Below are 57671 nucleotides of genomic sequence, written 5' to 3'. Positions count from 1 at the left end.
CTTCCATTATTTACTGAGCAAACCGCCTATGCTCCAAGCAGTCCTTACTCTGCCTCTAAAGCATCAAGCGATCATTTAGTTCGCGCGTGGCATCGTACTTATAATTTCCCAACTATTGTGACTAACTGTTCAAACAATTATGGACCTTACCATTTCCCAGAAAAATTAATCCCGCTGGTAATTCTCAATGCATTACAAGGAAAACCGTTGCCTATTTATGGTAAAGGCGATCAAATCCGTGACTGGTTATACGTTGAGGATCATGCCCGCGCACTCTATACCGTTATCACGGAAGGGATCGTAGGTGAAACCTACAATATCGGCGGTTATAATGAGAAAAAGAATATTGAAGTAGTACAGACTATCTGCGATATCCTTGACGAAATAAAGCCGAAGAATACCTCGTATAACGAACAAATCACTTATGTTGCCGATCGCCCAGGCCACGATCGACGCTATGCAATTGATGCCAGTAAAATCACTCAAGAACTCGGCTGGAAACCTCAAGAGACCTTTGAATCTGGTATTAAGAAAACGATTCATTGGTATCTTGATAACCAGGATTGGGTCCAAAATGTTATGAGCGGTGCCTATCAGGACTGGATCAACAAAAATTACGAGCAACGTTAATCTTTTCAACCCCGTCATAAGAAGCATTGAACATGTCAAAAAGAAAAGGAATTATTTTAGCCGGTGGTTCAGGTACCCGCCTTTACCCTGTGACGATGGCGGTTAGTAAACAGCTGCTGCCAATCTATGATAAGCCGATGATTTATTATCCATTAAGCACGCTGATGCTTGCTGGCATTCGGGATATTCTCATCATAAGCACACCTCAGGATACCCCTCGGTTTGAGCAATTACTTGGTAACGGTAAAAAATGGGGACTGAACATCGAATATAAGGTCCAGGAAAGTCCTGATGGCCTTGCTCAGGCATTTATAATTGGTGAAGAATTTATCGGTAACGATTCTTGTGCTTTAGTCCTTGGCGACAATGTTTTCTATGGTCACGATTTGCCAAAAGAACTTGAAATGGCAATGAATCAGGAAAAAGGAGCTACGGTCTTTGCCTATCATGTAAAAGACCCTGAACGCTATGGCGTGGTAGATTTCGATGAGAACGGCAAAGCGCTTTCTTTAGAAGAAAAACCACTGAAGCCAAAAAGTAATTACGCTGTGACTGGTCTCTATTTTTATGATAATGACGTCATTGAGATGGCTAAACAGCTGAAACCGTCAGCGCGTGGTGAATTAGAGATCACTGATATTAACCGCCTCTACCTGGAAAAAAATTCGCTCTCAGTTGCTATTATGGGACGTGGATATGCCTGGCTTGATACAGGAACGCATGAGAGTCTAATTGAGGCAGGTAACTTTATTCAGACAATCGAATCACGTCAGGGGCTCAAAGTTTCTTGTCCGGAAGAGATTGCTTATCGTAAAGGTTTCATTGATAAGAAACAGTTAGCAAAATTAGCCAAAGAGCTCAATAAAAATGACTATGGCAAATATTTGCAGCATTTAGCTAAAGATTGAAAATCCAACATTAAGTACTAAAAACGTATGAAAATTATTGAAACGCCCTTAAAAGATGCTGTGATTATTGAACCTAAAGTTTTTGGTGACGAACGTGGCTATTTCTTCGAAGTATATCAGAAAAAACGTTACCAGGAATTAGGATTTGGTCTGGACTTTGTTCAGGATAACCGTTCTAAATCGACGAAAAATGTCCTGCGCGGGCTTCATTTTCAGAAAACAAAGCCTCAGGGTAAGCTAGTCTCAGTAACCCAGGGTTCTGTTTTTGATGTGGCTGTTGATCTCCGCCCAGAGTCACCAACATTTGGTCAGCATCATTCAGTCATTCTATCCGAAGATAATTTTCTTCAGTTTTATATTCCTCCTGGTTTCGCTCATGGTTTCTGTGTATTAAGTGATACTGCTAGTTTCCAATACAAATGCACAGATTATTATGATCCAACCGATGAAGGTGGTCTTATCTGGAACGATCCAGATCTGGGTATTGAATGGCCAGTTTCGAATCCTGTGGTTTCTGCTAAAGATTGTATTTTACCTTCACTTGAAAGTATCAAAGAACAGATTCTTAAAGGCTGGACAAATGGCTAAGTATACAATTATTGGTGGTAACGGTTTTATTGGTTCACATATCGTTACCTTGCTTAAAGAGCAAGGGCATGATGTCGTTGTCCCTGATCGTAATAGCTGCAATTCCCTCAATGGTGAGTTGGGCAAAGTCATTTATTGTGCTGGCAATGGTGATTGTGCAAAAAGCTATTTTTCTGTGCTGGAAGCAAATACGGTCTTGTTGGCAAAGTTACTGCAGGATGCACAGTTTGAAAAGCTGGTATATATATCCTCAACTCGAGTTTATATGAACCATTATAGCGCGAATGAAACTGACGATCTGGTAGTAACAGCGGATGATAACAGGAAGCTTTTTAATCTGACCAAACTGGTAGCTGAGGAGCTGTGCCTTAAGAGCGAACGTGATGTTACTGTGGTTCGACCAAGCAATGTCTATGGTTTAGCGCTCAATAGTACATTATTCTTGCCGTCAATTATCCGTCATGCCATTAATAATGGTGAAATCAACATGTTTGTTGCACCTGAATATGCTAAGGACTATGTTTCGGTCAATGATGTCGCTAAAGCATGTGTGTGGTTGGCTGAAAACAAAAATGCCAATAAAAAAATATACAATGTCGCATCTGGATTTAACGTCACAGCTAAACAAATCGCTGATGTCATTGAAAAAGAGACAGCTTGTAAAGTTAACTGGCATGACGGTAATTTTCCTCGTGAAGAGTTTCCTGTTACCAGCATAAGTAAATTAACTAATGAAATTCCGGATTATAAACCACAACATGTGCTTGATGATTTGAAAATTATGATAGCTAGTTATAAAGAAGAACTGGCGAGATAAATATGAGTGGGTTTAAGCGGTTACTTAAAAACTCTTTATCTAATATAATAAATGGCTTCTCAAATGTAATTCTTGGAATAGTTATATCTCCAGTTTTACTACATAATCTTTCAAAGGTAGATTTTTCGATTTGGTCCCTTACTCTTCAGGTTGGGGTTTTGATTGGCATTTTTGGAATTGGTCTTCAGGTTACGGTAGGGCGTTTTGTCGCCCTTCATTTAAGTAATCCACAGAAACTTCAAATGGCAATGCATCAGTCATTGCTTTTTTCGTTACTGCTCAGTGTGGTATGTTTGAGCGGGATCTTCGTTTTAGCAAAGTTCTTTTTTTCATTTTTCCCTGAAGTTTCAGAAACTAGTGCTAATGCTAGACAAATTCTTATATTAATTGGCAGTTCGTTCGTCATTAATAATGTATTCTCACCCTTCGTCGGTTATTTCACTGGTATAGAACGCAATGATATTACCGCTGGCATAAATATATTTTTTAAAGTGATTTTGGGTACGTCGATTCTGTTGCTTGTTCACCATGGTCTCGATGTTATTGCATGGGTTTATTTTGCAATAAACAGTTTTAATCAAATTACTTTTTATATTTTATATAAATTTAAAAATACATCTCAAAGAACAAAGTTATCGCTGGATAAAAATTTATTTCGAACCATAGTTGTCTTTTTCAGCGGACTCTTAGTATGGAATATCGCCCAGTTCTTAATTTCCGGTATAGGCACCTTTACCGTCGGTAAATACTCATTTCAGGAACTCGCTGGGTTTGCCGTATTAATGACACTTGTTAATGCTGGGGTGGGAATTTTGGGAGCCATGATTAATCCTATAATTCAACCCATGATAAGGATGCATAATCACGGGAATAATCAGCATGTTGAACTTCTGGTCAACAAACTTATCTTCCTTTTCTCGATGATTGTCTTTATTGGCGTCTTTATTGCCTGGTTTGCCTCTGTACATATCCTTGGCGTCTGGCTGGGATATCAGCAAGCGACAAATTTGCACGTTATGTTTTCTTTGCTGCTTGCGGCTTATCTTATTCGAATGATTGCAGCGCCCTACGGGCTTATGTTAGTCGCCTACGGCAAACAATTGTCAATTGCCTGGCTACCGGTGCTCGAAGGAATATTGAACTTTGCGTTGTCGATTTACTTTGTTCGTATATTTGGCGCCATTGGAATTGCCTACTCGACGTTTATTTCAGGCGTATTAATCATGGCTGTTTACGCATGTAAGTATCAGGCTGAAGCTGAATATAAATCAAAATTAATATTTGTCTCGTTTCTGATAATACCTGTGATGATAGCCTTCTGCCTGGTCAGTCTGGTGATGACTAAGTCGGTAACTATCCATTATGTTGTTTATGGCATCCAGGTTGCTTTTATATCTGTATTTACTGTCTTCATAATAAAACAAATAAAAAGCATCAAGAATCTGTTAAATCAATACTAATATTTCTATGGTGAAAGTGTGAAAAAAGTTGGACTCGTTACTGTTTTGTTCAATTCTCCAGGTGTGCTGCCTGACTTTTATTCGAGTGTTGAAAAACAAAATTATCAGAACAAGCATCTTTATATTGTAGATAACAGTACAAATCAGGAATCTTTTAACTTAACGCGAGAAATTCTTTTAGAGAAAGATATAAATTACACCTATATTAATAATGAAGGAAATAATGTTGGGGTTGCGCAGGCCAATAACCAAGGTATTGAACAAGCTTTAAAAGATGGGTGTGAGTATATATTGCTCACAAATAACGACTTGCTTTTTGAACAGGAAGATACTCTCAGCAAAATGATGAGTGTTGCTGAGGAAGGACAATACAAACTTGTTTCACCAGTAATATTCAGTTATCCAGAAAAAAAAGTCTGGTACGCAGGTTCATTTTTTAATAAGAAAAAAGCTATCGCCCCTCATCTTTTTGAGGGAGCCGACTACGATGATGTTTGTGCTAATATTCCAAAAGAGTGCGATTACGCACCAACATGTTTTTTGCTTGTGCATGCTTCGGTGTTTGCCACTATAGGTATGATGGATGCTCGTTACTTTGCTTATTACGATGATACTGATTTTCTCTATCGTGCAAACATAGCGGGCACCCGGGTTAGAATTATTAATGAGCCTCTAGTGTTTCATAAGGTTAGTACTTCTACTGGGGGGGGGTTAAGTCTATTCGGCGCATATTATTTGACAAGGAACCGAATATTTTTTGCCAGAAAAAATATTGAGGCTCCTTATTATATTATTAGCGTTTTCTTTACCATTGTAACCCGGTTGGTTTATCCACTTTGTCGCAGAACGCCATATAATGTCTATAAGGCTTTTGTTAGAGGGATTATCGACGGACTAATGTTAAAAAAATAAATAACTAAGAGGTTAAGGTGAGCGAAATTTCCAGTAGCACACTTGTAAATAACTATAATTTATCGACAACTTTTATTGTCAAATCACTTGTTGGACTGTTATTAATTAATTCACTTTTTAGTGGTGTCGACTTTTCTCAGATTGGTTTGATGAAAGGCCTTTCAAGTATTGCTGATTTTGGCCTAAAGATCATCCTTGTAATCGTATTGCTCGTACTTTTCAGGATTCGCAGTCTTAACCTTGCAAAAATACTCTTTTTTGCCTTTATCCTTCTCATTGGTGCTGCGCTAGGTGCATTCTATCATGGTGCTGAATATGATAAAACCTTCGCGCTTTTACTAAATATGCTCTTATGGTTTGTTATATTCAGTTATGCTAAAGAACTTGAACGTAACTTTGAGATATATATTTTTAGTGTCAAGATATCGAGTTTATTTCTTGGTGCCGCGCTGATACTTTACATCATGGCGAAGTTTGGTTTTCATGTTAAAATATTAGGTGGGGCTTGGTTATATGATGAAAATTTTCGCTTTGCAGGTACTTTTGCAGAGCCGAGTTTAAATGGCTATTTTTATGGCTTAATGTTCTTGATGGTGATGTTGTCTAATCAAAAGTACAGACTAATTCTGGCGTGTATGTTTGCCATTACCACCTATATTTCAGGTGCTAAATTTTCATTCCTGATAATTCCAGTACTCCTTGGGCTAGTTTATTTCTTCAAGGTTAAGGGCTTTTATAATTATACATACCAGCTCATTCCGTTATCTTTTATTGTTCTTTTTGTCAGTCTTGCGTTCATCTATTATGACCTTTTTGCACTCATTGCAGCTCATTTGTCAAATTCTGCAACGATGACGTATGTCACTCGTCTGGGGTTCCCAATTGTCAGCATATGGCATCTTAGTGATTATCCACTTGGCAGTGGAGTATATGGTTTCAAGAGCACGCTATCACCTTTTATACATGACTATTGTCAGGCTCTTTCTGGTTTGGACGTAAACTGTAATGAAATGAGATCTTATTTATCTTCGTTGGATCCCAATGCCTATGAAAGTTTCGCCCCTAAAGATGTCTTAAGTTTTATTATTTTAACTTTCGGCCTACCGGGCTTACTCATATTTGTCCTAAGTATATGTTTATTGTCAGCCAGACTTAAAGCAAATAAGAATCACTTTATCATTCTAATGTATATTGTTGCTTCGATGCTCTTTACATTACCTTTTAGATTTATCCTTTTTTATTCCTTCTTTATGTTTCAGTGTTACATCTACAGAATGCCGAGTAATAAATGATCTATATTAATGCGAGATTTTTGACTCAACGTAAAACTGGTGTACAGCAATATGCATTGGTACTATGTCGGGAACTCGTTAAACACGTTCCTGATATCTGTTTTTTAACACCGAAAACTGACCTCATTGATGACAAATGGAGGAAGGAATTTAATATCCTTCAAATAGGAAATCGTAACGGCCACTTCTGGGAACAAATCGAGTTACCTCGTTATCTAAGAAGCGTCGGTAGTCCGTTACTGCTCTGCTTCACTGGGTTATCGCCTGCGTTTTACAAGAACTGTTACTTTACTATCCATGATATGTCATTATACGCATATCCAAAGTGGTTCCGTTTTTTATATCGTGCTGTATACAAAGTTAACTATGCCATTCAGTCGAGAATCGCGAGAGGTATTTTTACGGTTAGTGACTTTTCAAAATCAGAGATAGAGAAGTATCTGGCGGTAGATCCAGATAAGATCACTGTATTGCCAAATTCCGTGGATACATCTATTAACCTCAAGAATTATATTGAAAATGAAAAGGTTAAGCATAAAGAGATTTTATTGGTTGGTACCTTAGAACCGAGAAAAAATATCGAATTTGTTATTAATGCTTTTTTGAATTCAAAAATCGAAGATTATAAACTCATCGTGGTGGGAGGGTTAGGGGCTGCTTTCTCAAAAGTGACTTTTTCACAGCATGAGAACATTGTATTCTGTGGCTATCTATCAGATGACGATTTAGAGTTAAAATATAGAGACGCTTCAATTTTTGTCTATCCGTCACTATATGAAGGTTTCGGACTTCCTCCTCTGGAAGCAATGCAACGCGGTTGTCCTGTAATGGCTTCTGACCGCGCAAGTATCCCTGAAGTTTGTGGTGATGCGGCATATTATTTTAATCCAGAGGACTCAGCAGATTTTAGTGCTAAGTTACGTGAATTGATTGAAAATTATGATGAGCTCAGTCCTGTATTGATTCGTAATGGATATCGTAGGCTGGAACAATTTGACGTACGTGATGTTGCATCGAAACTTATGGATGTGATCTCTCAAAGGAATATTTGAATGAAGGTTTTACAGTTTAGTAAATTTTACCCTCCAGTACATGGTGGAATCGAACAGGTAGCATTCGATATAAGTGAAGGTATCGCAAAAAGTAATGACCAACCTGTTGATGTACTCTGTGTTGATCCGATTGGAGAAAGAAAAAATGACGATAAACTCCGTTATAAAGTTTACCGTCAGAAATTGTTTGCACAGCTTTTTTCGACACCGTTATCATTTTCCTTAATATCTCGCTGGAGAATGATAAGAAATAATTATGATGTTATCCATGTTCATCTTCCAAATCCACTGGCTGTGTTGGCACTCTTTTTATTCCCTCCCAAAGGGAAGATCGTTCTCCATTGGCACAGCGATATTGTTAAGCAAAAAAAACTATTGATGCTTTTTGCTCCGTTACAAAAATGGATTTTAGATAAGTGTACCAGTATTATTGTTACTAGCCCTGTCTATGGGCAGTCCTCTCCAACTTTGCAGCCTTATCAGGATAAAATTGTTTGTATTCCAATTGGGGTTGATACCCGTGTTATGCCACTGAATGAGGACCTTGAAAAAAGTATCAAGCAGCGTTATCAAAATAAAAAAATAATTTTTTCTTTGGGACGTCTTGTTTACTATAAAGGTATGGAATATCTGATTGATGCTGCGAAGGAACTTCCTGAAGATTACATTGTTCTTATTGGTGGTACTGGTCCATTAATTGATACATTAAAGCAAAAAATTGCTAATGATGGATTGTCAGACAAAGTAATTCTTCTTGGTAGTATCAATTATTCGGATTTGGCTTCTTATTACAAAGCATGTGATGTTTTTTGTCTGCCATCTATTCATGAATCTGAAGCTTTTGGTGTAGTTCAATTGGAAGCTATGAGTTTTTCCAGACCGCTTGTGTCGACTAATATTCCTCGAAGTGGTGTGGCTTGGGTTAATCAGCACAACGAGACTGGCATCGTTGTTGAGCCTAATGATGCCAAAGCGCTTGCAAAAGGAATAGTTACAGTTATTCAAAGCAGTGAGACGTATAGTACAGGCGCGAAGGCCAGATTTGATACTATGTTTACTAAAGAGTTGATGGTTAAGAATATAATGAATTTATATTCATCATTAAAGTGAGTGCAATCATGTCATTATTTCCTGTTGTTATGGCCGGAGGCTCCGGTAGTCGTTTATGGCCGCTTTCTCGTGTTCTCTATCCAAAGCAATTTCTCTGTCTGGAAGGTGAACTGACAATGTTACAAGCGACGATTAACCGATTACAGGGCATTGAATGCGAAAGCCCCGTCGTTATTTGTAACGAACAGCACCGCTTTATCGTTGCCGAGCAACTGCGCCAGATGAGTAAACTCACTGAGAATATCATTCTCGAACCGGTTGGTCGTAATACTGCTCCGGCGATTGCGTTGGCTGCACTTGCTGCTGTTCGTGCCCAGCACGAGGGCAATGCGCTTATGCTGGTTCTGGCCGCCGATCACGTAATACAGGATGAAGAAGCGTTTCGTAATTCAGTTCGGAAGGCGCTACCTTATGCTGAAAATGGACAGCTTGTGACGTTTGGCATAGTCCCACATAAACCAGAGACTGGCTATGGTTACATTCGTCGAGGTGTTCCATGCGATGATGTTGAGCATGCCGATGCATTCGAGGTCGCGCAATTCGTTGAGAAACCTAATCTTGAAACGGCAGAAGCCTATGTTGCCTGCGGTGAATACTACTGGAACAGTGGGATGTTCCTCTTCCGCGCAGATCGCTATCTCGAGGAACTGAAAAAATATCGTCCGGATATTCTTGAGGCGTGCGAAAAGGCAATGAGCGCTGTTGATCCTGACCTGAACTTTATTCGCGTTGACGAGGAAGCTTTCAGGGCTTGTCCTGATGAGTCGATTGATTATGCTGTGATGGAACAGACTTCAGATGCTGTTGTTGTGCCAATGGATGCAGGCTGGAGTGATGTCGGCTCCTGGTCTTCGCTTTGGGACATTAGTCATAAGACGGCAGAGGGTAACGTCGTTACAGGTGATGTATTGTCCTGCAATACCGAAAATAGCTTCCTGTATTCTGAATCCGGGCTATTGACTACTGTTGGAGTGAAAGATTTGGTCGTTGTTCAGACCAAGGATGCTGTATTGATTGCCGATCGTAACGCCGTACAGGATGTGAAGAAAATTGTCGAATCGATCAAAGCAGACGGCCGTCACGAACATCATACTCACCGTGAAGTTTATCGTCCTTGGGGTAAATATGACTCGATTGATACGGGAAGCCGCTATCAGGTTAAGCGATTGACCGTAAAGCCGGGCGAAGGTATCTCTCTTCAGATGCATCACCATCGTGCGGAGCATTGGATTGTCGTCGCGGGAACTGCACAAGTGACTATTAACGAGCAAACAAAACTTCTCGGTGAAAATGAGTCTATTTATATTCCTGTTGGGGCGACACACTGTCTGGAAAACCCTGGAAAGATCCCTTTAGAATTGATTGAGGTTCGCTCAGGTTCTTATCTTGGGGAGGATGATATTGTACGTTTTGCTGACAGGTATGGTCGTGTTTGAGATTACGGTAAAATTATCATGGAAAAATTAACCTGTTTTAAAGCCTACGATATTCGCGGCAGGCTGGGCGAAGAGCTGAATGAAGACATCGCGTGGCGCATTGGCCGCGCGTACGGCGAATATTTAAAACCGCAGACCATCGTGCTGGGCGGTGACGTGCGCCTGACCAGCGAGTCCCTGAAGCTGGCCCTGGCGAAAGGGCTGCAGGACGCGGGCGTGGACGTGCTGGATATCGGCCTTTCCGGGACCGAAGAGATTTACTTTGCCACCTTCCACCTGGGCGTGGACGGCGGTATCGAAGTGACGGCCAGCCACAACCCGATGGACTACAACGGCATGAAGCTGGTGCGCAAGGGCGCCCGTCCGATCAGCGGCGATACCGGCCTGCGCGACGTGCAGCGCCTGGCGGAAGCCAACGATTTCCCGCCGGTGAACGACGCGAAGCGCGGCAGCTACAAAAAAATTAACCTGCAGAAAGACTACATCGACCACCTGCTGGGCTACATCAACGTGGCGAACCTGAAGCCGCTGAAGCTGGTGATTAACTCCGGTAACGGCGCGGCTGGCCCGGTGGTGGATGCCCTCGAAGCGCGCTTTAAGGCGCTGAACGTGCCGGTCACCTTCATCAAGGTGCACAACACCCCGGACGGCAACTTCCCGAACGGTATTCCTAACCCGCTGCTGCCGGAGTGCCGCGACGACACCCGCAACGCGGTGATTGAGCACGGCGCGGACATGGGTATCGCCTTTGACGGCGATTTCGACCGCTGCTTCCTGTTCGACGAGAAAGGGCAGTTCATCGAGGGCTACTACATTGTCGGCCTGCTGGCGGAAGCGTTCCTCGAGAAAAACCCGGGCGCGAAAATCATTCATGACCCGCGCCTTTCCTGGAACACCGTCGACGTGGTGTCAGCGGCAGGCGGCACGCCGGTGATGTCCAAAACCGGCCACGCCTTCATCAAAGAGCGCATGCGCGAAGAAGACGCCATCTACGGCGGCGAGATGAGCGCCCACCACTACTTCCGTGATTTTGCCTACTGCGACAGCGGGATGATCCCGTGGCTGCTGGTGACCGAGCTGCTGTGCCTGAAGGGGCAGACGCTGGGCGAGCTGGTGCGCGACCGCATGGCGGCGTTCCCGGCGAGCGGGGAGATCAACAGCAAGCTGGCGGAGCCAGCCGAGGCCATTGCCCGCGTGGAGCAGCACTTTGCGATTCACGCGCTGGAAATTGACCGTACGGACGGCATCAGTATGGCGTTCCCGCAGTGGCGCTTTAACCTGCGCTCGTCCAACACCGAGCCGGTGGTGCGCCTGAACGTGGAATCACGTGCTGATACGGCGCTGATGGAAGAGAAGACACAAGAAATTCTGGCTTTGCTCAGGAAGTGAAGGTCGGCCGCCAGCGTATTTCTGGCGGCTTGACTGTACCTGGATTGTGCAATCAGTGTGACATAGATCAGCAAAAGCTATTCATGTCACCTAATACTGAGTTAACATCTCAACCACATTTCAAGCCGCGCATAAGCCGTGGTGACCACACCTGACAGGAGTATGTAATGTCCAAGCAACAGATCGGCGTTGTCGGTATGGCAGTGATGGGGCGCAACCTGGCGCTCAACATCGAAAGCCGTGGTTATACCGTCTCCGTTTTCAACCGCTCCCGTGATAAGACCGAAGAAGTTATTGCCGAGAACCCAGGCAAGAAACTGGTTCCTTTCTATACGGTGAAAGAGTTCGTTGAGTCTCTGGAAACGCCTCGTCGTATCCTGTTAATGGTGAAAGCGGGCGCAGGTACCGATGCAGCTATCGACTCCCTGAAGCCTTACCTCGAAAAAGGTGACATCATCATTGATGGCGGTAACACCTTCTTCCAGGACACCATTCGTCGTAACCGTGAGCTGTCTGCAGAAGGCTTCAACTTCATCGGTACCGGTGTTTCCGGTGGTGAAGAGGGCGCTCTGAAAGGCCCATCTATCATGCCTGGCGGCCAGAAAGATGCGTACGAACTGGTTGCGCCTATCCTGACCAAAATCGCAGCCGTGGCTGAAGATGGTGAGCCTTGCGTAACCTATATCGGTGCGGACGGTGCAGGTCACTATGTGAAAATGGTGCACAACGGTATCGAATACGGCGACATGCAGCTGATTGCTGAAGCTTATTCCCTGCTGAAAGGTGGGCTGAACCTCTCTAATGAAGAGCTGGCTGAAACCTTTACCGAGTGGAACAAAGGCGAGCTGAACAGCTACCTGATCGACATCACCAAAGATATCTTCACGAAAAAAGATGAAGAGGGTAAATACCTGGTTGATGTGATTCTGGATGAAGCAGCGAACAAAGGTACCGGTAAATGGACCAGCCAGAGCTCTCTGGATCTGGGCGAACCGCTGTCTCTGATCACCGAATCCGTGTTTGCGCGTTACATCTCTTCCCTGAAAGAGCAGCGCGTCGCGGCATCTAAAGTGCTGTCTGGCCCTCAGGCCAAACCAGCTGGTGATAAAACCGAATTCGTTGAAAAAGTGCGTCGTGCACTGTACCTGGGTAAAATCGTTTCTTACGCGCAGGGCTTCTCTCAGCTGCGTGCGGCGTCAGACGAGAACAACTGGGACCTGAACTACGGTGAAATCGCGAAGATCTTCCGTGCGGGTTGCATCATTCGTGCGCAGTTCCTGCAGAAAATCACCGATGCCTATGCTGAAAATGCCGGTATCGCTAACCTGCTGCTGGCACCGTACTTCAAGAAAATTGCGGATGAATATCAGCAGGCGCTGCGTGACGTGGTTGCCTACGCTGTCCAGAACGGTATCCCGGTTCCGACCTTCTCGGCTGCAGTCGCCTACTACGACAGCTACCGTGCGGCTGTTCTGCCTGCTAACCTGATTCAGGCACAGCGTGACTACTTTGGTGCGCATACTTACAAACGTACCGATAAAGAAGGCGTGTTCCATACCGAATGGATGGAATAAGTTAGCTTACTCGCTGTAATCAAAACCCGGAGCCTGTCTCCGGGTTTTTTTATGCAAAAAATGTCGCCCGTTATTCGAAGTAGTCTGAATCTCGGCCCGCTCGTAGTGATTACTCCTGGTTTGCCTTGACAGTTCAGTTTGCCAGGAGGTACAAAGCCCAACAGTTATGTTTATCGCGATGGTCTGGCGGCCATCAGTACAGTTAACTCACAGAAGTCATTAGCGAATGAAAATAACAATCTCCGGAACAGGGTATGTCGGTCTTTCTAACGGCATTCTGATTGCTCAGAATCATGAAGTGGTTGCGCTGGATATCGTGCAGGCCAAAGTGGATATGCTCAATCAGAAAAAATCGCCGATTGTGGATAAAGAAATCCAGGACTATCTCAGCAATAAAACGCTGAATTTCCGCGCCACGACAGATAAAGAAGATGCATACCGCAATGCGGATTACGTCATCATTGCGACGCCTACTGACTACGATCCTAAAACCAACTATTTCAACACCTCAACTGTAGAAGCGGTGATTAAAGACGTTATCGCGATCAACCCTGATGCGGTGATGGTCATTAAATCGACCATTCCTGTCGGTTTTACCAAATCCATTAAAGAAAAATTTGGTATTGATAATATCTTCTTCTCGCCGGAATTCCTGCGTGAGGGCAGAGCGCTTTACGATAACCTCCATCCTTCGCGAATCGTCATTGGCGAACGTTCTGAGCGCGCTGAACGTTTTGCTGCGCTGCTTCAGGAAGGCGCAGTGAAGAAAGATATTCAGGTGCTGTTTACCGACTCCACTGAAGCTGAGGCAATTAAGCTCTTCGCGAATACCTACCTGGCAATGCGAGTGGCTTATTTCAATGAGCTGGACAGCTACGCAGAAAGTCTTGGACTGAATACCCGCCAGATTATTGAAGGAGTGTGTCTCGATCCGCGCATTGGCAACCACTACAACAACCCTTCATTTGGCTACGGTGGCTATTGCCTGCCAAAAGACACGAAGCAACTGCTGGCAAACTATCAGGCTGTGCCGAATAACCTCATTTCGGCGATTGTTGATGCTAACCGTACACGTAAAGACTTCATCTCCGATTCCATCCTTGCGCGTCAACCGAAAGTGGTCGGCGTGTACCGTCTGATTATGAAGAGTGGCTCCGATAACTTCCGCGCCTCATCCATTCAGGGGATCATGAAGCGCATCAAGGCGAAAGGGGTTGAGGTTGTTATCTATGAGCCAGCTATGCCGGACGATCAGTTCTTCAATTCTCGGGTGATCCGCGATCTGGATGCCTTTAAGAAAGAAGCCGATGTCATCATTTCTAACCGCATGGCGGAAGAGCTGGCTGACGTGGCGGATAAGGTTTATACCCGCGATCTGTTTGGTAGCGACTGATTCTCTGCTTTATCCTGTAAAAAACCCGGCTTAATTGCCGGGTTTTTTATTTTCAGACCTTGTAGAAATCGCGGTACCAGTCAACGAAGTTCTTCACCCCGTCTTTAACCGAGGTTTGCGGTTTAAATCCGATCACTTCATAAAGCGCCTGGGTATCGGCACTCGTCTCCAGAACATCGCCTGGCTGAAGAGGCAGCATGTTTTTCTCTGCTTTTTTACCCAGCGCGTCTTCCAGCGCGGTGATGTAATCCATCAGTTCTACTGGCGAACTGTTACCGATGTTGTAAACACGGTAAGGCGCTGAGCTGGCAGCCGGGGAGCCGGTCTCAACGGTCCAGTTTGTGTCAGATTGGGGAATAACATCCTGCAGACGAATAATGGCTTCAGCGATATCATCAATGTACGTAAAGTCGCGCTTCATCTTACCGTAGTTATAGACATCAATGCTTTTGCCCTCAATCATCGCCTTAGTAAACTTAAACAGGGCCATGTCCGGGCGTCCCCACGGACCGTATACGGTAAAGAAGCGCAGGCCGGTGGTCGGCAAGTTGTACAGATGCGAATAGGTGTGCGACATCAGCTCATTGGCTTTTTTGGTCGCGGCGTAGAGTGAGACCGGGTGATCCACGGAATCATCGGTGGAGAAGGGCATCTTGCGGTTAAGGCCATATACGGAGCTGGATGAAGCATAAAGCAGATGCTGAACGTTATTATGGCGGCAGCCTTCCAGCACGTTGAGATGGCCGATAAGGTTGGCATCCGCATACGCGTGAGGGTTTTCCAGGGAGTAGCGTACGCCGGCCTGCGCGGCCAGATGAATCACACGATCAAACTTCTCACCAGCGAAAAGTGCGGCCATACCTTCGCGGTCGGCTAATTCTAGCTTGTGGAAGGTGAAACTCTCAGATTTTAACAGTTCCAGGCGCGCCAGCTTAAGGTTGACATCGTAGTATTCATTGAGGTTATCGATACCAACAACCTGATGACCGGCCTCAAGAAGGCGTTTACTGACGTTCGCACCGATAAAACCTGCGGCACCCGTGACTAAAAATTTCATAGCTTCCCTCATAAAACCTATTCTGACAGATGCCATAGCGCATCACATAGCGTCTATGATAGCGCGAAGGATGTAAGTTACATAACCCATCTTTCCGATATTACTCATCGGATTCTTATAGAAAAATCGCCAGTAATAGATAAACTATACAAACAAAATTATGTTTGCCCTTTTTCATCTGTTAGGGATTGTATGACGCAAAACAACAATAGCCAGGTCAGCCGAAGCAATGACCCTGAGCAAATTGATTTACTTGATTTAGTGCTGCAGCTGTGGCGTGGGAAGTGGGTGATAGCAGCCTTTGTTGTTGTTTCTATCGCCCTGGCAATTGGATATTTATCGGTCGCAAAGGAAAAATGGACCTCAAGTGCGATTATTGCGCAACCTGATGCGGCTCAGATTGCCAGCTATTCCAATGCATTGAATATCCTTTATGGTAGCGCAGCACCTTCTATGCTTGACAACCAAACGCGCGCTATTGGTCGTTTTAGCTCCTCATTCTCGGCATTATCGCAGGCACTTGAAAATCAGGCTGAGCCTGAAAAACTGACCATTGAGCCCTCGGTTAATGAGCAGCCGCTCCCGTTGATTGTATCCTATACCAGTACATCTGCAGAAGCCGCGCAAAAGCAGTTGGCGCAGTTCATCCAGCAGGTTGATGAGCAAACGGCGAAAGAACTTGCTGCTGACCTTAATGACAACATTAAAGAGCAGATAAAGACCCTGAATGATTCTCTGCAAAACCAGGAGAAGGTTGCTCAGGAGCAAAAAGATCTGCGTATCAAACAGATTGCTGAGGCACTGAAGAACGCTGAAGCAGCAAAAATTACCTCGCCGCAGGTCCAGCAGACCCAGGAGGTGACTCAGGAAACGATGTTTCTGCTGGGCAGCGAGGGGCTGAAATCGATGATTGACAATGAAGCTTCTCGTCCGTTGGTCTTCCCAACAGCCTATTACCAGACCAAGCGAAATTTGTTGGACATCCAGAATCTCAATGTGAACCCGGATACAATCCACGTTTACCGTTATGTCATGAAGCCGGAACTCCCTGTTCGTCGTGACAGCCCGAAAAAAGCGATTACTCTTATTCTTGCCATACTGCTGGGCGTGATGCTTGGTTCCGGTGTGGTTCTTGTGCGCAACGCATTACGCAACTACAAACTAAAAGCCTGATTTTTAGATTAAAAAAAACCGGGGATTATCCCCGGTTTTTTTATTTGTGACGTTTGCGAAGATTTTCAATCACCACCGTCAAATCCAGCTCCTGATCCTGCAGCAGCACCAGCAGGTGATACATTAAATCGGACGCTTCATTCGTCAGCTCCTCCCGGTCATGCACCGTCGCTGCCAGCGCTGTCTCAACGCCTTCTTCACCTACCTTCTGTGCGATACGCTTGGTTCCGCTGGCGTACAGCTTCGCGGTGTAGGAACTCTCAGGATCCGCCGTTTTACGCTCTGCCAGCAGCTGTTCCAGCTGATACAGGAACAACCACTGGTGGCTCGTCTCGCCGAAGCAGCTGCTGGTCCCTTTGTGGCACGTCGGCCCAATCGGGTTTGCCAGCACCAGCAGGGTGTCGTTATCGCAGTCGGGCGCCATGCTGACCACATTGAGGAAATGGCCCGAGGTTTCCCCTTTGGTCCACAGGCGCTGTTTCGTGCGGGAGAAAAATGTGACTTTGCCGCTGTCGATCGTTTTCGCCAGCGCGTCCTGGTTCATATACCCCAGCATCAGCACTTCACCTGAGACGGCATGCTGGACAACCACCGGCAGTAATCCGTCCGTTTTTTCCCAGTCCAGCTGCGCCTGTTGTTGCTCTGTTAACATACCCTGATCTCCACGCCCTGGTCGGCCAGGTACGTTTTTAACTCACCAATATTAATAATCTGTTTGTGGAACACGGACGCGGCCAGCGCGCCGTCCACGTTGGCATTGCGGAAGGCTTCGAGGAAGTGTTCCATGGTGCCCGCGCCGCCGGAGGCAATCAGCGGAACGTGGCAGACCGCACGGACTTTTTTCAGCTGTTCGAGATCATACCCGTTACGCACGCCGTCCTGGTTCATCATGTTGAGGACAATCTCGCCCGCACCACGCTTCTGCACTTCCTGCACCCAGTCGAGCGTTTCCCACTGCGTCACGCGCGTGCGGCTTTCATCTCCTGTGTACTGGTTGACGTGGTACTTGCCCGTTGCGGCGTCATACCAGGTGTCGATCCCAACCACAATACACTGTACGCCAAAACGATCGGCCAGGCGGGTGATCAGCTCCGGGTCGGCCAGGGCAGGGGAGTTGATAGAAATCTTGTCGGCACCAAAAGAGAGAATTTTGGCGGCGTCGTCAGCGGACTTAATCCCGCCCGCCACGCAGAACGGAATGTCGATCACTTCCGCCACGCGCGCTACCCAGCTTTTGTCGACCACGCGGCCATCGCTGGAAGCGGTGATATCATAAAAGACCAGCTCGTCTGCGCCTTCATCAGCATAGCGTTTTGCCAGCGGGACGATGTCGCCAATGATCTCGTGGTTGCGGAACTGCACGCCTTTCACGACCTGACCATCGCGTACGTCAAGACAAGGAATTATCCGTTTTGCCAGCATTGAATCGCCTCCGTCACAGTAAATTTACCTTCCAGCAGGGCCCGGCCCACAATCACACCCTGTACACCGGTACCGCGCAGCGCGGCCACGTCGGCAATATCACCGATACCACCAGAAGACTGGAACGCTACCTGCGGATAACGCGCACAGACCTCTTCATACAGCGAGACGTTGGAGCCCGCGAGCGTTCCGTCGCGGGAGATGTCCGTGCATAACACGTGCTTCAGGCCGACGGGCAGATAGATATCGACCAGCTCTTCCAGCGTCACGCCGGAATTTTCCTGCCAGCCGCTGACGGCAACCTGCTTGTTACCCTGTTCGTCAATACGCACGTCCAGCGCCAGTACAAGGGCGTCAGCGCCAAAGCGGCGGAACCAGCCCTTCACCGTCTCAGGAGCTTTCACCGCGGTTGAACCTACCACCACGCGGGCCACGCCAGCGTCCAGCAGCGCCGCAACGTCATCTTCCGTACGCACGCCGCCGCCGACCTGTACGGGCACATCAACACCGGCGACCAGATTTTTGAGCAGGGGGATCTGGCGCTTTGCCGGGTCTTTCGCGCCGGTCAAATCCACCAGATGCAGCACCTGGGCACCCTGGGCGGCATAATCCTGCAGACGCGGCAGCGGATCGTTTCCGTAGTCTCGCTGCTGGCCGTAATCGCCCTGGTGGAGACGGACAACCGTGCCGTCAATTAAATCTAAAGCGGGAATAATCATCACATCTCCAGGAAGTTTTTCAGCAGCTGCGCGCCAGCGGCGCCGGAGCGCTCCGGGTGAAACTGCACGCCGAAGAAATTGTCTTTCTGTACGGCTGCCGTAAACGCCTCGCCGTAGGTGCACTGGGCGATCGTATTCACGTTCACCGGCATGGCGTAGCTGTGCACGAAGTAAAAATACGCGCCATCTTCGATGCCGCGAAAAAGCCTGTCGCCCGCTTTGGCATAAACTCGGTTCCAGCCCATATGCGGCAGAGGTAGGCCGTGGTCGGTCATTTTCGGCACGTCTTCGTCAATAATGCCCAGCAGGTCAATGCCGTTGCTCTCTTCGCTGCGGCGGCCCAGGATCTGCATGCCCAGGCAAATGCCCAGTACCGGCTGGGTACAGGCTTTGATCAGATCGACCAGCTCGCGTTCGCGAATCTGATCCATCGCGGCCTGCGCGGTTCCCACGCCCGGTAAAAAGAGTTTGTCGGCGCGCAGCACCACGTCCGGGTCACGGCTCACCGCCGGCTCATAGCCGTGGCGCGCAATTGCCGATTTCACGGAGTTCAGGTTGGCGCATCCGGTATCCAGAATCACCACGTTCATTACAGCACTCCTTTCGACGAGGGCAGGGCGTCACCTTCCACGCGAATCGCCTGGCGGAGGGTACGGCCAAAGGCTTTGAAGAGACTCTCCACGCGGTGGTGATCGTTCTTGCCCTTGGTCTTCAGGTGCAGCGTCAGGCCCATGGTGTAGGACAGTGAGCGGAAGAAGTGCTCCACCATTTCGGTGCTCAGATCGCCCACGCGCTGATAGGTGAAATCGGCCTTATATTCCAGGTGCGGACGACCGGAGATGTCCATCGCGCAGCGCGCCAGACACTCGTCCATCGGCAGAACGAAGCCAAAACGGTTAATACCGCGCTTATCGCCAAGCGCCAGCTTCAGGGCTTCGCCCAGCGCCAGGCCGGTATCTTCCACGGTGTGGTGATCGTCAATATAGAGGTCGCCTTTTACCGCGATCTCCATGCGGAAGCCGCCGTGGGTGGCAATCTGGTCCAGCATGTGGTCGAAGAAGCCGACGCCGGTGTGGATCTTGCTGCCGCCTTCACGGTCCAGCCAGACCTTCACATCAATCTGCGTCTCTTTGGTGTTGCGCTCAACGTGGGAATAGCGGTCGCGCTTTGTCAGCTGTTCGCCAATCTTCGCCCAGTTAAGGTTGTTGCGGTCGTAGCGCAGCCCCGCGATGCCCATGTTTTCCGCCAGCGTGATATCGGTGATGCGATCGCCGATGACATAGCTGTTGGTTTTATCCAGCGCATCTTCAGCCAGGTAGCGCTCTACCAGCTTCACTTTTGGCTTACGGCAGTCACACTCGTCGGCCGGCATGTGTGGGCAAATCAGCACGTCATCAAATACCACGCCCTGAGAGGTCAGCACCTGCATCATCAGGTTGTGCGGGCCGTCAAAATCCGCCTGCGGGAAGCTGTCGGTACCCAGACCGTCCTGGTTGGTGATCATCACCAGCTTAAAGCCTGCTTTTTGCAGCTTAAGCAGCACCGGGATCACGTCCGGTTCAAAAGCCAGCTTGTCGAATCGATCGACCTGAAAATCGGCAGGTGGCTCCGAAATAAGGGTGCCGTCACGATCGATGAAAAGGATCTTCTGGGTCATACTTTCTCCGCTTTCAGGGCGTCAATCACGCGCTGGCTCTCTGCACGGGTGCCGACGGTAATGCGCAGGCATCCGCTCAGAGAAGGTTGTTTATTCTGGTCTCGTAAGATAATGCCCTGATCCCACAAAGATTTAAATACGGCGCTGGAGGCGGTGAAGCGCACCAGGATGTAGTTGGTTTCCGAGTCGAACACCTGCTCCACGCAGGGAATATCCTTCAGGGCGGTCACCAGATACTGACGTTCCGCCAGGATTTGCGCCACGCGCTCGCGCATCGCGTTGATTCCCTGAGGCGTCAGCGCCTGTGCCGCAATGTCGGCAACCGGCGTGGAGAGCGGGTACGGGGCGATCACTTTCAGCAGCAGGTCGATGACCTCTTTATTCGCCAGGGTGAATCCGCAGCGCAGACCCGCGAGGGCAAAGGCTTTCGACAGCGTACGCAGCACCACCAGGTGCGGATACTCTTCCAGCCAGCCTGCCAGCGTCGCCTGCGGGCAGAACTCGATGTAGGCTTCGTCGGCCACCACCAGGGCTTTACCGCGCGTCATCTCCAGCAGGGTGCGGATATCCTGCGGGTTGATAATCTGTCCGGTCGGGTTGTTCGGGCTACAGACAAAGACGACTTTTACGCCATCGAGATTGTCGGCAATGCCCTGCAGATCCAGCTGCCAGTTCTCGAGCGCCTGCACGTTGCGGCACGCCACGCCGAACGTTTCCGCGCTGACGCTGTACATGCCGTAGGTCGGCTGGCAGTACATCACCGCATCTTTGCCCGGCTCGCAGAAGGCGCGGATCAGCAGTTCAATGCCCTCGTCCGCGCCGCGGCTGACCAGCACCTGCTCCGGCTTCACGCCCGCGTACTGGGCGTAGTTTTCAATCACCGCTTTCGGTTGACACTCCGGATAGCGGTTCAGCGTTTGCTGGGACAGCTCAAACTGCACCGCCGTCGGGAATTCGTTGGCGTTCAGCCAGACATCCCCTTTGCCGCCAAGACGACGCGCAGACTGGTAAGGCGTCAGGCGACGGACATTTTCGCGGGCTAATTCTTCAATGTTCATGCTTGCTCCTTCAGGGCTGCAACGCGCAGCGTAACGGCATTTTTGTGGGCGGTCAGTCGCTCGGCGGCTGCGAGGGTTTCAATAGTAGAAGCCAGTGACGCAAACCCTTCGCGGGAAAGTTCCTGCACGGTCATGCGTTTCTGGAAATCCGCCAGGCCCAGGCTGGAGCAGGTAGAGGTGTAGCCATACGTGGGCAGCACGTGGTTGGTGCCGGAGGCGTAATCCCCCGCGGACTCCGGTGACCAGTCGCCGAGGAACACCGAGCCCGCGCTGGTAATGCTGTCGACCAGATCGCGCGCGCTGCGGGTCTGAATAATCAGGTGCTCCGGACCGTACTGGTTGGAGATGGCAATGCACTGCGCCAGATCGCGCGCCACAATCAGGCGGCTGGCCGCTAGCGCCTGGCGTGCCGTGTCGGCGCGGGGCAGGTCGGCAAGCTGACGCTCAACGGCTTCGCCCACGCGTTTCGCCATATCGGCATCCGGCGTTAGCAGGATGACCTGCGAGTCCGGGCCGTGTTCCGCCTGAGAAAGCAGGTCGGAGGCAACGAAGTCCGGCGTTGCGCCGCTGTCGGCAATCACCAGCACTTCAGACGGACCGGCAGGCATATCGATGGCCGCGCCGTCCAGACGCTGGCTGACCTGACGCTTGGCTTCGGTCACGTACGCATTGCCCGGGCCAAAAATTTTGTCGACTTTTGGAATGGATTCCGTGCCGAACGCCAGGGCTGAAATCGCCTGCGCACCGCCCACTTTATATACCGCCTGCACGCCGCACAGCTTCGCCGCATAGAGGATCTCGTCGGCAATCGGTGGCGGTGAGCAAAGCACCACTTTCTGACACCCGGCAATGCGCGCGGGAGTCGCCAGCATCAGTACGGTGGAGAAAAGCGGAGCAGAGCCGCCAGGAATATAGAGGCCAACGGATGCAACCGGGCGCGTGACCTGCTGGCAACGCACGCCGGGCAGGGTTTCGACATCCACGGTCTGCAGCTTTTGCGCGGTGTGGAAGGTATCAATGTTTTTCACCGCGACGGCCATCGCCTGTTTGATGTTGTCACCCAGACGATTGCTGGCATCAATGATTTCCTGCTCGGTTACCCGTAATGCGCCGACTTCCGTCTTATCAAATTTTGCACTGTATTCACGCAGCGCGTCATCGCCACGGGCTTTGACGTTGTCCAGGATCTCCGCCACGGTGCGTGAGATGCTTTCGGAGGCGGAAATCGCCGGGCGCATCAGCAGCGCGCGCTGCTGTGCTTCGCTACAGTTATTCCAGTCGATGATTGTGTTAAAGCTCATGGCGATTACTCCATCATCTTCTCAATAGGCAGCACCAGGATGGAGCTTGCGCCCAGCGCCTTCAGTTTTTCCATGGTTTCCCAGAACAGGGTTTCGCTGCTCACCATGTGCATCGCCACGCGCTGCTGATCGCCCGCCAGCGGCAGGATGGTTGGGCGCTCAGCGCCCGGCAGCAGGGCAATCACTTCATCCAGACGCTCGGTTGGGGCGTGCATCATGATGTATTTGGACTCACGCGCCTGAATCACGCCCTGAATACGGGTCAGCAGCTTGTCGATCAGCTGCTGCTTGGTGTCGGCCATGTCGCCGTCGCGCTGAATCAGGCACGCTTTAGAGCGGTAGATGACTTCCACTTCGCGCAGACCGTTCGCTTCCAGCGTCGCGCCGGTAGAGACGAGATCGCAGATGGCGTCCGCCAGACCCGCACGCGGTGCGACTTCAACAGAGCCGTTCAGCAGGCAGGATTTAAACTGCACGCCTTTCTGGTCGAGATAACGCTTTAACAGGTGAGGGTAAGAGGTGGCGATACGTTTGCCGTTCAGCGCGGCCGGGCCGTCCCACGCTTCATCAACCGGCGTAGCCAGCGACAGGCGGCAGCCGCCGAAGTCCAGACGACGCAGGGTGAAGTAACGCGGATCTTCGCCCTGCGCGCGGCGGGTCAGCAGCTCTTCTTCCAGCACGTTTTCACCGATGATGCCGAGGTCAACGACGCCATCCATGACCAGGCCGGGAATATCGTCATCACGCACGCGCAGAATGTCGATGGGCATGTTTTCAGCCAGAGCAATCAGGCGCTGGGTGTGCAGGTTAATTTTAATCCCGCAGCGGGCCAGCAGTTCGCGTGAGTCGTCGCTCAAACGGCCTGATTTTTGAATAGCTATGCGTAAGCGTGAGTTATCTAACATTCTTTATTCCTCGTTAACCTGTTTTAACCTGTCCGAATTCGGTCCAAAAAAAAGCCCCCGGAAGAAGATCTTCCGGGGGCTTTCTCATGCGTTCATGCACCACTGGAAGATCCAAACGTCTTCCAGCACACATCGCCTGAAAGACTAGTCAGGATGATGGTGATGATGGTGGTGTTTAAATTGAACGCGTGTCATATAAATTCTCGATGAATGCTTATTCATTTGATGTCTTTTAACCTAAACCAGTTGTACGACATATTGCAAGGGCTTTTTTTGATCATTAATTCATTTCATATTGATGCTATGAATTGTGTGTTCTGCCAGGCTGGCGTAGCCTTATAAAAGACGAGTAAGAGTCAGGAGAATTCGCATGAAAAAGGTCGCGATTGTCGGTTTAGGATGGCTGGGAATGCCGTTGGCGATGTCATTAGCCGCGAAAGGCTGGCAGGTGACCGGGAGCAAAACCACGGCGGATGGGGTAGAGGCAGCGCGCATGTGCGGTATTGATGGCGTTGAACTGCGTCTTGAACCGGAGCTGGTGTGTGATGCTGACGATCTGGACACGCTGATGAACGTCGATGCGCTGGTGATCACGCTACCCGCGCGGCGCAGCGGGCCGGGCGAGTCGTTTTATCTGCAGGCGATGCAGGAGATCGTCGACAGCGCGCTGGCGCACCATGTTCCGCGCATCATTTTTACCAGCTCGACGTCGGTCTATGGCGAGGTTGAGGGCGTGGTGAAAGAGAGCTCCGAGCGCCGTCCCGTGACGACGAGCGGTCAGGTTCTGAAAGAGCTGGAAGACTGGCTGCATCATCTTCCCGGCACGCAGGTCGATATCGTACGTCTGGCGGGGCTGGTGGGCCCTGGCCGCCATCCGGGACGCTTTTTTGCCGGGAAATCTGCGCCAGACGGCGAGCATGTCGTCAATCTTGTACATCTTGACGATGTTGTTGGCGCAATTGAGCTACTCCTACAGGCTCCGAAAGGTGGACACATCTATAATATATGTGCACCGTCTCATCCGGCGCGCAGCACGTTTTACCCGCTGATGGCACGTCAGCTGGGCCTGGCGGCGCCGGTTTTCGGTGAGGCAAAGGATGACAGTAAAGGCAAAATTGTTGATGGCAATCGCATTTGTCATGAGCTGGGGTTTGAGTATCAGTATCCCGATCCGCTGGTGATGCCCATGGAATAAGTCCCGCAGCGGAGACGATCGCACACCAGAAGGGGGCGAACATGAAACCGCTGCTGGATGTTCTTATTATTCTGGATGCACTGGAAAAAGAGGGGAGCTTTGCCGCTGCGTCGGCAAAGCTCTACAAAACCCCATCTGCGTTGAGCTATACCGTTCAAAAACTGGAGAGCGATCTCAATATCCAGATCCTCGATCGCTCCGGGCACCGCGCCCGTTTTACCCGTACCGGACAGATGCTGCTGGAAAAAGGCCGCGAAGTCCTTCATACCGTCCGTGAACTCGAAAAACAGGCCGTTAAACTCCATCAGGGGTGGGAAAACGAGCTGGTTATTGGCGTGGATGATACCTTTCCGTTTTCTCTCCTGACGCCGCTGATTGAAGCCTTTTATCAACACCACAGCGTCACCCGGCTTATCTTTATCAACGGCGTGCTGGGGGGCTCCTGGGATGCCTTAACGCAGGGCAGGGCGGATATTTTTGTCGGTGCACTCCATGAGCCTCCTCAACTGAGTGATTTTGGTTTTGCCCGGCTGGGCGTGCTCGAGCAGGTGTTTGCCGTAGCGCCCCATCATCCCCTGGCTCAGGAACCCGAGCCTATTAACCGTCGCGTGATTAAAGGCTATCGCGCCATCGTGGTCGGGGACAGCTCTCGTCCGGAATGTTCGGTCTCCTCGCAGCTGCTTGATGAGCAGGAGGCCATTACCGTTTTCGACTATAAAACCAAGCTGGAACTGCAAATAAGCGGCCTGGGCTGCGGCTATTTACCCCGCTATCTGGCGCAGCGGTTTATTGACAGCGGTGCGCTTGTTGAAAAACAGGTGCTTGCTCAAAGCAGTAATGACTCGGTGTGGGTAGGCTGGAATGAACAAACAGCCGGGCTGGCCAGCGCCTGGTGGCGGGACGAGATTTTAGCAAATAGTGCTATCGCCGCCGTTTACTCTCAGCCCGGCGTCCAGAAATCAGCCAGTTAGCAAAAAGAAAATTGTCCCGTGCTTTGCAAAGTATTGCCTTTTGTATCCGATGTGGGGCAAAATGCCGCCGCTGCAACCAAATGAATAATCGACGATATAAAAGGCGTCGGTTATTTTTTTTTGCATGTACGAAACGAAACTAAAAACCAAGAGGCCGGGCTTCGTACCGGATAGATATTTACTAAAATCCGACAGTTGTTGTCGCTGAGGAAGAAAGAAATGGGGCAATTTTTCGCTTACGTGGCGGTTATCACCGTAAAGGAGAATAACTATGTCGCATAACGCAACTCCAAACACCTCTCGCGTGGAATTACGTAAAACGCTTACGTTGATTCCGGTTGTTATGATGGGCCTCGCCTATATGCAACCGATGACGCTGTTCGATACATTCGGTATCGTATCGGGCCTCACAGACGGTCACGTGGCAACGGCTTACGCCTTTGCGCTGGTCGCTATTCTCTTTACTGCGCTGAGCTACGGTAAACTGGTTCGCCGTTTCCCGTCTGCAGGCTCTGCCTACACCTATGCCCAAAAATCCATCAGCCCGGCGGTTGGCTTTATGGTGGGCTGGTCATCTCTGCTGGACTATCTGTTCATGCCGATGATCAACATTCTGCTGGCAAAAATTTACTTCGAAGCGCTGGTGCCTTCTGTTCCATCGTGGATCTTCGTTGTCGCGCTGGTGGCCTTTATGACCATCTCTAACCTGCGCAGCATCAAGACCGTGGCGAACTTCAACACCCTGATTGTTATTCTGCAGATGGGCATTGTGGCGGTTATCGTTGGCCTGATCATCTACGGTGTTTCTCACGGTGAAGGTGCAGGTACGCTGACCAGCACGCGTCCATTCTGGTCTGAAGGTGCGCACGTTGTGCCGATGATTACCGGTGCGACGATTCTGTGCTTCTCGTTCCTGGGCTTTGACGGTATCTCTTCTCTGTCCGAAGAGACCAAAGATGCTGAGCGCGTGATCCCGAAAGCGATTTTCCTGACAGCGCTGATTGGCGGCCTAATCTTTATCGGAGCTTCCTACTTCCTGCAGCTGTACTTCCCGGATATTTCTCGCTTTAAAGATCCGGATGCGTCACAGCCTGAAATCATGCTGTATGTTGCGGGTAAAACCTTCCAGTGGGGCGTGCTGATCTTCTCCAGCGTGACCGTACTGGCGTCCGGCATGGCGGCACACGCAGGCGTTTCTCGTCTGATGTACGTGATGGGCCGTGACGGCGTATTCCCGACCCGTTTCTTCGGCTACGTTCATCCGAAATGGCGTACTCCGGCGTGGAATGTGCTGCTGGTTGGCGCTATTGCCCTGCTGGCGATTAAATTCGACCTGGTGACGGCGACCGCGCTGATTAACTTCGGTGCGCTGGTGGCGTTTACCTTCGTTAACCTCTCCGTGATTTCCCAGTTCTGGATCCGTGAGAAGCGCAACAAAACGCTGAAAGACCACTTCAACTATCTGGTGCTGCCAGTGTGTGGTGCCCTGACCGTGGGCGCGCTGTGGATTAACCTGGAAGAGAGCTCTATGGTTCTGGGTCTGATCTGGGGTGCTATCGGTTTGGTTTACCTGGCCTGCGTCACGAAGAGCTTCCGTAACCCGGTTCCTCAGTACGAAGACGTCGCGTAATACCGTGTCGGGTGGCGCTAGCGCTTACCCGGCCTACAAAAAAACACACCCGTAGGCCCGCGTAAGCGCAGCGCCACCGGGCAAAAAAAACCGGAGACTATCGTCTCCGGTTTTTTTATCTGTGAATTTCAGACTATCTCTTGCGCGTACTGGAACAGGGATTTCAACAGTGCCTGTTTTTCAGCATTCCCTTCATACTGCCCATAAAGCATTTCCAGCTCCTGGGCATAGCTATTAAGGAACTCCGGGGTAAAGACATTGCGACGATGCTGCAGCCAGCGATCCTGTTCCGCTTCATCCAGGGTTCCCGGGTAGTTACGCGCGCGGTAATTAAACATCAGCCTTTCGATGCGTTTATCGGCGAAGGTAATATCCAGCGCAGGCAAGTTACGCGGCTCGGTTTGCAGAACGATATTCATCGCCGCGCGATCGGCATCGCTAAAGAAACCGTTATAGAGCTGGGCATCGACGTTTTCTGACGGAACGAAAGGCTCCGCCTCGGCAAAGATGGCGACCACTTTCTCGCGCACCTGAGGATTATCGCGCAGCACTTTCAGATTATCGAGGCAGTGCTGCCGGTTTATGCCCAGCCTGTCCGCATCTTCCGGGCGTAGCGTATTGGCCTGCGCCAGGACCGGACATTTATTGATATGCACCAGTTTGACCGGCACCGCAGGCAGATCCCCGAGTTCATTTTTCGGGGTATAAAGCCGTTCACGCAGGGTATCGCTGTCAAGCTCCAGCAGCGGTGAAATATCGCCGGCCAAATCCACCATGATGACCGCATTACGGTTATCCGGATGCCAGGCCAGCGGGGCGACCCAGCTGGTATTTCCGCGCCAGGCGCCAAACATGCCGGAAATATGCACCAGCGGCTTCATCTGCGGCACATCAATCAGCGTGGTCAACTTCTGTTTACTGCGGTGGCTCAGCAGATACTCAAACAGCCGGGGCTGCGCGCTTTTCACCAGCTTCGCCATGGCAATGGTGGCATAGACGTCCGCCATCGCGTCGTGGGCATTGCTGTGCTCGATACCGTTAGCGCGCGTCAGGTGTTCCAGCCGGAAGCTGGTCAGCCCTTCCTCATTTTCCGGCCAGTTAATGCCTTCAGGACGCAGGGCATAACAGGCGCGCATGATGTCGAGTAAATCCCAGCGTGAGTTGCGGTTCTGCCAGCTCCAGGCATAGGGATCGTAAAAGTTACGATAGAAGATGTTGCGCGTCACTTCGTCATCGAAGCGGATGTTGTTGTAACCGACCACGCAGGTATTGGGGACGGTAAACAGGTCGTGGATGCGTCGGGCGAATTCTGCCTCGTTAACGCCTTTCTCCCGCGCTTCCTGAGGGGTGATCCCGGTGACCATGACCGCCCCGGGCTGCGGCAGGTAGTCATCAGCCGGTTTGCAGTAAAAGACCTCAGGCTCGCCAATGATGTTGAATTCGTCGTCGGTACGGATGGCGGCAAACTGCGCCGGTCGGTCCAGCGCCGGGTGCGTGCCAAAGGTTTCGTAGTCGTGGAACAAAAAAGTCGGGCGAGCGGCAGAGTCAGACACCAGTAATACCATCCTGTTAAAAAATGACGTCACTATGGTAAACGATCGCGCGGTCCAGACCGAATAAAAAGCACCGCCGTGGCGCAAATTTGCGCGCCAGCTTCAGAGAAAAATCTGCGTTCTGTCACATTTTTTTGCAATTAAGCCAGGTAACGACATCAGAACTCCCGTAAAAAGGTCATCGATTTTTAATGACCTGAGGATATACCGTTGAAACGCCGTCTGTTTATTGCTGTTTCTTTACTCGCTTCGAGTATCTCATCTGCTTTTGCGGCCGAACCACTGGATTTTTCGCCGCAGCCTCCGGCCATTCAGGCTGGCTCCTGGGTGCTGATGGACTACACGACTGGTCAGATCTTAACGGCGGGCAACGAACATCAACAACGTAATCCGGCGAGCCTGACCAAGCTGATGACGGGGTATGTGGTTGATCGGGCCATTGATAGCCACCGCATTACGCCGGACGACATTGTCACCGTAGGGCGTGACGCGTGGGCTAAAGGCAACCCGGTTTTTGACGGCTCGTCGCTCATGTTTCTGAAAGAGGGCGATCGCGTCTCCGTGCGTGACTTAAGCCGCGGCCTGATTGTCGACTCCGGAAACGACGCCTGCGTGGCGCTGGCCGATCACGTGGCGGGCGGTCAGCCGCAGTTTGTGAAGATGATGAACGACTACGTGCAAAAGCTGAACCTGCGCGATACGCATTTTGAAACCGTCCACGGGCTGGACGCGCCGGGCCAGCACAGCTCGGCCTATGACCTGGCCGTACTCTCCCGCGCCATCATCCACGGCGAGCCTGAGTTTTATCATATGTACAGCGAAAAGAGCCTGACCTGGAACGGGATCACCCAGCAGAACCGTAACGGCCTGCTGTGGGATAAAACCATGAACGTGGACGGGCTTAAAACGGGACATACCTCGGGGGCGGGCTTTAACCTGATTGCTTCCGCCGTTGACGGGCAGCGCCGTTTAATCGCGGTTGTCATGGGGGCGGATAGCCCGAAAGGGCGCGAGGACCAGGCCCGAAAACTGCTGCACTGGGGGCAGCAGAATTTCGATACGGTGCAGATCCTGCACAGCGGTAAAAAAGTGGGGACAGAGCGTATCTGGTACGGCGATAAGGAGCAGGTGAAACTGGGTACCGACCAGGACTTCTGGCTGGCCCTGCCGAAAGCGGAAGTGCCGAACATCAAAGCCAAATACGTGCTGGATAAAAAAGAGCTGGAAGCGCCGATTGCCGCGCATCAGCGGGTGGGTGAGATCCAGCTCTATGACCGCGACAAAGTGGTGGCGCACTGGCCGCTGGTGACGCTGGAAGCCGTTGATAAAGGCGGCCTGTTCTCTCGCATGAGCGATTATCTGCATCACACGCTCTAACGGCAGATGAGCAGACTGGCAGGGTTGCGAGTCTGCTCACATAATAAACACTTCACGTTTGCTGAACGCTCAGAACTCGCTTTATAGTGTATGTATATACAGTAATAAATGGAGGCAGCATGGACTACAGCATTAAGCAGCAACAGAAACGTAAGATTGCCGGTTTTCATTTGGTCGGACCGTGGGAACAAACGGTAAAACAGGGCTTTGAACAGCTGGTGATGTGGGTGGACGGGCGTCACATTGAGCCGCTGGAGTGGGTTGCGGTCTACTACGATAATCCGGATGAGGTCCCGGCAGAAAAACTGCGCTGCGATACGGCCGTTACGGTACCGGATGATTTCGTCATCCCGGAAAACAGCGAAGGCGTCATGATGACGGAAATCGCGGCCGGGGATTATGCCGTGGCGACGGCGCGCGTGGAAAACTACGACTTCGCCACGCCGTGGTATCAGTTCTTTAATTCCCTGCTGCAGGACAATAAGTACCAGATGGCGCTCAAACCCTGCTTCGAACGCTATCTCAATGACGGGAATGCAGACGGCTACTGGGATATCGAAATGTATATCGCGGTAGAGCATAAAACGGTTTAAGCCTGTTAAATGAAGGGTTTTTCAGCTGGGAGCGATCCGCCCGGCTGAAAACACAGTACAATTGTGATTTGCCGTGTAGCTGGAGAGCGGGTGTGCGTCCCGACAAATCATTAACCCCTTTTGAAATTCGCTTGTACAAACATTACCGCGTGGTGCACGGGTGCCGCATCGCGCTGGCCTTCGTGTTGACGTTTGTGCTGGTCCGTTTGCTGGATGTTCCGGAAGGAACATGGCCGCTGATCACGCTGGTGGTGGTGATGGGGCCCATCTCGTTTTGGGGGAACGTTGTTCCGCGCGCCTTCGAGCGAATTGGCGGGACGGTTTTAGGCTCGGCCCTTGGGCTTATCGCCCTGAAGCTGGAGCTCATCTCATTTCCCGTGATGCTGGCATGGTGCGGTGCCGCCATGTTCCTGTGCGGCTGGCTGGCGCTGGGTAAGAGGCCGTATCAGGCGCTGCTGATTGGTATTACGCTCGCGGTGGTTGTCGGTGCGCCCGCCGGGGATATGACCACGGCGCTGTGGCGAAGCGGGGATGTCATCCTGGGGTCACTGCTGGCCATGCTTTTCACCGGTATCTGGCCACAGCGTGCTTTTCTGCACTGGCGTATTCAGATGGCTAACTACGTCACAGCCTTTAACCGCGTCTACCAGGCCGGTTTTTCCCCGAATCTGGTTGAGCGTCCCCGGCTGGAAAAGCATCTGCAAACGATCCTCAACGACGTGGTTAAAATGCGCGGCCTGATCACGCCCGCCAGCAAAGAAACCCATATTCAGAAATCGATTTTTGAAGCCATCCAGACGGTAAGCCGCAATCTGGTCTGCATGCTTGAACTGCAAATCAACGCCCACTGGGCCTCGCGTCCCAGCCATCTGTTGATGCTTAACGCGCAGACCCTCAAAGAGACCCAGCAGATGACGCAGCAAACGCTGTTGACCATCGCCCATGCGCTCTATGAAGGGAACCCGCAGCCGATACTGGCCAACAGCGAGCGGCTGAATGAGATCGTCGCGGAGCTGAAGCAGCTCATCAATGAACGCCAGAGCGATAACGTGGCAGAAACGCCAATTCATGGCTACGTGTGGCTGAGCATGGAACTGGCGCGGCAGCTTGAGCTGTTATCGCACCTTATTTGCCGTGCGCTGCGCAAATAAAAGGCGTATGTGACGGCTGCTGCTTCGATTCAGCAGCAATTGGGGTTATGATAGCTTTAAACGATATACTCATTGTCATTCGCAGCCGCTGTCAGTAAGGTTATTGTTACAACGGTTGCCTTAACGAATCCGAATCTCACATTATCAGGGGTGTAAAAATGGAAACTACCAAGCCTTCGTTCCAGGATGTTCTGGAATTCGTCCGCCTGTTCCGCCGCAAAAACAAACTGCAGCGTGAAATCCAGGACGTTGAGAAGAAGATCCGTGACAACCAGAAACGTGTCCTGCTGCTCGACAACCTGAGCGACTACATCAAGCCAGGTATGAGCGTTGAAGCTATTCAGGGCATCATCGCCAGCATGAAGAGCGACTATGAAGACCGCGTTGATGACTACATCATCAAAAACGCTGAGCTGTCCAAAGAGCGTCGCGACATCTCCAAGAAGCTGAAAGTGATGGGCGAAATCAAAAACGGCGAAGCAAAAAGCGAGTAATCGCAGCGAATAGTAAAAAAGGCTCTCTGGTGACAGAGAGCCTTTTTTTATGATGCAGAACGCGGCTGTAGCTGATAAATCCAGGCCTTAACCTGCTTGCCTTCAAGGGTGGTCACCGTGACCTCAACCCGATCGTAGCCATCTTCAAATTCATCCAGCATTTGCCAGTGTGCGGCAAGGTTATCAGAGATAAACAGATAGCCTTCGACGCGGGGTCCGTCCGGATGGAGCACAATCCCCGGGAAATCCGCCGCAGCGCCCCAGCCGCGTTCGTAAAACGTACCGGATACGGAGCCGGCCAGCCATTCGCCGCCAATGTTTTCAAGAATATGCGCATTAGAGTGGCCCGGGCGCAGCGTGCCGTAGACAAACAGAGCGTTCATTTTCCCTCATCCGCAAAGCAAAAAGCCTGCTTTAAAAGCAGGCTTTTTAAATTTGGCTCCTCTGACTGGACTCGAACCAGTGACATACGGATTAACAGTCCGCCGTTCTACCGACTGAACTACAGAGGAATCGTTGTGGAGGCTTATCTTAGCGGCGAAAAAACTTTTGTCAAACCTGATCTTAGGGAAAATCGACCGATTGCTGATTCTGTCGTCAGTTTGTTGTAAATCCACACATCTTTTTCTGGAAAATACTTTGCAGGATTAGCATTTGTCCCCCATCATTTGAAATGGAGTTTCAACTTTTCTCTCTAAGGTCCATTTTGAACGTCACTGCCTCCTTACGCCAGGCGATAGAGCGCACGCCATGGTATGCAAAACGTAAAAGCTATCGTGTCCTGTTCTGGCGTGAAATCACCCCTCTCGCTGTGCCTATCTTCCTGGAAAATACCTGCGTTTTGCTGATGGGGGTCCTGAGCACCTTCCTGGTGAGCTGGCTGGGAAAAGAGGCGATGGCAGGGGTTGGGCTGGCGGACAGCTTTAACATGGTGGTGATCTCGTTCTTTGCCGCCATAGATCTCGGGACGACGGTGGTGGTGGCTTTTAGCCTCGGCAAGCTTGACCCCAAACGTGCACGCGAGGCGGCCCGCCAGTCGCTGATGATCATGACCATTTTTTCGATCGTTCTGGCGGCGGTGATCCACTATTTCGGTAAAGAGATTATCGATTTTGTCGCCGGGGAGGCCACGAACGAGGTTAAAGACCTGGCGCTGACCTACCTGGAAATGACCGTCTTAAGCTATCCGGCGGCGGCCATTGCGCTAATTGGCAGCGGTGCGCTGCGCGGGGCAGGCAACACCAAAATTCCGCTGCTGATCAACGGCGGGATGAATATCCTGAATATCGTGATCAGCAGCGTGCTGATCTACGGCGCGTTCTCGTGGGAGGGGCTGGGGTTCGTCGGTGCGGGACTGGGCTTAACCATTTCACGCTATATCGGCGCGGTAGCCATTATTGGGGTGCTGATGGCGGGGATCACCCCCTCGCTGCGTCTGACGCTAAAAAGCTATTTCCGTCCCTTTAATTTCGCCATTATCTGGGAAGTGATGGGGATCGGCATTCCCGCGAGCATTGAATCGGTGTTGTTCAACGGCGGGAAGCTGCTCACGCAGATGTTTGTTGCCGGGATGGGGACCGACGTTATCGCCGGTAACTTTATCGCCTTTTCTATTGCCTCGCTGATTAACCTGCCGGGTAACGCGCTGGGTTCGGCATCGACCATCATTACGGGTAAACGGCTCGGGAAAGGGCAGATAGGCCAGGCGGAGCGGCAGCTGCGGCACGTCTTCTGGCTGTCGACCATTGGACTGACGCTGATCGCCTGGGGAACCGCGCCGTTTGCCGGGCTGATGGCTTCGTTCTATACCCACGAAGACGACGTTAAAGAGGTCGTTAAGATCCTCATCTGGCTCAACGCGGCCTTTATGCCCATCTGGGCGGCCTCATGGGTATTGCCCGCCGGGCTGAAAGGGGCGCGCGATGCCCGCTTTGCAATGTGGGTATCGATGCTCGGCATGTGGGGATGTCGCGTTGTCGCGGGGTATACGCTCGGGGTGATGCTCGGATGGGGTGTGGTCGGCGTCTGGCTGGGGATGTTCCTCGACTGGGCCGTGCGGGGCGCGCTGTTCTACTGGCGCATGGTCAGCGGGCGCTGGCTGTGGAAATATCTGCGAAAGAATGCCTGACAATTGCGCGAAGTGGAGAATAATTCGGCAAACGATCGGAAATATGCATTCTGCCTTTGACATCATGGGGGAGCATCGATAATATGCGCCCCGTTCACACGATTCCTCTGTAGTTCAGTCGGTAGAACGGCGGACTGTTAATCCGTATGTCACTGGTTCGAGTCCAGTCAGAGGAGCCAAATTTAAAAAGCCTGCTTTTAAAGCAGGCTTTTTGCTTTTCAGCGAAAGGTAAATGCAAAACGGCAACAAGGTTGCCGTTTTTAGTGTTTGCACCCTCTCCCGTGGGAGAGGGTTGGGGTGAGGGCACCAGATCGCACGAAATTACACACCAATCGGCGCCGTCGCCTCAACCAGCCACGGACGCGCATCGCTATTCACCAGAGGTGAGAGCGCCTCGCGTACCTGCTGATGATATTCATCCAGCCACTGCTTTTCCTGCTCGCTCAGCAGATGCAGCTCAACCTGACTTAAGTCGATCGGGATCAGCGTCAGCGAGGCAAATCTGCAGAACCCCGGACGGCTCTCCACAATCTCCACCTGGTTTTCAATACGAATACCGTGGCTATCGCCCAGATAGTAGCCCGGCTCGATAGTCATGATATTGCCTGCCACCAGCGGCCACGGGTTGACCTTTTTGGCGATGCGATGCGGGTTCTCATGGATCAGCAGCTGGTGCCCCACGCCGTGCCCCGTGCCGTGATCGTAATCCAGCCCCATCTCCCACAGCGGGCGACGCGCAAACGCATCCAGCTGATGCCCCTGAGTCCCGGAAGGAAACTGCAGGGTAATGAGCGACAGGAAGCCTCTCAGCACGGCTGTGTAGTGAAGGCGCTGCTGCGGATCGACTTTTCCCCACGCCAGCGTGCGGGTGGCGTCGGTGGTGCCGTTAGCATACTGGCCGCCGGAATCGTTCAGGTAAAAATGGTCATGGCCGATGGGCTTATTGCTGGCCTCGCTCGAATGATAGTGGCACATCGCCGCATTGCTCGAAGAGGCGGAGATGGTTTCAAAACTCTGCTCGATGAACCCTGGCTGCTGTTGACGGAACGCAAGCTGCTGCGCCTGCGCGTCCAGCTCGGTGAGCGGTTGTCCTGCCGCCTCGCGCAGCGGCACTTCACGGCTCAGCCAGGCGAGGAAGTTGACCCACGCGGCCCCGTCCTGGTGATGGCACTCGCGATAGCCTGCCAGCTCGACCGGGTTTTTAGTCGCTTTCATCAGAGTGATGGGGTCGGTCCGCCAGACAATGTCTCCCCGTGGCTCAATGGCGAAGCGCAGGGCCACCGGCGCGGAATCGGCATCAATCATCACCCGTTTGCCTTCAGCAATCTGCTGGCAGCGTTCAATAAAGGTATCCTGCGGCGCAATGGTGAACGCGTTGCGCACTTCGTCAGGCAGGGCGCTGAGCTTATTGTCGTTAACAAACCACTCAACGTGACCGTCACGACCAAGAAGGGCAAAGGAGAGCGGTACCGGGCTGTAAGGGATATCCGCGCCACGCACGTTTAACAGCCAGGCGATGTTATCCGGCAGGGTGACGGCGAGATAGTCAGCGTTGTTTGCGGCCAGCACGGCGGCGACGCGCTGACGTTTGTCCGCGCTGCGTTCGCCGCTGTGTTCAACCGGCATTTCACGGATAAGCCCCGCCGGCGCGGCAGGGCGGTCAGTCCAAAGGGTGTCAAACGGCGAGGCCTTCAGAGGTACCAGCTCGCACGGCGTGGCAGACAGCTGCTCAAACTCCGAGTTGGTCATCAGCAGCGCGTCAAAACCGATGCGTGTCCCGGCCTCAACGTTTTCTGCAAGCCATTCTGCCAGCGGCTCGTTGTGCAGGTGGTGGATCTCAACCTCGTCCATATTAACCTGAACGCGAGCCTGAACCTGATAGCGCCCGTCGACGAACAGCAGCGCTTTGTTTTTCAGCACCAGCGCCACGCCGGCCGAGCCGTCAAACCCCGTCAGCCAGGCCAGCTTTTCGTCGTAGGGCGCGCAGTATTCGCTCTGCCAGGCATCCGCCCGCGGGACGATCATCCCGTCGAGATGGCTGGCCTCAAGCCAGTGGCGAAGAGCAGAGAGCGGTGATGTGCTGGACATTGTTTTTCCTTATCGTTATTAGCGGAACGGCGGCTCGTTGAAGGTGCGCAGCTTGCGGGAATGGAGCTTGTCGCCTTCTGCCCGCAGCAAATCAATGGCGCGAATACCAATCTGCAGATGCTCTGAGATAGCCCCTTCATAGAAACGGTTGGCCTGGCCCGGCAGCTTAATTTCACCGTGCAGCGGCTTATCGGAGACGCACAGCAGCGTGCCGTAAGGGACGCGGAAGCGATACCCCTGCGCGGCGATGGTGGCGCTCTCCATATCAATGGCCACCGCACGGCTCAGGTTGAACCGCAGCGCGGAGGCGGAGTAGCGCAGCTCCCAGTTGCGGTCATCCGTTGTGACGACCGTACCGGTGCGCAGGCGCTGTTTAACCTCTTCACCCGGCATGCCGCTCACCTCTTTGGTGGCGTCGTACAGCGCGCGCTGTACTTCGGCGATGCTCGGGATTGGGATGTCCGGCGGCAGCACCGCATCAAGCACGTGGTCATCACGCAGATAGGCGTGGGCCAGCACGTAGTCGCCAATCAGCTGGCTTTCACGCAGGCCGCCGCAGTGGCCAATCATCAGCCACACGTCCGGGCGCAGTACCGCCAGATGGTCGCAAATGGTTTTGGCATTTGACGGGCCAACGCCGATGTTGATCAGGGTGATGCCCTGACCGTCGGCGGTGATCAGGTGCCAGGCGGGCATCTGGTGCTTTTTCCACGCCAGGTCGGAAATGGCCTGCTCGGGCGCTTCGGTCTCCGCGGTGATCCAGATCCCGCCCGCGCAGGACAGCGCGATGTACGGGCTTTCCGGGTCGAGGATCTGGCTGCAGCCCCAGCGGACAAACTCGTCAACGTAGCGGGTGTAGTTGGTAAAGAGCACGAACGGCTGGAAATGTTCGACTGGCGTACCGGTGTAGTGGCGCAGGCGCGCCAGGGAGAAATCGACCCGGCGGGCATCAAAGTGCGACAGGGGAGAAAATTCTGCCGGGTGATAAATCCCGTCAGCCGTTTCGTCGCCAATCTGTGAAAGTTCCGTCGTCGGGAAGTGGCGGGTCAGCCCCGCGCTCATGGAGCGGTCAAGCGTTAACGCCGAACCGTCAATCACGTAGGGATACGGGATCTCATGCCGCGAGGGCTCAACGTGAATGTGCGCGCCGTAATCCTGGTACAACAGCGTGAGTTGTTCCTCAAGATACGGGCGGAACAGTGCAGGGCGGGTTACGGTGGTGCTGTAGCAGCCTGAGTGGGTAAAACGGGCGTAGGCGCGGGTCTTCGGGGTCGTGCTGGCGCTGCCGTCCCAGGTCACAGAGAGTGATGGATAAACAAAAAGGCCCTCGGTTCTGGCCTTTTCATCGGGAAGTTTCCCTGTTTCGATATATTCGCTGATGGCGCCGCGCAGCGCGTTGACGGACTGTTCATACAGCGCGTCGAGTTTTTCCAGCGCCTGAGCCGGGGTCAGGCTGGAGCCCTTATTATTCATCTCTGTCTCCTTGTTCCACAGGTGTGCGACTCTACCCGATAGTATGTCACACGCCTGTGAAACAAAAGGGAGATCAGCTGTGGCTCGTCTCTTTCATCAGCAGCGCCGTCGCCGCCGACAGCAGGCAGCCGGCCAGCAGATAAATCGCCACGCTGTGCCAGTTGCCGCCGGAGAAGGTCACCAGCGCGGCGGCAATAAACGGCGTAAATCCGCCGCCGACCACGCTTGCGACCTGGTAGCCCACGCCCGCGCCGCTGTAGCGGTAGCTTGCCCCGAACAGCTCGGTGAACATCGGCTGCTGTACGCACACCACCATATCGTGAGCGATGTTGGCGAGCATGATGGCGAAGAAGACAATCCAGAAGATCGACTGCGCCTCGAGCGCCATAAAGAACGGCCAGGCGCTGAGGGTGCCAATCAGCGCCCCGGTGATGTAAACGCGACGGCGACCAAACCGGTCCGCCAGCCACGCGAAGCAGGGGATTGTCAGGCAGCTGATCCCGCCGACCAGCAGGCCAATATTCAGGAACAGCTCGCGCGGCAGACCGAGGTTCTGCGTCGAGTAGTTCAGGGCAAACGCGGTGACGATATACATCGTCAGCAGTTCACAGAGGCGCAGGGCGATAATTTTCAGAAAAGCGCCAGGGTGCCGGACGAGGGCTTCCATGACCGGAAGACGCTTGTTCGTGGCCGGTTTTTCCTGCTGCTTTTCGAACTCTGCCGACTCCTCCATCCCGTTACGGATCCACAGCGCGGCGATGACCAGCACGATGCTGAAGATGAACGGAATGCGCCAGCCCCAGCTCAGGAACTGTTCGTCGGTGGTGAGCTGGCTGATTAGCGATACCAGCCCGGTGGAAAGCAGCAGGCCTACGCCGTACCCGACCTGTACGCCGCTGCTGTAAAACGCTTTCCTGTTCTTCGGCGCGCTCTCAACGGACAGCAGCGCCGCGCCGCCCCATTCGCCGCCGACGGCGAAACCCTGGATGGCGCGCAGGGTGACCAGCAGTACCGGCGCCCACCAGCCGATAGAGGCAAACGAGGGGAGGATACCGATAAGCGCGGTGGCGATCCCCATCATCCAGACGGTGAGCATCAGCATGCGCTTGCGGCCAAGACGGTCGCCGAAGTGGCCGAAGATCACCCCGCCCAGCGGGCGAAACAGAAAGCCGACGCCGAAGGTGGCAAATGCGGCGAGCGTGCCCATCGCGGGGCTGACCTGAGGGAAAAACTCGCGGTTAAACACCAGGGCGGCAGTGATGCCGTAAAGCAGAAAATCATACCAGTCGACGACGGCACCCGCGAAGCTGCCTAAGGCTGCGCGGCGGGCACGATTGAGCGAAGGTGTCTCCTCGTTGGGACGATCGGAGATGAGGGTGGAGTCCATAGTTGTCCTGTCCATACTGATTTTTTAATTATTGGTATAAGAAAAGGTCACTCACAAAGCAGCCGTCGTATCAACGGAACCTATGAGACTACCGCGACAAAACGCCTGAGAAAACGTTTTTATCTTTCCGGAAGGCGCTGAATAAATAAATTTCATCTTCCCCTGCCTCGAGATAAATCAGTCTGTTTGGCTCCGGTTAGTGCTGAATGGATTACAGTTATAGATACCGCTGCGTGGCCTAAGCTGAGGGAATAACGATGCAACGCACCTTTTCGGCATTCTGGATGGTCCTGTTTTTATACGTCGCACCGCTTAACGCGGAGCCCAACGTCTATGGTGAGCAACGCATCAGCGGCTGGTGGAATGCGCTGACGGATGATATCTCCCGGACCTGGGAAGAGCCTCAACGTTACGACCTGTACCTGCCGTTCCTGAGCTGGCACGCTCGCTTTATGTACGACAAAGAAAAAACGGACAATTATAATGAAATGCCGTGGGGCGGCGGGCTGGGCGTTTCCCGCTATAACGAAGAGGGCAACTGGAGCGCGCTGTTCGCGATGATGTTCAAGGACTCGCACAACGAATGGCAGCCCGCGATGGGCTATGGCTGGGAGAAGGGCTGGTATCTGGATGATGCCAAAGATTTCCGCCTTGGGCTCGGCGCCGCGGCGGGCATCACGGCGCGAGATGATTTTGCAAACTATGTCCCGCTACCGTTCATCTTCCCGCTGTTTTCGGCCGGGTATAAGCGCGTTACCGTCCAGTTCACCTATATTCCAGGAACCTATAACAACGGCAACGTGCTCTTTGCCTGGCTGCGCTTAGGCTTTTAAAGGGTGATCACCTTTTTTGCCACGGCGTTAGACAATACCAGCATGGAGAAGAGAACAGAGGTGACGAACGTGAGCACAATCAGCGCCAGCTTCATACCGAGAGAGGTCACCGGTATCACCGCCGTCAGCAGATGAAACACCGAGTAGTGCACAATGTACACGCCGGTCATCGTTTTGCTGATGGCGGCCAGTATGGACTCCTTAAATTCAGCGTTGCGGCGAAAGCGCACGCCGTTCGCCGCAATCACCAGGGCAACAATCAGGATGTAGATCTGCGAGCCGGTGAGAATAAAGGCGTTTCTGTCGGCCTTGAACAGCGCGAAGAAGAAGTGGCGCTCGTAAAACCAGGTGAAGAGATAGATAAACGGGATGGAGATAACCGCTGCCCGGACCACATTTTTGCGGCTAATCCACTCGGCGACTTTCGGGTCGCAGAAGAGTTGCCCCGTCAGGTAAAACAGCAGCCACGTCCACAGCCGATACTGCGGTGAAAGCGAAAGGGCGTGCGTTTCAGGATAAAGCGCCGATAGCAGATCGTATCCGTAGGAAAAGAGCAGCAGGGCGGCAATCGCGCCGCAGAACAGCGCTCGCCGCTGGCTCAGCCACTCCACCGCAGGGTGGAAGGTGTAAATCACCACAAACGCAAACACGAACCAGGGCTGGATTAAATACCCGCGCTGATAGGGCTCCCACAGGTAGTAGATCGTTATCCAGAACAGAAAAACAATCACCAGACTTTTAATTTTACCCAGCTGCCAGCGGGTGCCGTGCCGTGATTGTCCGTCGAGATAGCCCGCGACAACGAAAAACAGCGGCGTGGCGATGGTCGAAATAAAGGTTAAAAACCCCAGGATCCAGTGATAGTCGTAATCATAATGATCCCAGGTGTTGTAGATGGTAAAGAAAGTCACCGCCGTCATACAGCCCAGCGTCTTGATAATGTTCAGCCCTGTCGCATTCATTGTTGTTTGGCTTCGTCCTTACGATGGAAACACGCATAGATAACGGGGAGTACCAGCAGCGTCAGGATTGTAGCAAACCCCAGTCCAAACATAATCACAACGGCCATGCTCTGGAAGAAAACGTCCAGCAGCAGCGGAGCCAGGCCAAGTACGGTCGTAAACGCGGTGAGCAGAATGGGGCGCAGGCGCGAGGTCGCGGCGTACACGATCGCCTCGTGCTGATCCTTTTGCGTTTTCTGCTGTTCGATCTCTTCCACCAGCACGATGCCGTTGCGGATCAGCATGCCGCTAAGGCTCAGCAGACCAATTAGCGCCATAAAGCCAAAGGGAATGCCGGTAAGTAAAAATCCCGGCGTCACGCCAATCAGCGCCAGCGGTACGGTCAGCCAGATGGCGACGGCATTTTTAACCGAGCTGAACATCAGCACCGTAATAACAAACATCACCAGATACCCGAGAGGTAGCGTAGTGAATAGCCCCTGCTGCGCTTCACTGGAGTTTTCCGCATCTCCCCCCCACTCGATGCTGTAGCCGTGTGGCAGGGGAAGGGCATCAATCTGCGGCTTCACGCGGGCGAGAATGTCCCCGGAGGTTTGCTGGCTCAGCGGATCGGGATCGGTCTGCACCGTCAGCACCCGCGAGCGGTCGCGTCGAAGGATGAGCGGATCTTCCCACTCCAGCGAGAAGCGGCTGACGACGTTACTCAGCGGGATATACTGCTGCCGCGTCTGGCTCCACACCAGCACGTTGTTCAGGTGATTGGCGTCCAGCCGTTCACTCTCAGGCGGGCGCACCACCACGGGCAGCAGGTCGCTGCCTTCCCGGTACAGCCCCGCCCGACTGCCGGAGAAATTCATCTCCAGCGCGTTATCAACGTCCTGCTTATCTACGCCAAGCTCGCGGCCCAGGGCGGCAACGTACTGTGGGCGGATCACCTTGCTGCGATTTTGCCAGTCGTTCCTGACGCTGCCCGTGGCCGGGTCGCGCGTGAGAATATCGTCCACCTGGCTGGCAATCAGGCGCAGCCTGTCAGGATCCGGGCCTTTAATGCGCACCTCAATGGCGCTGTCGCCGGAGGGGCCAAACATAACGCGTTTGGTGCTGGCGTTGACCTGCGGATAGTTTCGCGCGATGTACTCGTCCACGTGGCGCGTCAGGGCGGAGATGTTGCGCTGGTCGTCCATGCGCACCATGATCTGCGCATAGTTGCCGTACTGCCGCTGCCCGCTGTAGGTCAGAATAAAGCGCATACTTCCCTGACCGATGGTTGAGACGGTGGTCTCCACGCCTGGCTGGCCATTGATCGTTTTTTCAATATCGCTGGTCATTTTCTCAGTCCACTTGATATCGGTACCGTAGGGTAACCATAGGTCGACAAAGAAAATCGGCGTATTAGACGACGGGAAAAAATTTTGCCGCACGGCGCCGAAGCCCCAGACAGACGCTGCCAGCAGCGCAGCCATCACAATGAGCGTCGGTGCCTTATGGTGCAGCAGCGTGTTAAGCAGGCGCTGGTAGGCGCGGTAGAGTCGTTTATCGTAAGGATCTGACTCGTCGGTTTTATCGGGCGCGCTGTCGTTTTTAAACAACCACCACTTAATCAGCACCGGGGTGAGGGTGAGCGCCGAAAACCAGCTCAGCATCAGGGAAATTAGCAGCACCTGGAACAGGGATTTACAGTATTCCCCGGTGGAATCCTGCGACAGCCCGATAGGGGCAAACGCCAGGATGGCAATCACCGTCGCCCCCAGCAGCGGCAGGGCGGAGCGGCGGATGATGTAGTTCACGGCGGTCAGCAGCGGGGAGCCCTGCTGTCGGGCAATCAACACCCCTTCGACAATCACGATGGCGTTATCCACCAGCATGCTGAGGGCGATAATCAGCGCCCCGAGCGAGATGCGCTGCAGCTCAATGCCCCACAGATACATAATCAGCAGCGTGCCCAGCACGTTAAGCGCGAGGGAGAACGCGATGATGATCCCGCTGCGTACGCCCATAAAGATCAGCAGCACGCCGATGACAATCGCCAGCGCCATCAGGAAGTTAATAATAAAACCGTTAACGGAGTGGCCCACTTCGGCAGCCTGATCGTAAAACAGGTCTATCTGTATGCCCGCCGGTTTTTCCGCCGACATCTGGTTTAGCTTCGCCTCCAGCGCGTGGCCCACGTCGATAACGTTCACGCCGGGAATAAACGAGACGCCCATGGTAACGGCTTTTTTGCCGTTGGCATGGTAGATACTGGCTGGCGATTCGTTCAGCCCGCGCGACAGCGTGGCGATATCCCGCAGACGCGTCGCCGCCCCGGTGCCGGAAGGCGTGATGATGATATCCGCCAGTTCATCAAGATTCTCGAACTCACCGGTCGGGTGCAGGCGAATGGATTCGGTGCCGGAGGTAATTTCTCCGGCGCTGGAAACGACGTTAAGTCTGCTGAGCAGGGCGGAAAGCTGGTTCAGCGTAATGCCGCGCGCGGCCATTTTGGTCAGGGAGATATCGATGTTGACCTGTTGGCTAATGGCCCCGCCGATGGCGACCTTCGCGACGCCGGGGATCAGAATCAACTCCCGGCGCAGCTGCTCCGCATATCTCACCAGTTCAGGATTACTGAATTCATCTCCGGAAATGGCGAAGAAGAAGCCGAACACGTCGCCGAAATCGTCATTCACGAAGGGCGTGACGACGCCGGGCGGGAACTGACGCGAAGCATCGCCCACCCGGCGGCGCAGTTCATCCCAAATCTGCGGCAGCTCGTTCGAGTGATAGCGAGAAGCGATGTTAACGGTGATTTGCGACAGGCCGTTTGAAGAGATGGAGCTCACGTTGTCCAGATAAGGCAGCTGCTGCAGGGCATTCTCCAGCGGAAGCGTCACCTCCTCTTCAACCTGCTGAGCGGATGCGCCGGGGTAGTGGGTGACCACCACTGCGGTTTTGATGGTAAAGGCGGGATCTTCCAGCCTGCCGATATTCAACAGGGCGAAAATACCCCCAATGCCCAGCAGCAGGATCGTTAGCCAGACGCGAACAGGGTTATTAATAAATTGACGAGAGATATCCATTACAGTCCCCGTTCACGCGTCCAGATACGCACCGGCTGGTTAGCATGGAGCTCCCCAACGCCTGCGGCCACCACGCGCTCGCCCGCCTTAAGCCCGCTGGTAATCACCACGCCTTCGGTACTCACTTGCCCCACGCTGACCTTGCGGTCTTCCAGATGCAGCGCATCGCCTTCGCCCGTTACGACCCAGACGTGCGGCTCGTTGCGCGGGCTGTTGTTCGGGTTAAAGACTGCCTCAACCGGGACGACCAGCGCCTGAGCGTCCGCGCCAGCCGGGAGGTTGGTTAAATTGATGGTCACCGTACCGCTTACGCCGCCGACGGCGGGAAAATCATCTGGCCGCGGCATGGTAAGTATCACCTGCCAGGTCAGGGTATTGCTGTCGCTGCTGCCCGAGTGCTCTTTGTAGACGGCGGTAAATTCCCGATCCGGCATGGCGTTAATTCTCACCACGGGGCGATACTGCGCGTTGCGGATATCAAAGGTCTTAAACAGGTTTTCAGGGATGCTGAACACCACGTCCAGCAGGTCGGTGCGGGTTAACGTCGCGATTGGCTGGCCGGGGGACACCACCTGATGGTTTCGTACGTGCACGCTTGCCGCCGTCCCGCTGAAGGGGGCGACGAGCGTCATCTGGTTTAGCTCTTCTCGGGCAATTTGCAGCGCCGCATTCGCCGAATCGCGGTTTGCGCGCTGCACGTCCATTTCTGCTTTCGAAATCGCCTGGCGGCCCGCCAGCGTCTGGAAGCGGTCAAACTGCCTCTGGGCCAGCGTCGCCGCCGTTTGTCTGTCGTTAACCCGCTGCTGGGCTTCACGGGCGTTCAGTCTGGCAAGCTGTTGCCCCTGTTTGATGGCTGCGCCCTGACGCACATCGAGCGCTTCAATTTGACCTGCGCGCTTGAAGGAAAGGTCTGTGGCATCGCCCGATTCAATGCGTGCGGGAAAAATGCGCTGCTGGTCGTGACCTGGAACCGTCACCTCCGCCACTTTTACCATCCTGGGCAGGGGGGCGGCTTGCTTGGGTTTCGGGTCGCACGCCGTGAGCGTTAACAAAACGAACGGTAAAAGAGAGAGGTAGCGGTTCACTGTATTCCCCTAATAAATAACTGTTTTATTTATTCCATAACCTGGACAGGGGTGACACTATTCTGCCAGAACAGTGACGACCATATAGGTAAATAAACCAATCGCCGTGCTGGCGATAATGGCAAGCGCAATAAACATACCCAGACGAATCAGGCTTAAACCATACATACATTCCTCCATGAGCAGGAAGCGGTAGCTGACTATGAGCATAGTCGGCGAAAAGATAAATGTTAAATAACCATTATCAGTGGGTAAGCGCTAAACCTGATATTCCTGTGCTACGTTTAATGTTATCCATCTTTTTTTACCGTAACTGGCATTAAGGGCAACCCCCTGCATTTAATGCGTTTTTTTGCTTCATTCACTCTCGTGTTGGTTATAAAAAGGATGCTCGATATGTATAAAAACATTCTCGTTCCGGTGGATGTCTACGAGACAAGCCTGGCGGATAAAGCGTTGCAGCATGCACAGTTTCTGGCGCAAAGCGCATCGGGTGACATTCATTTGCTGCACGTCATGCCCAAATTTTCAGCCGAGCTGACGCGTGGTTTTATTTCAGATGCGCGCAAAATGGATGAATATATGATTAATAATTCGAAAGAAAAGCTGTCTGACCTGGTCAAAAAATTGAATCTGCCAGAAGAGCGTGTTCATCTCCACGTCCGTAGCGGGAATGTTCGTGATGAGGTTATTAAGCTGGCGGATGAACTTGCTGCTGGCGCGATTATTGTCGGCTCGCGAAATCCAAATATTCAAACCCATTTGTTAGGATCGGAGGCGGCAAGTATTGTTCGTTACGCACATGTTCCTGTTTTCGTTATTCGTTAATTACAGAGAAGCAAGGTGATTTCTGAATAGAACCTGAGGAAGGAACGATGAAAACAGGAAAACCTGAACGTCCGTATTATCAACAAACCGTTGACGAAACCCTGTCGAATATCCACTCCACCCTGGAAGGCCTTAGCGGCACTGAGGCATCAGCCCGACTTCAGCAGCACGGTGAGAATGCGTTACCGCAAAAAAAGGGCAAACCCGCCTGGCTGCGCTTCCTGGCGCATTTTAACGACGTATTGATTTACGTTCTGCTGGTGGCCGCGTTGCTTAAGCTCTTTATGGGCCACTGGGTAGACATGTTTGTGATCCTTGGGGTTGCCATCATTAACGCGCTGATTGGCCATATCCAGGAGAGCAATGCTGAAAAATCGTTGCAGAGTATTCGCAATATGCTCTCCAGCGAAGCCGTGGTGGTACGACAGGGGAATCATGAAACGATCCCCACGACGGCGCTGGTCCCGGGAGATATCGTGGTGATCCGCGCCGGGGATCGTATCCCTGCGGACCTGCGCGTGATTGAAGCGCATAACCTGCGCGTGGAGGAGGCCATTCTGACCGGCGAATCCACCGTTGTTGAGAAAAACAGCGATGCGTTAAGCGGGGAACTGCCCTTAGGTGACCGGTATAATCTGCTCTACTCGGGCACCACCGTCAGCTCCGGCGGCGGTAAAGGCGTGGTGGTGGCAACCGGGGGCGAGACAGAGCTGGGCCACATCAATCAGATGATGTCCGACATTGAAAAGCACCGCACGCCGCTGATGGTGCAGATGGACAAGCTCGGTAAGACCATCTTCATCACTATCCTGGTGATGATGGTGGCGCTGTTTGTCTTTAGCCTCCTGTTCCGGGATATGCCGGTTTCTGAACTGGTGCTGTCGCTTATCAGCCTCGCCGTTGCCGCGGTGCCGGAAGGCCTGCCGGCCATCATTTCCATCATCCTTTCGCTTGGCGTACAGGCCATGGCGCGTCGCAAGGCCATTATTCGCAAGCTGCCTACGGTGGAAACGCTGGGCGCAATGACGGTCATCTGCTCGGATAAAACCGGCACCCTGACGATGAATGAAATGACGGTCAAAGCGGTGATTACCGCTGACACGACCTATCGCGTAGAGGGCGACAGCTACGAACCGGTGGGGAATATTCACCCTGTAGATGACCCGACGCCCGCCAGCGTGACGCAGGGTTCCCTGCTGGAACGCTACCTGCGCACTATTGACCTCTGCAATGACAGCCAGCTGATCAAAGACGAGCAGGGGCTGTGGAAAATCACCGGGGGCCCAACCGAGGGCGCGCTGAAGGTGCTGGCGGCGAAAATCCCGCTCCCACCGCTCGATACCGAAATGCGCAGTAAAATCCCGTTTGATTCACAGTATAAATACATGTCCACGCTGTACCGGCTGGGTGATGAAGAGGTGATTTTAATCACCGGCGCGCCGGACGTCCTGTTCCGCCTCTGCCAGTACCAGCAGACGAATGACGGACTGCAGCCGTTCGATCAGCCCTACTGGGAAGGGAAGATTGAAGAGTATGCCCGGGAAGGATTGCGCATGGTGGCCGCGGCCTGGAAACCTGCCCGCGAGGGGCAGCGCGAGCTGGATCACCCGGACCTGCATGATGGCGTGATCCTGCTGGGTATTGCAGGGATGATGGACCCGCCGCGTCCGGAGGCCATTACCGCCATTGCCGACTGTCTGCAGGCCGGGATCCGCGTGAAAATGATCACCGGCGACCACCCGCAAACGGCAATGAGCATTGGGCAAATGTTGGGGATTGGTAACGCCGCAAGCGCTATCACCGGACGTGAGCTGGAGGCGATGGACGATCGTCAGCTGAGCGACGCCGCGCAGCAGTACGATATTTTCGCCCGAACCAGCCCGGAGGATAAATTCCGCCTTGTGCAGGCCCTGCAAAGTAAGCAGGAAGTCGTGGGCATGACCGGGGATGGCGTAAATGACGCCCCAGCGCTCAAGCGGGCGGATGTGGGCATCGCCATGGGGATCAAGGGGACGGAAGTGACCAAGGAAGCCGCCGACATGGTGTTAACGGATGACAACTTTGCCACCATTGCCAGCGCGGTGCACGAGGGACGTCGGGTTTACGATAACCTGAAAAAGACCATTCTGTTCGTTATCCCCAGCAACATCGCGCAGGCCCTGCTGATCATCATCGCGCTGCTGGCGGGGAACCTGATCCCGCTGACGCCGGTCCTGATCCTGTGGATGAACATGGCGACGTCGGCAACGCTGTCGTTTGGCCTGGCGTTTGAAGCGGGTGAGAAGGACATCATGAACCGGCCGCCGCGCAAGGCAAATCTCCATGTGATGGACGGCTATGCCATCTGGCGCGTGGTGTTTGTCGGTCTGATGATTGCCATCAGCGCCTTCGTGCTGGAGGCCTGGCTACAGCCGCGCGGCTACTCGGCGGAATTTATCCGCACCGTGCTGCTGCAAACCCTGGTCACTGCGCAGTGGTTCTACATGCTCAACTGCCGCGTTAATGACGGCTTCTCGTTGAGCAAAGGCCTGCTGGCGAACAAAGGGATTTGGATCGTGAGCGGCGTACTGCTGGCGCTACAGCTTCTTATCATTTACGCACCCTTCATGCAGATGCTGTTTGGCACCGAAGCGCTGCCGTTCCGCTACTGGGTCATCACCTTGCTGATTGGTTTTGTGATGTTCCTTATTGTCGAGGCGGAGAAAGTACTGACGCGCCGGTGGCGCAAAACCGAGGCGTAATAGCGTAAACTGAGAAAGCCTGCCTGAGACCAGGCTTTCTCTTTTTTTGAGCACAGGAAACTATGATTCGACTTACCTGGTTCGTCCTTACGCTGTGTGCTGCTGTACCCGGTGCGTTTGCCGTAACTTATATACTTCCACCGGAAGGCAGTCGCCTGGTAGGAAACCCAATTGTCATCACCGTTCCCGAAGGCAACACGCTGCCTCTGGAAGCCTTTGCCGCGCGGTACGGACAGGGGCTGAGCAACCTGCTGGAAGCAAACCCGGGCGTGGATCCTTTTTTGCCTAAATCCGGCACCCGGCTGGTGATACCTCAGCAGCTGATTTTGCCTGACACCGTCCGCGAGGGCATTATCGTGAACGCGGCGGAAATGCGCCTCTACTACTACCCGCCTGGTGGCAATACCGTTGAAGTGCTGCCCATCGGCATCGGTCAGGCCGGGCGTGAAACCCCGCGTAACTGGGTGACGGCCGTTGAGCGTAAGCAGGAGGGGCCAACCTGGTCTCCGACGCCTAATACGCGGCGTGCCTATGCGGCAGAAGGGAAAACGCTGCCAGCATTCGTGCCCGCCGGGCCGGATAACCCGATGGGGCTGTATGCGATTTATATCGGCAGGCTCTATGCCATTCATGGCACAAACTCGAATTTCGGCATCGGGCTGCGGGTGAGCCAGGGCTGTATTCGTCTGCGAAATAACGACATCAAATACCTTTTCGATAACGTTCCCGTAGGAACCCGCGTGCAGCTTATCGATCGGCCGGTAAAGGTGACCACGGAGCCGGACGGCAGCCGCTGGGTGGAAGTTCACGAGCCATTATCACGTAACCGCGCGGAATTTGAGTCAACCCGGAAAGTGCCTCTGCCCATTTCAGCCGCGCAGCGAACGCAGTTGATAAACGAGGGTGCGGGTGCTGAACTGGAGCGGCGGTCGGGGATGCCGGTTAAGATCGGCATTTGAGGGTATTGTGCGGGCTGGTGCCCTCACCCCGGCCCTCTCCCACGGGAGAGGGTGCAAACACTAAAAACGGCAACCTTGTTGCCGTTTTGCATTTACCTTTCGCTGAAAAGCAAAAAGCCTGCTTTAAAAGCAGGCTTTTTAAATTTGGCTCCTCTGACTGGACTCGAACCAGTGACATACGGATTAACAGTCCGCCGTTCTACCGACTGAACTACAGAGGAATCGTGTGAACGGGGCGCATATTATCGACCTGCGTTCGCCTTGTCAAAGGGTGGATCAACGCCTTTTGATCGTTTGCTGACAAAATCGGCAAAGTGATGTTTTTGACAGCGGAATGCACCGTCATGGTGCGGGTATACCCCTAATGGGGCAGATCATAAACTGCTGTTTCGGTAATAAAACCCCCCTCCATGATTAGGTTTCCTTATTTTCAGGCGCTTAGCGAACAATTTAGACCGCCTGGTAAAAGTGGCATTCATATTGCAAAACCTGTTCAACAACGACAGCCGGTTCCGGCACAGCATTTCGAACAGGGGGCAAAATGAACTTAAGACGACTGAAATACTTCGTAAAAATCGTCGATATCGGCAGCCTGACTCAAGCGGCAGAAGTGCTGCATATCGCGCAGCCCGCGCTGAGCCAGCAGGTGGCTACTCTGGAAGGCGAGATGGATCAGCAGCTGTTGATCCGCACCAAACGCGGCGTCACGCCAACGGAAGCAGGCAAAATCCTGTATACCCATGCGCGCACCATCCTCCGCCAGTGTGAACAGGCTCAGCTGGCGGTGAATAACGTGGGCCAGACCCTGAGCGGGCACGTGTCTATCGGCCTGGCGCCGGGAACGGCCGCGTCCTCTATTACCATGCCGCTGCTGCAGGCCGTCCGCGCCGAGCTGCCTGAAGTGCTGGTGTACCTGCACGAAAACAGCGGTTCCGTACTGAATGACAAACTGCTCAACGGCCAGCTGGACATGGCGGTTCTTTACGATCGCTCCCCGGTCGCTGGTATCACCAGCCAGCCGCTGCTGAAAGAAGATCTCTACCTCGTGGGGACCCGCGACTGTCCGGGCCAGAGCGTCGACCTTACCGCCGTGGCAGAGATGAACCTCTATCTGCCGCGCGACTACAGCGCCGTGCGCGTGCGCGTGGACGAAGCGTTCTCCCTGCGCCGCCTGACGGCCAAAATCATCGGTGAAATTGACTCAATCTCCACGCTCACCGCGGCCATTGCCAGCGGAATGGGTGTGACGGTTCTGCCGGAATCCGCAGCCCGCTCGCTGTGCAGTGCGGCAAACGGCTGGATGGCGCGGATCACCACGCCTTCGATGAGCCTGCCGCTGTCGCTGAACATGTCTGCACGCGGTTCGCTGTCGCCGCAGGCGCAGGCGGTAAAAGAGATTTTGATGTCGCTGGTCAGCAAGCCATCGCTTGAAAACCGCGAACTCCAGCTCGTGAGCTGATATTCCAAAAAAGCATAAGATGCTGGTTTTTATTATTTGTTCTGCAGCTCGGCTGACTCTAACAATAGAGCTATGTCAGATGCGCCGGAGTGAATCGTGAATTTCCAGCAACTTAAAATTATCCGTGAGGCGGCCAGGCGGGACTACAACCTGACCGAGGTCGCCAATATGCTTTATACCTCTCAGTCCGGCGTCAGCCGCCATATCCGCGAGCTGGAAGAGGAACTGGGTATAGAGATCTTTATCCGTCGCGGCAAGCGGCTGCTCGGCATGACGGAGCCGGGTAAGGCTTTGCTCACCATCGCGGAGCGGATCCTCAACGAGGCCAGCAACGTGCGTCGTCTGGCGGATCTCTTCACCAATGACGCCTCGGGCGTGCTCACCATCGCCACCACCCACACCCAGGCGCGCTACAGCCTGCCGCCGGTGATAAAAGCCTTCCGCGAACTTTTCCCTGACGTCCGTCTGGAGCTCATCCAGGGCACGCCGCAGGAAATTGAAGTGCTGCTGCAAAACGGTGGGGCGGATATCGGCATCGCCAGCGAGCGCCTGAGCAACGACCCGCTGCTGGTGGCGTTCCCCTGGTTCCGCTGGTACCACAGCTTATTACTCCCGGTCGATCATCCGCTGAATCAGGTCTCTCCCCTGACGCTGGAAGACGTTGCGAAATGGCCGCTGATCACATACCGCCAGGGGATCACCGGACGTTCGCGCATTGATGAAGCCTTCAACCGCAAAGGGCTAACGCCGGACGTGGTGCTGAGCGCGCAGGATTCTGATGTGATCAAAACCTACGTCGAGCTGGGTCTGGGCATTGGCCTGGTGGCGGAACAGTCCAGCGGAGAACGCGAGGACGGGAATCTGGTGCGTCTTGATACGCGTCACCTGTTTGACGCCAATACCGTATGGCTTGGCCTGAAGCGCGGGCAGCTGCAGCGCAACTATGTGTGGCGCTTTATCGAGCTCTGCAACGCCGGGCTGTCGGTGGATGAGATTAAACGCCAGGTAATGGAGCCGGAAGAAGTGGCGATTGATTATCAGATTTAGCTGCTGGCTTGCCCGGTAGCGCTGCGCTGACCGGGCTCGTTGCTTAGCTGAACGGATATTTTTTAAAGACCGACTGCGATTCGAATGATTCGGCAAAAGCCTGAATCTCTCTAAAATCCGCTGCGTTAACGACGTGCGGGATCATCGACTGCATAAACGTCCAGACAACCGTGCTCGTGACGGCAACCTGATCGGGAACGGTGGTGGCGGGGCGCCCCTCCAGTAAGGTATTCCATTCCCTGCAGGCCGCCAGCAGCTGGGTTGTAATGCGCTTGACCCATGCAGCGTGCTGCTTCTCCACCGGCCGCTGGTGGTGTTCATACACATTTTGCACGGCTTTCTCAGCGGCGGCGAGAATAAAGCCCAGCGTCTGAAGATCCTTTGCCTGCGCATCCGGCGCGACGGGCAGAAGTCTCCGCTCGGGGGCGGCCTGATCCTCAAAATAGTTCAGTATCAGCGACGAGTCCATCAGCCGTATTCCGTTATCCAGAATCAGCGTTGGCGCTTTTACCGCCGGGTTGATCCGGGAGAACGCTTCGAAGGTGCTAAAGACTGATAGCGGCTGGCTTTCAAACTCAACGCCATAAAGCTCAAGAGAGATCGCCACGCGCCGTACATAAGGCGAATCCATCATGCCAATAAGCTTAATCATAATTCCCGTTTTCCTGTCTCTGTGAAATAACGCTTCATTGAAGAGGATGAACTGACATTACAATACAAACTTCCCGGCGAATATCTTCAGTATCTAACCGTAAAGGTTAGTATTACTGACATGTGGGCAAGCTGTCGTTATAGATCCATCGCAGATAAGGGAATGTTTTTATGTCAGATTTTCCACCCATTGCCAGTTTGCGAAGCTTTGAAGCCGTCGCCCGTCTTGGCAGCGTGACGCTGGCGGCGAAAGAACTCCACGTTACCCATTCCGCTATCAGCCAGCAGATCAAAGTGCTGGAGGAGATGGTGGGCGTGAAGCTCTTCATCCGGAACGGGCGAGGGGTGCAGCTCAACGAAGAAGGGCGGCTCTATGCCTTACAGGTACGCGAGGCGCTGAACCATATCGCAGATGCTACCCGGCTCGTGCAGGTGAAGCCGAGAAAACAGGAGCTGACGCTGGCAATGGTTCCGTCTTTTGGATGCCACTGGCTGTTGCCGCGCCTGGAACGCTTTCGGGCGAAATATCCACTTATCACCCTGCGGATCCAGGCCAGCCTGACGGTCACCAGCCTGCAGCAGGAGGGGATAGACATCGCCATACGGATGGGGAAGGGAAACTGGGAAGGAAGTGAAAGCCATTACCTTTTTTCCGATGAGCTCATTGTGGTGGCCGCGCCTGGCTATAACGACGGTGTGCTGCCCGCTACGTCGGCTGAGATTGCAAAGAGTCATATTATTTTTTCCATGGAGTCCTGGAAAACGTGGTGCGTGAATGCGGGGCTGGAGAAAGAGATCGTGCCTGGCAGTTTATGTATTAACGACTCCAATATCATTATCGAAGCCGTTCGGCTTGGGAAAGGGATCGCGCTGGAGCGTCGCTCTCTGGTTCAGGATGCCATCACCCGAGGTGAACTGGTCCAGCTAACCTCCATCACCGCGCCGTATCCCTGGCCTTACTGGCTGGTGACGGCGCAATCAACGGCGGCGAAGCCGGAAGTGGCTCTTTTTGTCGCGTGGCTGAACGAGGAAGTGGCGGTCTGGCGACAGTTGACGGGCTCCTGAACTTTTTTCGATGCTGCTCGTAACAAAATGAATATCCGACAAGGGATACATAGAATTTCTCCGGCACGCATTCAGTATTCCCGTAACCCCACAAGAATCTTCTTTCCATCTCTGCATAATCATTGCTATAGCTTTGCATGTATATAGTTTTTGATCTATATTTGATGGGAGGCCTTGTGTGGGCAATTAACACGACGGACAGGTTTGATCGCTGGTTCACATCGCTTGACGATACCGATCGCGCCAGCGTACTTGCAGCACTGCTTGTTTTGCGAGAGAAGGGGCCGGGTTTATCGAGACCTTACGCTGATACGCTTAAAGGCTCTCGTCATAGCAACATGAAAGAGCTACGTATTCAGAGTAAGGGTGATCCATTGCGGGCGTTTTTCGCCGTTGACCCAAACCGTACTGGCATCATGCTTTGTGCTGGCAATAAGGTCGGCAGTGAAAGGCGATTCTACGATGAGATGCTTCTCGTTGCTGACCGGGAATTCACTCACTGGCTGAATACATTAAAAGAGAGGGAATAGCGCGATGGAAAGAACCCTTGAGCAGCTTATAGCGGATGAAAAGCCGGAGGTTGTCGCCAGCGCTCAGGCGATAGCAGCGGATATTTTGCTCAACATTCATCTGGCTGAGTTACGTGAGAAAGTACAAAAAACGCAAGTAGAGATGGCACAGGCTCTGGGGATCAGGCAGCCTACCGTTGCGGTAATGGAAAAGCCCGGGCGCGATTTGAAACTCTCTTCACTTAAGCGTTACGTTGAGGCTGCGGGTGGAAAGCTGCGGCTTGATGTTGAGCTGCCAGATGGCTCGCACTATGAGTTCGTGCTGTAGGGCTGAAAAGCCTGATTCAAAGCCGCCAGAATGACCGCCAATCGACGGTGATGAGCGAATCAGGGGCTAAGAGGTTGTTACTTATTGGTGGAAGTAGGGGCATGCTGCTGCATCAATTCAACGATCCAATCAATAAAAACGCGCAGCCTGGCGTTGACGTGGCGGTTCGGCGGAAATGCCAGGTACAGGGGCATTGGATTAATACGCCATTGTTCAAATAGCGGAATTAAGGCACCAGAAGCCTGATGTGCTGCCGCCATATAGACGGGTAGCGCAATCACGCCTAATCCCGCGAGGCCAGCTTCGAGGTAGGCGTTGCCATCATCCACTGCAAGAACATAGCTGCTCTTGATTTCAATATGTTCACTCTCACCGTGCAGTACCAGAGGATCAATCTTACCGGTGCGTGAGGACAAGAATCCCACTATGCGATGGTCCGTGTTTTCCAGCTCTCGCGGGTGCGCAGGGGCGCCGAGGCGTTCCACATAGCTCGGTGCGACGTAAACACCGATTTGCAAATCACCGACATGGCGTGCGATCAGGGACTGGTCACTGATTTCGCCACCCCGCAGGACGCAATCCACGTTATCGCCGATCAGATCCACCACCCGGTCACTCACCCCCATATCGAACTGGATATCCGGATAGCGCGCGTGAAATGCCGGTAGCGCGGGCACCAGCACCAGGCGGGCGAGAGGAGTGGGCACATCTATTCGTAGCCGTCCCTTGGGCGTCATCGCCGAACTGGACAGGCTGTTTTCAGCATCCTCCATGTCCGCCAGCAGGCGGATGACGCGCTCGTAGTAGACCGCGCCATCAGGAGTGACGCCGAGCCTGCGGGTAGTGCGATGGAGCAGCCTGACGCGCAGGCGCGCTTCCAGCTGCTGAATAAGCTGCGTCACCGTGGTTTTGCTCATATGAAGCGTTTGGGCAGCTTTTGTGAAGCTACCTGCTTCCACCACGCGAGCAAAGGCGCGCATCGCATCGAAACGATCCATCCCTTGTCCTCTCTTTTCACCGATTGTTTGGATATTACAAACAATGATGGACAAAGTCGCTTGTTTATCCGCCGGATCCTGCGCCTGTAAAGTGTCTTTATGTTCAGCGGGCAGATTTCGCCCCATTACAAAGGTACTAACATGACAACACGCGAAGCAGTTTTTCCCTTCGGACGCCAGGCGCTCTATGAGCGCAATCGGTATTCACCCGCCATCAAATCTAACGGCTTCCTGTTTGTTTCGGGACAGGTTGGTAGCCGGGAGGATGGTTCGCCTGAAGAGGATCTCAACGCGCAGGTCCGGCTGGCATTCGATAACCTTAACGCTGTTCTTACGGCTGCGGGCTGCACGTTCGCTGACGTGGTTGACGTTACCCTCTTTGTCGTCGATCCCGAGTCAAACCTCGACGCTATCTGGAGTATCCTGCCAGAATATTGGGGGGAAGCGCCTTATCCTACGTTGACCGGGATCGGCGTGACGTGGCTGTACGGATTCCAGTTTGAGATTAAGGTGATTGCCAGGCTGCCTACGGGCCATGATAAGACAGAGGAAAATTGATGAAAGCAGCGGTTTATGACGTAGAAGGCGCTCCCGGCGTTCTGCAGTATGTCGACGTCCCGGATCCGGTCGCCGGGCCTGACGACGTCCTGATTTCTGTCGAGGCTATCTCGATTGAAGGCGGAGATCTGATCAACCGGCGCTCAACTCCGCCGCCTTTTCCTTCATGGATCGTCGGCTACGCGGCCGCGGGCACGGTTGTTGCCGTCGGGGCGAAAGTCCGTAGCCGAAGGGTTGGGGACAGAGTGACTGCTTTTAGCATGCAGGGATCGCATGCGGAACGTTGGGCTGTGCCTGCCGAACGCACCTGGCTTATACCGGACGGGGTGGATGCAGCAGAGGCGGCGGTGGTACCGATCTCTTTTGGAACCGCACATCACTGCCTTTTCACGCGAGGGATGCTTCGGCGCGGAGAAACCGTCCTGATTCAGGCTGCAGCGGGGGGCGTGGGGCTCGCGGCCGTTCAGCTTGCCTCACAAGCAGGCGCAACGGTCATCGCCGCGGCAAGCGGAACGCAGCGAAGAAGCCGGTTGCTTGAATTGGGTGCCGATCACGTCGTGGATCGTGTAGAGAATAACGTCGTGGACAGTGTCCGAGAGTACACCCATGGCGCCGGCGTTGACCTCGTCATCGATCCAGTAGGGACGACGTTGCCTGACTCGCTTGCTGCACTCGCTCCGGAAGGGCGTCTCGTCT

Annotated in this window: 54 protein-coding genes, 3 tRNA genes and 1 other annotated feature (2 of these 58 cut by a window edge); of the genes, 35 read left to right on the top strand and 22 right to left on the bottom strand. The window is 52.9% G+C overall.

All coding sequences use genetic code 11. From position 1 onward, the window contains the following. From rfbB to ugd, 13 genes are all read left to right on the top strand, one after another. On the top strand, positions 1-630 hold the 3' portion of the coding sequence (gene rfbB / locus AC2TE5_RS14735; protein WP_213327971.1) for a dTDP-glucose 4,6-dehydratase. It extends 453 nt beyond the left edge of the window; only the last 630 of its 1083 coding nucleotides appear in the window; its start codon lies off the left edge, out of view; the stop codon is at positions 628-630. Positions 631-662: 32 nt separating this feature from the next. Further along, entirely contained in the window at positions 663-1538 is an 876-nt protein-coding gene (gene rfbA, locus AC2TE5_RS14730) for a glucose-1-phosphate thymidylyltransferase RfbA (protein ID WP_039262639.1), read from the top strand. 27 nt (positions 1539-1565) lie between these two features. Then, a complete protein-coding gene (gene rfbC / locus AC2TE5_RS14725) occupies positions 1566-2126 on the top strand; it encodes a dTDP-4-dehydrorhamnose 3,5-epimerase (protein WP_484611902.1) in 561 nt (186 codons plus the stop codon). Then, a complete protein-coding gene (locus AC2TE5_RS14720) occupies positions 2119-2943 on the top strand; it encodes an NAD-dependent epimerase/dehydratase family protein (protein WP_213327969.1) in 825 nt (274 codons plus the stop codon). Before rfbC ends, AC2TE5_RS14720 begins: the two co-directional genes overlap by 8 nt. A 2-nt stretch (positions 2944-2945) precedes the next feature. Beyond that, a complete protein-coding gene (locus tag AC2TE5_RS14715; protein WP_213327968.1) occupies positions 2946-4403 on the top strand; it encodes a lipopolysaccharide biosynthesis protein in 1458 nt (485 codons plus the stop codon). Between the two features lie 18 nt (positions 4404-4421). Continuing rightward, positions 4422-5315, top strand: coding sequence for a glycosyltransferase family 2 protein (locus AC2TE5_RS14710; protein WP_484611901.1), 894 nt, complete (start codon positions 4422-4424; stop codon positions 5313-5315). A gap of 17 nt (positions 5316-5332) precedes the next feature. Then, positions 5333-6607, top strand: coding sequence for an oligosaccharide repeat unit polymerase (locus tag AC2TE5_RS14705; RefSeq protein WP_484611900.1), 1275 nt, complete (start codon positions 5333-5335; stop codon positions 6605-6607). Continuing rightward, positions 6604-7659, top strand: a complete 1056-nt coding sequence (locus AC2TE5_RS14700) for a glycosyltransferase family 4 protein (protein WP_213327965.1) — start codon at positions 6604-6606, stop codon at positions 7657-7659. Before AC2TE5_RS14705 ends, AC2TE5_RS14700 begins: the two co-directional genes overlap by 4 nt. Continuing rightward, the gene (locus tag AC2TE5_RS14695) at positions 7660-8769 is read left to right on the top strand and encodes a glycosyltransferase (protein WP_213327964.1); all 1110 of its coding nucleotides are present in this window, start codon (positions 7660-7662) and stop codon (positions 8767-8769) included. A gap of 8 nt (positions 8770-8777) precedes the next feature. Next, positions 8778-10205 (top strand): mannose-1-phosphate guanyltransferase, encoded by a 1428-nt coding sequence (cpsB, locus tag AC2TE5_RS14690; protein ID WP_213327963.1) that lies wholly within the window; start codon positions 8778-8780, stop codon positions 10203-10205. An 18-nt stretch (positions 10206-10223) separates the two neighbouring features. After that, the gene (cpsG, locus tag AC2TE5_RS14685) at positions 10224-11594 is read left to right on the top strand and encodes a colanic acid biosynthesis phosphomannomutase CpsG (RefSeq protein WP_484611899.1); all 1371 of its coding nucleotides are present in this window, start codon (positions 10224-10226) and stop codon (positions 11592-11594) included. Between the two features lie 167 nt (positions 11595-11761). After that, a complete protein-coding gene (gene gndA, locus AC2TE5_RS14680; RefSeq protein WP_213327961.1) occupies positions 11762-13168 on the top strand; it encodes an NADP-dependent phosphogluconate dehydrogenase in 1407 nt (468 codons plus the stop codon). A 226-nt stretch (positions 13169-13394) separates the two neighbouring features. Then, positions 13395-14561 (top strand): UDP-glucose 6-dehydrogenase, encoded by a 1167-nt coding sequence (gene ugd / locus AC2TE5_RS14675; RefSeq protein WP_213327960.1) that lies wholly within the window; start codon positions 13395-13397, stop codon positions 14559-14561. Between the two features lie 52 nt (positions 14562-14613). Here the strand turns inward: ugd and AC2TE5_RS14670 are convergent, their stop codons facing one another. Next, positions 14614-15618 carry an NAD-dependent epimerase gene (locus tag AC2TE5_RS14670; protein WP_213327959.1) on the bottom strand — a complete coding sequence of 335 codons (1005 nt, stop codon included), beginning with the start codon at positions 15616-15618 and terminating at the stop codon, positions 14614-14616. A 192-nt stretch (positions 15619-15810) separates the two neighbouring features. On the opposite strand from AC2TE5_RS14670, the gene wzzB reads away from it, so the two are divergent. Continuing rightward, complete coding sequence (gene wzzB / locus AC2TE5_RS14665) at positions 15811-16791, top strand: LPS O-antigen chain length determinant protein WzzB (protein WP_484611898.1); 981 nt, start codon at positions 15811-15813, stop codon at positions 16789-16791. A 40-nt stretch (positions 16792-16831) separates the two neighbouring features. On the opposite strand, the gene hisIE is transcribed toward wzzB, so the two are convergent. From hisIE to hisL, 9 genes are all read right to left on the bottom strand, one after another. After that, positions 16832-17443 (bottom strand): bifunctional phosphoribosyl-AMP cyclohydrolase/phosphoribosyl-ATP diphosphatase HisIE, encoded by a 612-nt coding sequence (hisIE, locus tag AC2TE5_RS14660; protein ID WP_484611897.1) that lies wholly within the window; start codon positions 17441-17443, stop codon positions 16832-16834. Beyond that, on the bottom strand, positions 17437-18213 hold the full coding sequence (gene hisF / locus AC2TE5_RS14655; RefSeq protein ID WP_484611896.1) for an imidazole glycerol phosphate synthase subunit HisF: 777 nt from the start codon (positions 18211-18213) through the stop codon (positions 17437-17439). The genes hisIE and hisF overlap by 7 nt, the downstream gene beginning before the upstream one ends. Continuing rightward, positions 18195-18932 (bottom strand): 1-(5-phosphoribosyl)-5-[(5-phosphoribosylamino)methylideneamino]imidazole-4-carboxamide isomerase, encoded by a 738-nt coding sequence (hisA, locus tag AC2TE5_RS14650; protein ID WP_213327957.1) that lies wholly within the window; start codon positions 18930-18932, stop codon positions 18195-18197. Before hisA ends, hisF begins: the two co-directional genes overlap by 19 nt. After that, positions 18932-19522, bottom strand: a complete 591-nt coding sequence (gene hisH / locus AC2TE5_RS14645; protein ID WP_484611895.1) for an imidazole glycerol phosphate synthase subunit HisH — start codon at positions 19520-19522, stop codon at positions 18932-18934. The genes hisA and hisH overlap by 1 nt, the downstream gene beginning before the upstream one ends. Further along, positions 19522-20589, bottom strand: coding sequence for a bifunctional histidinol-phosphatase/imidazoleglycerol-phosphate dehydratase HisB (hisB, locus tag AC2TE5_RS14640; RefSeq protein WP_248208321.1), 1068 nt, complete (start codon positions 20587-20589; stop codon positions 19522-19524). The genes hisH and hisB overlap by 1 nt, the downstream gene beginning before the upstream one ends. Then, positions 20586-21647, bottom strand: coding sequence for a histidinol-phosphate transaminase (gene hisC, locus AC2TE5_RS14635; RefSeq protein WP_202773370.1), 1062 nt, complete (start codon positions 21645-21647; stop codon positions 20586-20588). Before hisC ends, hisB begins: the two co-directional genes overlap by 4 nt. Then, a complete protein-coding gene (hisD, locus tag AC2TE5_RS14630) occupies positions 21644-22948 on the bottom strand; it encodes a histidinol dehydrogenase (RefSeq protein ID WP_484611894.1) in 1305 nt (434 codons plus the stop codon). Before hisD ends, hisC begins: the two co-directional genes overlap by 4 nt. Positions 22949-22953: 5 nt before the next feature. Next, on the bottom strand, positions 22954-23853 hold the full coding sequence (hisG, locus tag AC2TE5_RS14625) for an ATP phosphoribosyltransferase (RefSeq protein ID WP_484611893.1): 900 nt from the start codon (positions 23851-23853) through the stop codon (positions 22954-22956). A gap of 45 nt (positions 23854-23898) precedes the next feature. Continuing rightward, positions 23899-24022 (bottom strand) — a sequence feature (His leader region). Continuing rightward, entirely contained in the window at positions 23998-24048 is a 51-nt protein-coding gene (hisL, locus tag AC2TE5_RS14620) for a his operon leader peptide (RefSeq protein WP_001364200.1), read from the bottom strand. (Overlaps the previous feature by 25 nt.) A gap of 175 nt (positions 24049-24223) precedes the next feature. On the opposite strand from hisL, the gene AC2TE5_RS14615 reads away from it, so the two are divergent. From AC2TE5_RS14615 to AC2TE5_RS14600, 4 genes are all read left to right on the top strand, one after another. Continuing rightward, entirely contained in the window at positions 24224-25048 is an 825-nt protein-coding gene (locus tag AC2TE5_RS14615) for an SDR family oxidoreductase (protein WP_484611892.1), read from the top strand. Between the two features lie 41 nt (positions 25049-25089). After that, positions 25090-26019, top strand: a complete 930-nt coding sequence (locus AC2TE5_RS14610) for a LysR substrate-binding domain-containing protein (RefSeq protein ID WP_213327951.1) — start codon at positions 25090-25092, stop codon at positions 26017-26019. Between the two features lie 219 nt (positions 26020-26238). After that, entirely contained in the window at positions 26239-26301 is a 63-nt protein-coding gene (gene yoeI, locus AC2TE5_RS14605) for a membrane protein YoeI (protein WP_099458931.1), read from the top strand. Continuing rightward, positions 26291-27649: an APC family permease gene (locus AC2TE5_RS14600; protein ID WP_023336236.1), complete on the top strand. Its 1359-nt coding sequence runs from the start codon at positions 26291-26293 to the stop codon at positions 27647-27649. Before yoeI ends, AC2TE5_RS14600 begins: the two co-directional genes overlap by 11 nt. Before the next feature lie 128 nt (positions 27650-27777). On the opposite strand, the gene sbcB is transcribed toward AC2TE5_RS14600, so the two are convergent. Next, the gene (sbcB, locus tag AC2TE5_RS14595) at positions 27778-29214 is read right to left on the bottom strand and encodes an exodeoxyribonuclease I (RefSeq protein WP_371745452.1); all 1437 of its coding nucleotides are present in this window, start codon (positions 29212-29214) and stop codon (positions 27778-27780) included. 198 nt (positions 29215-29412) lie between these two features. Between sbcB and dacD the strand changes: the two genes are divergently transcribed. From dacD to AC2TE5_RS14575, 4 genes are all read left to right on the top strand, one after another. Continuing rightward, positions 29413-30579: a serine-type D-Ala-D-Ala carboxypeptidase DacD gene (gene dacD, locus AC2TE5_RS14590; RefSeq protein WP_213327950.1), complete on the top strand. Its 1167-nt coding sequence runs from the start codon at positions 29413-29415 to the stop codon at positions 30577-30579. Between the two features lie 119 nt (positions 30580-30698). Then, positions 30699-31172 (top strand): DNA gyrase inhibitor SbmC, encoded by a 474-nt coding sequence (sbmC, locus tag AC2TE5_RS14585; RefSeq protein WP_032646437.1) that lies wholly within the window; start codon positions 30699-30701, stop codon positions 31170-31172. A gap of 92 nt (positions 31173-31264) precedes the next feature. Beyond that, a complete protein-coding gene (locus AC2TE5_RS14580; protein ID WP_023312358.1) occupies positions 31265-32323 on the top strand; it encodes an FUSC family protein in 1059 nt (352 codons plus the stop codon). Between the two features lie 158 nt (positions 32324-32481). Continuing rightward, on the top strand, positions 32482-32817 hold the full coding sequence (locus tag AC2TE5_RS14575; protein WP_008499467.1) for a DUF496 family protein: 336 nt from the start codon (positions 32482-32484) through the stop codon (positions 32815-32817). A 47-nt stretch (positions 32818-32864) separates the two neighbouring features. On the opposite strand, the gene AC2TE5_RS14570 is transcribed toward AC2TE5_RS14575, so the two are convergent. Next, positions 32865-33200 (bottom strand): gamma-glutamylcyclotransferase family protein, encoded by a 336-nt coding sequence (locus AC2TE5_RS14570; protein WP_029739253.1) that lies wholly within the window; start codon positions 33198-33200, stop codon positions 32865-32867. A gap of 53 nt (positions 33201-33253) precedes the next feature. Further along, a tRNA-Asn gene (locus tag AC2TE5_RS14565) sits at positions 33254-33329 on the bottom strand. A 161-nt stretch (positions 33330-33490) separates the two neighbouring features. Between AC2TE5_RS14565 and emmdR the strand changes: the two genes are divergently transcribed. Both emmdR and AC2TE5_RS14555 read left to right on the top strand, forming a co-directional pair. Continuing rightward, entirely contained in the window at positions 33491-34945 is a 1455-nt protein-coding gene (gene emmdR / locus AC2TE5_RS14560; protein WP_484611891.1) for a multidrug efflux MATE transporter EmmdR, read from the top strand. A 103-nt stretch (positions 34946-35048) separates the two neighbouring features. Then, a tRNA-Asn gene (locus tag AC2TE5_RS14555) sits at positions 35049-35124 on the top strand. A 142-nt stretch (positions 35125-35266) separates the two neighbouring features. Here the strand turns inward: AC2TE5_RS14555 and AC2TE5_RS14550 are convergent. The 3 genes from AC2TE5_RS14550 to shiA all read right to left on the bottom strand — a co-directional run bounded on the left by AC2TE5_RS14550 (position 35267) and on the right by shiA (position 39893). Then, complete coding sequence (locus tag AC2TE5_RS14550) at positions 35267-37033, bottom strand: aminopeptidase P family protein (RefSeq protein ID WP_484611890.1); 1767 nt, start codon at positions 37031-37033, stop codon at positions 35267-35269. A gap of 18 nt (positions 37034-37051) precedes the next feature. Continuing rightward, complete coding sequence (locus AC2TE5_RS14545) at positions 37052-38506, bottom strand: AMP nucleosidase (RefSeq protein WP_213327947.1); 1455 nt, start codon at positions 38504-38506, stop codon at positions 37052-37054. 73 nt (positions 38507-38579) lie between these two features. Then, complete coding sequence (gene shiA / locus AC2TE5_RS14540; RefSeq protein WP_213328024.1) at positions 38580-39893, bottom strand: shikimate transporter; 1314 nt, start codon at positions 39891-39893, stop codon at positions 38580-38582. A 257-nt stretch (positions 39894-40150) separates the two neighbouring features. On the opposite strand from shiA, the gene pagP reads away from it, so the two are divergent. After that, entirely contained in the window at positions 40151-40726 is a 576-nt protein-coding gene (gene pagP / locus AC2TE5_RS14535) for a lipid IV(A) palmitoyltransferase PagP (protein ID WP_213327946.1), read from the top strand. Here pagP and AC2TE5_RS14530 read toward each other — a convergent pair. Genes AC2TE5_RS14530 through AC2TE5_RS14520 form a run of 3 tightly spaced genes read right to left on the bottom strand, consistent with a single transcriptional unit; the run spans position 40723 to position 45832 of the window. After that, entirely contained in the window at positions 40723-41688 is a 966-nt protein-coding gene (locus AC2TE5_RS14530; RefSeq protein ID WP_484611889.1) for an acyltransferase, read from the bottom strand. The two genes, pagP and AC2TE5_RS14530, sit on opposite strands and share 4 nt — an antisense overlap. Continuing rightward, positions 41685-44747: an efflux RND transporter permease subunit gene (locus tag AC2TE5_RS14525; RefSeq protein ID WP_484611888.1), complete on the bottom strand. Its 3063-nt coding sequence runs from the start codon at positions 44745-44747 to the stop codon at positions 41685-41687. Before AC2TE5_RS14525 ends, AC2TE5_RS14530 begins: the two co-directional genes overlap by 4 nt. Then, positions 44747-45832, bottom strand: coding sequence for an efflux RND transporter periplasmic adaptor subunit (locus AC2TE5_RS14520; protein WP_484611887.1), 1086 nt, complete (start codon positions 45830-45832; stop codon positions 44747-44749). The genes AC2TE5_RS14525 and AC2TE5_RS14520 overlap by 1 nt, the downstream gene beginning before the upstream one ends. Positions 45833-46228: 396 nt before the next feature. On the opposite strand from AC2TE5_RS14520, the gene AC2TE5_RS14515 reads away from it, so the two are divergent. The 3 genes from AC2TE5_RS14515 to ldtA all read left to right on the top strand — a co-directional run bounded on the left by AC2TE5_RS14515 (position 46229) and on the right by ldtA (position 50360). Next, the gene (locus AC2TE5_RS14515) at positions 46229-46660 is read left to right on the top strand and encodes a universal stress protein (RefSeq protein WP_028019628.1); all 432 of its coding nucleotides are present in this window, start codon (positions 46229-46231) and stop codon (positions 46658-46660) included. Positions 46661-46707: 47 nt separating this feature from the next. Then, positions 46708-49401: a cation-transporting P-type ATPase gene (locus AC2TE5_RS14510; protein WP_213327942.1), complete on the top strand. Its 2694-nt coding sequence runs from the start codon at positions 46708-46710 to the stop codon at positions 49399-49401. Positions 49402-49463: 62 nt separating this feature from the next. After that, positions 49464-50360: a L,D-transpeptidase gene (ldtA, locus tag AC2TE5_RS14505; RefSeq protein WP_484611886.1), complete on the top strand. Its 897-nt coding sequence runs from the start codon at positions 49464-49466 to the stop codon at positions 50358-50360. 145 nt (positions 50361-50505) lie between these two features. Here ldtA and AC2TE5_RS14500 read toward each other — a convergent pair. Next, positions 50506-50581: transfer RNA gene (locus tag AC2TE5_RS14500), tRNA-Asn, on the bottom strand. A gap of 320 nt (positions 50582-50901) precedes the next feature. Here AC2TE5_RS14500 and nac point away from each other — a divergent pair. Together nac and cbl are read left to right on the top strand one after the other, a co-directional pair. Continuing rightward, positions 50902-51819: a nitrogen assimilation transcriptional regulator NAC gene (gene nac / locus AC2TE5_RS14495; RefSeq protein ID WP_008499475.1), complete on the top strand. Its 918-nt coding sequence runs from the start codon at positions 50902-50904 to the stop codon at positions 51817-51819. Between the two features lie 96 nt (positions 51820-51915). Continuing rightward, the gene (gene cbl / locus AC2TE5_RS14490; protein ID WP_023336219.1) at positions 51916-52866 is read left to right on the top strand and encodes an HTH-type transcriptional regulator Cbl; all 951 of its coding nucleotides are present in this window, start codon (positions 51916-51918) and stop codon (positions 52864-52866) included. Positions 52867-52909: 43 nt separating this feature from the next. Here the strand turns inward: cbl and AC2TE5_RS14485 are convergent, their stop codons facing one another. Next, the gene (locus AC2TE5_RS14485) at positions 52910-53518 is read right to left on the bottom strand and encodes a glutathione S-transferase family protein (protein ID WP_484611885.1); all 609 of its coding nucleotides are present in this window, start codon (positions 53516-53518) and stop codon (positions 52910-52912) included. A gap of 170 nt (positions 53519-53688) precedes the next feature. Here AC2TE5_RS14485 and AC2TE5_RS14480 point away from each other — a divergent pair, with 170 nt between their 5' ends. The 3 genes from AC2TE5_RS14480 to AC2TE5_RS14470 all read left to right on the top strand — a co-directional run bounded on the left by AC2TE5_RS14480 (position 53689) and on the right by AC2TE5_RS14470 (position 55419). After that, positions 53689-54582: a LysR substrate-binding domain-containing protein gene (locus tag AC2TE5_RS14480; protein WP_484611884.1), complete on the top strand. Its 894-nt coding sequence runs from the start codon at positions 53689-53691 to the stop codon at positions 54580-54582. A 176-nt stretch (positions 54583-54758) separates the two neighbouring features. Then, positions 54759-55112: a type II toxin-antitoxin system RelE/ParE family toxin gene (locus tag AC2TE5_RS14475; protein ID WP_213327938.1), complete on the top strand. Its 354-nt coding sequence runs from the start codon at positions 54759-54761 to the stop codon at positions 55110-55112. A 4-nt stretch (positions 55113-55116) separates the two neighbouring features. Further along, complete coding sequence (locus AC2TE5_RS14470; RefSeq protein ID WP_213327937.1) at positions 55117-55419, top strand: helix-turn-helix domain-containing protein; 303 nt, start codon at positions 55117-55119, stop codon at positions 55417-55419. A 77-nt stretch (positions 55420-55496) separates the two neighbouring features. On the opposite strand, the gene AC2TE5_RS14465 is transcribed toward AC2TE5_RS14470, so the two are convergent. After that, the gene (locus AC2TE5_RS14465) at positions 55497-56417 is read right to left on the bottom strand and encodes a LysR family transcriptional regulator (RefSeq protein WP_484611883.1); all 921 of its coding nucleotides are present in this window, start codon (positions 56415-56417) and stop codon (positions 55497-55499) included. A 141-nt stretch (positions 56418-56558) separates the two neighbouring features. On the opposite strand from AC2TE5_RS14465, the gene AC2TE5_RS14460 reads away from it, so the two are divergent. Together AC2TE5_RS14460 and AC2TE5_RS14455 are read left to right on the top strand one after the other, a co-directional pair. Then, a complete protein-coding gene (locus tag AC2TE5_RS14460) occupies positions 56559-56975 on the top strand; it encodes a RidA family protein (RefSeq protein ID WP_484611882.1) in 417 nt (138 codons plus the stop codon). After that, positions 56975-57671: the 5' portion of a quinone oxidoreductase family protein gene (locus AC2TE5_RS14455; protein ID WP_484611881.1), read on the top strand. Its footprint extends 263 nt past the window's final position; the window shows 697 of its 960 coding nt (coding positions 1-697); the start codon lies at positions 56975-56977; its stop codon lies beyond the right edge, outside the window. Before AC2TE5_RS14460 ends, AC2TE5_RS14455 begins: the two co-directional genes overlap by 1 nt.

Source organism: Enterobacter sp. N5-15, assembly GCF_057221635.1.
The sequence above is the reverse complement of the archived record's forward strand: the minus strand, read 5'-3'. Positions and strand labels throughout refer to the sequence as shown.

Coding starts and splice junctions, on each gene's coding strand:
- sbcB (WP_371745452.1), bottom strand. CDS start 29,214: ATGGTATTACTGGTGTCTGACTCTGCCGCTCGCCCGACTTTTTTGTTC.
- AC2TE5_RS14515 (WP_028019628.1), top strand. CDS start 46,229: ATGTATAAAAACATTCTCGTTCCGGTGGATGTCTACGAGACAAGCCTG.
- hisG (WP_484611893.1), bottom strand. CDS start 23,853: ATGTTAGATAACTCACGCTTACGCATAGCTATTCAAAAATCAGGCCGT.
- cpsG (WP_484611899.1), top strand. CDS start 10,224: ATGGAAAAATTAACCTGTTTTAAAGCCTACGATATTCGCGGCAGGCTG.
- AC2TE5_RS14550 (WP_484611890.1), bottom strand. CDS start 37,033: ATGTCCAGCACATCACCGCTCTCTGCTCTTCGCCACTGGCTTGAGGCC.
- AC2TE5_RS14470 (WP_213327937.1), top strand. CDS start 55,117: ATGGAAAGAACCCTTGAGCAGCTTATAGCGGATGAAAAGCCGGAGGTT.
- hisD (WP_484611894.1), bottom strand. CDS start 22,948: ATGAGCTTTAACACAATCATCGACTGGAATAACTGTAGCGAAGCACAG.
- ldtA (WP_484611886.1), top strand. CDS start 49,464: ATGATTCGACTTACCTGGTTCGTCCTTACGCTGTGTGCTGCTGTACCC.
- AC2TE5_RS14615 (WP_484611892.1), top strand. CDS start 24,224: ATGAAAAAGGTCGCGATTGTCGGTTTAGGATGGCTGGGAATGCCGTTG.
- AC2TE5_RS14480 (WP_484611884.1), top strand. CDS start 53,689: ATGTCAGATTTTCCACCCATTGCCAGTTTGCGAAGCTTTGAAGCCGTC.
- AC2TE5_RS14700 (WP_213327965.1), top strand. CDS start 6,604: ATGATCTATATTAATGCGAGATTTTTGACTCAACGTAAAACTGGTGTA.
- hisA (WP_213327957.1), bottom strand. CDS start 18,932: ATGATTATTCCCGCTTTAGATTTAATTGACGGCACGGTTGTCCGTCTC.
- pagP (WP_213327946.1), top strand. CDS start 40,151: ATGCAACGCACCTTTTCGGCATTCTGGATGGTCCTGTTTTTATACGTC.
- hisF (WP_484611896.1), bottom strand. CDS start 18,213: ATGCTGGCAAAACGGATAATTCCTTGTCTTGACGTACGCGATGGTCAG.
- shiA (WP_213328024.1), bottom strand. CDS start 39,893: ATGGACTCCACCCTCATCTCCGATCGTCCCAACGAGGAGACACCTTCG.
- sbmC (WP_032646437.1), top strand. CDS start 30,699: ATGGACTACAGCATTAAGCAGCAACAGAAACGTAAGATTGCCGGTTTT.
- AC2TE5_RS14715 (WP_213327968.1), top strand. CDS start 2,946: ATGAGTGGGTTTAAGCGGTTACTTAAAAACTCTTTATCTAATATAATA.
- rfbC (WP_484611902.1), top strand. CDS start 1,566: ATGAAAATTATTGAAACGCCCTTAAAAGATGCTGTGATTATTGAACCT.
- AC2TE5_RS14695 (WP_213327964.1), top strand. CDS start 7,660: ATGAAGGTTTTACAGTTTAGTAAATTTTACCCTCCAGTACATGGTGGA.
- hisC (WP_202773370.1), bottom strand. CDS start 21,647: ATGAACATTGAAGAATTAGCCCGCGAAAATGTCCGTCGCCTGACGCCT.
- rfbA (WP_039262639.1), top strand. CDS start 663: ATGTCAAAAAGAAAAGGAATTATTTTAGCCGGTGGTTCAGGTACCCGC.
- emmdR (WP_484611891.1), top strand. CDS start 33,491: ATGGAGTTTCAACTTTTCTCTCTAAGGTCCATTTTGAACGTCACTGCC.
- hisIE (WP_484611897.1), bottom strand. CDS start 17,443: ATGTTAACAGAGCAACAACAGGCGCAGCTGGACTGGGAAAAAACGGAC.
- ugd (WP_213327960.1), top strand. CDS start 13,395: ATGAAAATAACAATCTCCGGAACAGGGTATGTCGGTCTTTCTAACGGC.
- cpsB (WP_213327963.1), top strand. CDS start 8,778: ATGTCATTATTTCCTGTTGTTATGGCCGGAGGCTCCGGTAGTCGTTTA.
- AC2TE5_RS14600 (WP_023336236.1), top strand. CDS start 26,291: ATGTCGCATAACGCAACTCCAAACACCTCTCGCGTGGAATTACGTAAA.
- AC2TE5_RS14485 (WP_484611885.1), bottom strand. CDS start 53,518: ATGATTAAGCTTATTGGCATGATGGATTCGCCTTATGTACGGCGCGTG.
- AC2TE5_RS14545 (WP_213327947.1), bottom strand. CDS start 38,506: ATGAATAATAAGGGCTCCAGCCTGACCCCGGCTCAGGCGCTGGAAAAA.
- nac (WP_008499475.1), top strand. CDS start 50,902: ATGAACTTAAGACGACTGAAATACTTCGTAAAAATCGTCGATATCGGC.
- hisH (WP_484611895.1), bottom strand. CDS start 19,522: ATGAACGTGGTGATTCTGGATACCGGATGCGCCAACCTGAACTCCGTG.
- AC2TE5_RS14530 (WP_484611889.1), bottom strand. CDS start 41,688: ATGAATGCGACAGGGCTGAACATTATCAAGACGCTGGGCTGTATGACG.
- AC2TE5_RS14610 (WP_213327951.1), top strand. CDS start 25,090: ATGAAACCGCTGCTGGATGTTCTTATTATTCTGGATGCACTGGAAAAA.
- gndA (WP_213327961.1), top strand. CDS start 11,762: ATGTCCAAGCAACAGATCGGCGTTGTCGGTATGGCAGTGATGGGGCGC.
- AC2TE5_RS14465 (WP_484611883.1), bottom strand. CDS start 56,417: ATGGATCGTTTCGATGCGATGCGCGCCTTTGCTCGCGTGGTGGAAGCA.
- AC2TE5_RS14510 (WP_213327942.1), top strand. CDS start 46,708: ATGAAAACAGGAAAACCTGAACGTCCGTATTATCAACAAACCGTTGAC.
- AC2TE5_RS14570 (WP_029739253.1), bottom strand. CDS start 33,200: ATGAACGCTCTGTTTGTCTACGGCACGCTGCGCCCGGGCCACTCTAAT.
- hisB (WP_248208321.1), bottom strand. CDS start 20,589: ATGACCCAGAAGATCCTTTTCATCGATCGTGACGGCACCCTTATTTCG.
- AC2TE5_RS14670 (WP_213327959.1), bottom strand. CDS start 15,618: ATGAAATTTTTAGTCACGGGTGCCGCAGGTTTTATCGGTGCGAACGTC.
- wzzB (WP_484611898.1), top strand. CDS start 15,811: ATGACGCAAAACAACAATAGCCAGGTCAGCCGAAGCAATGACCCTGAG.
- AC2TE5_RS14525 (WP_484611888.1), bottom strand. CDS start 44,747: ATGGATATCTCTCGTCAATTTATTAATAACCCTGTTCGCGTCTGGCTA.
- AC2TE5_RS14720 (WP_213327969.1), top strand. CDS start 2,119: ATGGCTAAGTATACAATTATTGGTGGTAACGGTTTTATTGGTTCACAT.
- AC2TE5_RS14575 (WP_008499467.1), top strand. CDS start 32,482: ATGGAAACTACCAAGCCTTCGTTCCAGGATGTTCTGGAATTCGTCCGC.
- AC2TE5_RS14460 (WP_484611882.1), top strand. CDS start 56,559: ATGACAACACGCGAAGCAGTTTTTCCCTTCGGACGCCAGGCGCTCTAT.